This window comes from Nocardiopsis sp. LOL_012 (assembly GCF_048060475.1).
Classification (GTDB): domain Bacteria; phylum Actinomycetota; class Actinomycetes; order Streptosporangiales; family Streptosporangiaceae; genus Nocardiopsis.
The window spans coordinates 1-41,929 of the sequence record NZ_JBHMIV010000043.1; the positions used below are offsets into that span (position 1 = coordinate 1).

35 protein-coding genes, 1 pseudogene and 2 CRISPR repeat arrays are annotated in these 41,929 nt (G+C 68.0%); of the genes and pseudogenes, 11 read left to right on the forward strand and 25 right to left on the reverse strand.

The genetic code is table 11. The features are described 5' to 3' along the window. Nucleotides 1–122 precede the first annotated feature (122 nt). From ACFHWE_RS21225 to ACFHWE_RS21260, 8 genes are all read left to right on the forward strand, one after another. On the forward strand, nt 123–569 hold the full coding sequence (locus ACFHWE_RS21225; protein WP_416603548.1) for a roadblock/LC7 domain-containing protein: 447 nt from the start codon (nt 123–125) through the stop codon (nt 567–569). Continuing rightward, nucleotides 566–1,408, forward strand: coding sequence for a hypothetical protein (locus ACFHWE_RS21230; RefSeq protein ID WP_416603549.1), 843 nt, complete (start codon nt 566–568; stop codon nt 1,406–1,408). Before ACFHWE_RS21225 ends, ACFHWE_RS21230 begins: the two co-directional genes overlap by 4 nt. Then, complete coding sequence (locus tag ACFHWE_RS21235; protein ID WP_416603550.1) at nt 1,405–2,643, forward strand: hypothetical protein; 1,239 nt, start codon at nt 1,405–1,407, stop codon at nt 2,641–2,643. The genes ACFHWE_RS21230 and ACFHWE_RS21235 overlap by 4 nt, the downstream gene beginning before the upstream one ends. A 62-nt stretch (nt 2,644–2,705) precedes the next feature. Continuing rightward, a complete protein-coding gene (locus ACFHWE_RS21240) occupies nt 2,706–3,395 on the forward strand; it encodes a methyltransferase domain-containing protein (RefSeq protein ID WP_416603551.1) in 690 nt (229 codons plus the stop codon). Continuing rightward, a complete protein-coding gene (locus ACFHWE_RS21245; protein WP_416603552.1) occupies nt 3,392–6,301 on the forward strand; it encodes a beta-ketoacyl synthase N-terminal-like domain-containing protein in 2,910 nt (969 codons plus the stop codon). The genes ACFHWE_RS21240 and ACFHWE_RS21245 overlap by 4 nt, the downstream gene beginning before the upstream one ends. Before the next feature lie 103 nt (nt 6,302–6,404). Further along, nucleotides 6,405–6,701, forward strand: coding sequence for a WhiB family transcriptional regulator (locus ACFHWE_RS21250; RefSeq protein WP_416603553.1), 297 nt, complete (start codon nt 6,405–6,407; stop codon nt 6,699–6,701). A 611-nt stretch (nt 6,702–7,312) separates the two neighbouring features. Continuing rightward, a complete protein-coding gene (locus ACFHWE_RS21255) occupies nt 7,313–8,155 on the forward strand; it encodes a hypothetical protein (protein WP_416603554.1) in 843 nt (280 codons plus the stop codon). Beyond that, nucleotides 8,156–8,692 carry an NUDIX domain-containing protein gene (locus tag ACFHWE_RS21260; RefSeq protein ID WP_416603555.1) on the forward strand — a complete coding sequence of 179 codons (537 nt, stop codon included), beginning with the start codon at nt 8,156–8,158 and terminating at the stop codon, nt 8,690–8,692. Here ACFHWE_RS21260 and ACFHWE_RS21265 read toward each other — a convergent pair. The 23 genes and pseudogenes from ACFHWE_RS21265 to ACFHWE_RS21375 form a co-directional block, all read right to left on the reverse strand. Then, nucleotides 8,679–9,284: an exonuclease domain-containing protein gene (locus ACFHWE_RS21265; protein WP_416603557.1), complete on the reverse strand. Its 606-nt coding sequence runs from the start codon at nt 9,282–9,284 to the stop codon at nt 8,679–8,681. The genes ACFHWE_RS21260 and ACFHWE_RS21265 overlap by 14 nt on opposite strands. After that, nucleotides 9,278–10,120 (reverse strand): 5'-3' exonuclease, encoded by an 843-nt coding sequence (locus tag ACFHWE_RS21270; protein ID WP_416603558.1) that lies wholly within the window; start codon nt 10,118–10,120, stop codon nt 9,278–9,280. Before ACFHWE_RS21270 ends, ACFHWE_RS21265 begins: the two co-directional genes overlap by 7 nt. Nucleotides 10,121–10,196: 76 nt before the next feature. Continuing rightward, nucleotides 10,197–11,498, reverse strand: a complete 1,302-nt coding sequence (locus ACFHWE_RS21275) for a glycosyltransferase family 4 protein (protein ID WP_416603559.1) — start codon at nt 11,496–11,498, stop codon at nt 10,197–10,199. Nucleotides 11,499–11,509: 11 nt separating this feature from the next. Next, the gene (locus ACFHWE_RS21280; RefSeq protein ID WP_416603560.1) at nt 11,510–12,313 is read right to left on the reverse strand and encodes a reverse transcriptase domain-containing protein; all 804 of its coding nucleotides are present in this window, start codon (nt 12,311–12,313) and stop codon (nt 11,510–11,512) included. Beyond that, nucleotides 12,289–13,038: a WbqC family protein gene (locus ACFHWE_RS21285; protein ID WP_416603561.1), complete on the reverse strand. Its 750-nt coding sequence runs from the start codon at nt 13,036–13,038 to the stop codon at nt 12,289–12,291. Before ACFHWE_RS21285 ends, ACFHWE_RS21280 begins: the two co-directional genes overlap by 25 nt. 1 nt (nt 13,039) lies before the next feature. Beyond that, nucleotides 13,040–13,690 carry a PIG-L deacetylase family protein gene (locus ACFHWE_RS21290; protein WP_416603562.1) on the reverse strand — a complete coding sequence of 217 codons (651 nt, stop codon included), beginning with the start codon at nt 13,688–13,690 and terminating at the stop codon, nt 13,040–13,042. Nucleotides 13,691–13,719: 29 nt separating this feature from the next. Beyond that, the gene (locus tag ACFHWE_RS21295) at nt 13,720–14,811 is read right to left on the reverse strand and encodes a glycosyltransferase (protein ID WP_416603564.1); all 1,092 of its coding nucleotides are present in this window, start codon (nt 14,809–14,811) and stop codon (nt 13,720–13,722) included. Next, the gene (locus tag ACFHWE_RS21300) at nt 14,808–15,359 is read right to left on the reverse strand and encodes a phosphoribosyltransferase (protein WP_416603566.1); all 552 of its coding nucleotides are present in this window, start codon (nt 15,357–15,359) and stop codon (nt 14,808–14,810) included. The genes ACFHWE_RS21295 and ACFHWE_RS21300 overlap by 4 nt, the downstream gene beginning before the upstream one ends. Then, complete coding sequence (locus tag ACFHWE_RS21305; protein ID WP_416603567.1) at nt 15,356–15,790, reverse strand: DUF6884 domain-containing protein; 435 nt, start codon at nt 15,788–15,790, stop codon at nt 15,356–15,358. Before ACFHWE_RS21305 ends, ACFHWE_RS21300 begins: the two co-directional genes overlap by 4 nt. Next, on the reverse strand, nt 15,781–16,227 hold the full coding sequence (locus ACFHWE_RS21310; protein WP_416603569.1) for a formylglycine-generating enzyme family protein: 447 nt from the start codon (nt 16,225–16,227) through the stop codon (nt 15,781–15,783). The genes ACFHWE_RS21305 and ACFHWE_RS21310 overlap by 10 nt, the downstream gene beginning before the upstream one ends. Nucleotides 16,228–16,429: 202 nt before the next feature. Continuing rightward, the gene (locus ACFHWE_RS21315; protein WP_416603570.1) at nt 16,430–17,143 is read right to left on the reverse strand and encodes a 7-carboxy-7-deazaguanine synthase QueE; all 714 of its coding nucleotides are present in this window, start codon (nt 17,141–17,143) and stop codon (nt 16,430–16,432) included. After that, nucleotides 17,140–17,517 (reverse strand): 6-pyruvoyl trahydropterin synthase family protein, encoded by a 378-nt coding sequence (locus ACFHWE_RS21320; RefSeq protein ID WP_416603571.1) that lies wholly within the window; start codon nt 17,515–17,517, stop codon nt 17,140–17,142. The genes ACFHWE_RS21315 and ACFHWE_RS21320 overlap by 4 nt, the downstream gene beginning before the upstream one ends. Next, complete coding sequence (gene queC, locus ACFHWE_RS21325; protein WP_416603572.1) at nt 17,517–18,200, reverse strand: 7-cyano-7-deazaguanine synthase QueC; 684 nt, start codon at nt 18,198–18,200, stop codon at nt 17,517–17,519. Before queC ends, ACFHWE_RS21320 begins: the two co-directional genes overlap by 1 nt. 343 nt (nt 18,201–18,543) lie before the next feature. Then, a CRISPR array of direct repeats spans nt 18,544–20,537; the repeat unit is 37 nt; unit sequence GTTGCGACCCTCGGTCGCCCCGAAGGGCGACCGCCAC. A 131-nt stretch (nt 20,538–20,668) separates the two neighbouring features. Then, nucleotides 20,669–20,959: a CRISPR-associated endonuclease Cas2 gene (gene cas2 / locus ACFHWE_RS21330; RefSeq protein WP_416603573.1), complete on the reverse strand. Its 291-nt coding sequence runs from the start codon at nt 20,957–20,959 to the stop codon at nt 20,669–20,671. Then, entirely contained in the window at nt 20,959–21,981 is a 1,023-nt protein-coding gene (gene cas1c / locus ACFHWE_RS21335; protein WP_416603574.1) for a type I-C CRISPR-associated endonuclease Cas1c, read from the reverse strand. Before cas1c ends, cas2 begins: the two co-directional genes overlap by 1 nt. Further along, nucleotides 21,974–22,633, reverse strand: coding sequence for a CRISPR-associated protein Cas4 (cas4, locus tag ACFHWE_RS21340; RefSeq protein WP_416603575.1), 660 nt, complete (start codon nt 22,631–22,633; stop codon nt 21,974–21,976). Before cas4 ends, cas1c begins: the two co-directional genes overlap by 8 nt. After that, nucleotides 22,630–23,517, reverse strand: a complete 888-nt coding sequence (gene cas7c / locus ACFHWE_RS21345) for a type I-C CRISPR-associated protein Cas7/Csd2 (RefSeq protein ID WP_416603576.1) — start codon at nt 23,515–23,517, stop codon at nt 22,630–22,632. Before cas7c ends, cas4 begins: the two co-directional genes overlap by 4 nt. A gap of 39 nt (nt 23,518–23,556) precedes the next feature. Beyond that, nucleotides 23,557–25,368, reverse strand: a complete 1,812-nt coding sequence (gene cas8c, locus ACFHWE_RS21350; protein ID WP_416603577.1) for a type I-C CRISPR-associated protein Cas8c/Csd1 — start codon at nt 25,366–25,368, stop codon at nt 23,557–23,559. A 4-nt stretch (nt 25,369–25,372) separates the two neighbouring features. After that, nucleotides 25,373–26,071, reverse strand: coding sequence for a type I-C CRISPR-associated protein Cas5c (cas5c, locus tag ACFHWE_RS21355; protein WP_416603578.1), 699 nt, complete (start codon nt 26,069–26,071; stop codon nt 25,373–25,375). Further along, the gene (gene cas3 / locus ACFHWE_RS21360; RefSeq protein ID WP_416603579.1) at nt 26,068–28,263 is read right to left on the reverse strand and encodes a CRISPR-associated helicase Cas3'; all 2,196 of its coding nucleotides are present in this window, start codon (nt 28,261–28,263) and stop codon (nt 26,068–26,070) included. Before cas3 ends, cas5c begins: the two co-directional genes overlap by 4 nt. A 183-nt stretch (nt 28,264–28,446) precedes the next feature. Next, nucleotides 28,447–29,269 (reverse strand): annotated as a pseudogene (locus tag ACFHWE_RS21365) (transposase family protein). 228 nt (nt 29,270–29,497) lie between these two features. Continuing rightward, a CRISPR array of direct repeats spans nt 29,498–30,621; the repeat unit is 37 nt; unit sequence GTTGCGACCCTCGGTCGCCCCGAAGGGCGACCGCCAC. A gap of 253 nt (nt 30,622–30,874) precedes the next feature. Beyond that, nucleotides 30,875–31,330 carry a hypothetical protein gene (locus tag ACFHWE_RS21370; RefSeq protein WP_416603580.1) on the reverse strand — a complete coding sequence of 152 codons (456 nt, stop codon included), beginning with the start codon at nt 31,328–31,330 and terminating at the stop codon, nt 30,875–30,877. Between the two features lie 126 nt (nt 31,331–31,456). Continuing rightward, nucleotides 31,457–32,581, reverse strand: coding sequence for a tyrosine-type recombinase/integrase (locus ACFHWE_RS21375; protein ID WP_416603581.1), 1,125 nt, complete (start codon nt 32,579–32,581; stop codon nt 31,457–31,459). Between the two features lie 444 nt (nt 32,582–33,025). Between ACFHWE_RS21375 and ACFHWE_RS21380 the strand changes: the two genes are divergently transcribed. From ACFHWE_RS21380 to ACFHWE_RS21390, 3 genes are all read left to right on the forward strand, one after another. Further along, nucleotides 33,026–34,729: a restriction endonuclease gene (locus tag ACFHWE_RS21380; protein ID WP_416603582.1), complete on the forward strand. Its 1,704-nt coding sequence runs from the start codon at nt 33,026–33,028 to the stop codon at nt 34,727–34,729. A 1,057-nt stretch (nt 34,730–35,786) separates the two neighbouring features. After that, nucleotides 35,787–36,017 carry a DUF397 domain-containing protein gene (locus ACFHWE_RS21385; RefSeq protein ID WP_416603583.1) on the forward strand — a complete coding sequence of 77 codons (231 nt, stop codon included), beginning with the start codon at nt 35,787–35,789 and terminating at the stop codon, nt 36,015–36,017. Between the two features lie 785 nt (nt 36,018–36,802). Then, nucleotides 36,803–39,232, forward strand: coding sequence for a tetratricopeptide repeat protein (locus ACFHWE_RS21390; RefSeq protein WP_416603584.1), 2,430 nt, complete (start codon nt 36,803–36,805; stop codon nt 39,230–39,232). A gap of 438 nt (nt 39,233–39,670) precedes the next feature. Here the strand turns inward: ACFHWE_RS21390 and ACFHWE_RS21395 are convergent, their stop codons facing one another. Further along, the gene (locus ACFHWE_RS21395; protein WP_416603585.1) at nt 39,671–41,158 is read right to left on the reverse strand and encodes a tyrosine-type recombinase/integrase; all 1,488 of its coding nucleotides are present in this window, start codon (nt 41,156–41,158) and stop codon (nt 39,671–39,673) included. Then, complete coding sequence (locus ACFHWE_RS21400) at nt 41,159–41,503, reverse strand: helix-turn-helix transcriptional regulator (protein ID WP_416603586.1); 345 nt, start codon at nt 41,501–41,503, stop codon at nt 41,159–41,161. Between the last annotated feature and the right edge of the window lie 426 nt (nt 41,504–41,929).

Sequence of the window (41,929 nt, forward strand, 5' to 3'; positions counted from 1 at the left end):
CGGGGCGAGGGAAGGGATATGCATATCGTATCCGCAGCGCCCTCCGATGAATATGCACGCGCGCATAAAGCATATATGAGCGAACATGGACTTATGCGCACCGGCCCGTGACAGTAAAGGCCATGTCCACTTCAACTGTGGAGGCGCCCACCGCGGACGACGTACCGCGCATCGTGGGCGACCTCTCCCGTACATCCGCTGATGTCCGAGGCGTCGTCGTGTTCGGCCGCGACGGGGTGCTGCGCGTGTTCGCACCGCCACTGTCGTTGCAGGAGGCCGAGCGCTGGTCGGCGCTGCTCAACCAGATCGCGTCCCTGGCGCGCGGCGCGGGCAGGCTGCTGGCGCGCGGCGGTCTCGACAGCACGCTGCTGCGGGTGAGCGCCCGCCAGGCGGCGCTGCTGCAACCGGTCAACGACGCCTTCGACATCGGGGTGGTCGTGGAGGTGGAGGGCGGCGCGCACCTGGCGCAGATCGCCCACTCCACCGCCACCGCGGCGGCCCGGCTGTCGTCCGTGCTGCCCGGCCGGGTGTCGCGGAGCATCGGCGCCCCGGTACAGGCGGCGGCATGAACACCGTTTCTGCTTCCCCAGAGCCGCGGCGGCGCCCGGCCGGGATCGGCCGCTGCCCCGGGGTCGTGGTGATGGACCACTCCCTGGTGCGGCCCGCGCCCCACACCAGCGCCCCCACCGGGTCGGACTACGAGCGGCGCGTGTTCGAGCTGTGCGCGGCTGTGGATCGTCCGGTGCCGGTCATGGAGCTGGCCGAGGCGGCCGGGTGGCCCAGCGCGGTGACCAGTGTGGTGGTCAGCGATTTGATCCACGCCCGCCGTCTGATGCCGTGCGCGCCCGCCGCTCCGGTCGCGGCGTCGCGGGTGCTGGGGCACTTGTTGGAGGGCGAGCGCGCGCAGACGCAGGAGGCGGGAACCGCCAGGCTCCTCGTGGTCGGCGCTGAGGGCGCCGAGGGCGCGTTGGAGGCCTTCCTGCGCCACATCGGCCGCACCTATCCGGTCGGCCCCGGCCCTGAGTGCCGCGACCGGGTCGTGCACGCCCTCAAACGGGTCGGGCCGATGTACCTGGCCGTCACCGGGGTGCGCGGGCCCACCCTCGCCCGGGATCTGTGGCCGGACCTGGCCCGCCACGCCCAGGCGGCGCTGCTGCTGGTCAGCGACCGGCACCTGGGGCGGGGGCGGGCCGCCGCCGAGCTGCTCACCGGACAGGAGGATCTGCCGGTGCTGGTGGTGGTGCACCTGGCCGGGGAGGAGGAGCTGCACGGCTCTCAGGTGCGCGAACGGTTGGGCCTGGGCGAGCGGGTGCCGGTGGTCATGGTCGACGCCCACGCCCCGTCCTGTATCGCCGTGGTGGCCTCGGACGTGTACCACCACCTGATCCGCACGGGGGAGGGCCGATGACGCGCGTCATGATCGCCGGGTCCGGGCACGCCGGGCTGGGGGTGGCCACCGCCCTGCTGGCGGCGGGGGTGGAGGTGGACGTGTTCACCACCCACACCACCGAGGAGCTGCTCGCCGGACAGCCCCGGCTGACGCAGTTGACGTTCCCGACCGTGCACGGCCTGGAGCGCAAGGCCGGGCTGGACTTCTGGGACCAGATCGCGCCGGTGTTCTCCCGGATCGGGTTCACCGTCGCCCCCGGCGGGGCCGAGCGGCAGTCGTTCACCGGCCGCCAGGACGCTCTGGGCACGGCGGTGGACCACCGCGCCAAGACCGCGAACTGGCTGCAGGAGGTGGAGCGGCGCGGCGGTCGCATCCGCGTGCAGACGGTCACCGGCCAGGCGCTGGCCTGGTTCGCCTCCAGCGGCATGTACGACCTGGTCGTGGTGGCGACCGGGGACAGCGATCCGCACCTGGCTCCGCTGTTTCCCGTCCGGGGCGGAGCGCGGGCGGACGCCGTGCGCGCGGTGGTCCAGGCCCACTTCGAGGGCGCCCCGCCCGGGCCGGACGTGCAGGTAGTCACCACCCCCTTCGGGGAAGTGTTCACCTACCCGGTGCTGACCGCCAACGGCGACCCTTCTTTCCCGGAGGTGTATCCGGCCACGTGTGTGCAGATCTACGCCCGCCGAGGCGGGCGGCTGGACCCGGGGAGCGAAGGGATCGGTGCGGGCCGGCGCGCCGAGCACCTGCAGCGGCTGTGGGACTTCGCCGCCCGGGCGCTGGACACCTACACGCCCGATCTGGCCGAGTGGTGTGCCGGGGCCGACATGGTGGCCCGTTCGGCGCTGCTGCGCCATGTGCGGCCGGTGGCGCGCCGTCCGGTCGCCGTGATCGGGGGCACCCCGGTGCTGGGGGTGGGGGATGCGGTGCTGACGGTGGATCCCACCTCCGGGCAGGGCGCCAACGCCTCCACCCTGGCGGCGGCGACCGTGGCCGGGGCGATCACCGAACGGCTGGGGCGGGGCGGGCCGCTGGCCGACGCCGCCTTCCTGGAGGGCGCCTACGCCGCCTATTGGGAGCGGCACGGCCGGTTCACCAGCCTGTTCTCCGAGCTGGTCACCGATTTCTGGTCGGGTGCGCTGCCCGCCCATGTGCCCGAGCGGTTCGGCCGGAACTTCACCGACCAAGCCCAGGCCGACCGGATGGTCGTGGGCTGGGACGACCCCTCCACCCTCGGCTGGCTGCTCGATCCCTGACCCGTGGCCCGACTTCTCGTCCGCTTCTCCGATGGCGCGCTGCGCCGATGCGAGGTCCCCTCATGCCCGAACACCCCTCCCCCACCACTCGCGAACCGGCGGCGCCCGGTATCTACACCCGCCTGGTCATGCGCGCCCTCTACCCCCTGTGGGTGCACGGCCTGTGCCACCGCCTCGCCTGGGGGGTGTCCAACCGCTGGCTGCGGCGCACCTACCGGCTCCGGGCGGGCCACACCCACCTGAGCGTCGGACCGGGCAACGGCGCGTTCCTGCGCCACCTGCCGCAGGGCGTGCGGGAGCTGCACCTGCTGGACTTCTCCCCCCACTGCCTGCACCTGGCCGCCCGGGCGGTGCGCCGCCGCCGCGGTGTGGCGGTGCGCCCCCACCTGCAGGACGTCCTGGAGGCCTGGCAGGGGTTGGGGGAGGGCAGTGTCGATTCGGTGGACTGCGTGATGGTCGCCCACTGCCTGCCCGGCACCTCCCTGACCGACAAGCAGGTGCTGTTCTCCGAGGCCCACCGGGTCCTGCGGCCGGGCGGGCGCTTCTTCGGCGCCACCGTCCTCACCGGCGGCCCCGGGGTAGGGGTCAACACCTTCGCCCGACGGCTCATCGGCGCCTACACCCGCCGGGGCTGGTTCTCCAACCAAGGGGACACCTCCACCGGCCTGGTCGAGGCGGTGCGCGCGTTCTTCCCCGACGCGGACGTGCGGGTGCAGGGCTGCACCGGGGTGTGGGTGGCGGTCAAGCGATGAGCACCGACACGAGTTCGGGTCAGGACGCGGTGGCGGTAGTGGGGATGGCCTGCCGCCTGCCCGGCGCCATCACCACCCCCCAGGGGTTCTGGGACGCGCTCCTTCAGGGCCGGGACCTGGTCACCGACCCAGCCCCCGACCACCCTCGCGCGGACCTGCTGCCCGCCGCCCTGCTCGACGATGCCGAACTCGGGTTCGACGCGGCGCACTTCGGCCTCTCGGCGGCTGAGGTGGCGGCGATGGACCCCCAGCAGATGCTGCTGCTGGAACTGGTCGAGGAGGCCTTCCAGCACGCCGGGACCACCCTGGCCGCCTGGCGGGGCCGCCGGGTGGGCCTGTGGGTGGGTTCCTCCTGCCTGGACCAGGCGCTCCTGCGTCTGGGTCCGGGGCGGGGCGGCACCATGGTCGACACCGCCGGCGCCCTGCCCTCCATGCTCGCGGGCCGGGTCTCGCGCCACCGGCTCACGCACTGGCGCGGCCCCTCAGAGACGATCGACACCGCCTGCTCGGCCTCGCTGGTCGCACTGCACCGGGCGCGCACGGCGCTGGCGTGCGGGGAGGTGGACCTGGCGGTGGTGGGCGGTACCAACCTGCTGCGTCTGGACACCCACACCCGCATGTTCCGCGCCTCCGGCGTCCTCTCCGCCCGGGGTCGGGTGCGGCCGTTCGACACCGGCGCGGACGGGTTCGTGCGCGGTGAGGGTGCCGGAATGGTCGTGTTGCAGCGCGTCGGTGAGGCGCGTGCGGCGGGGGTGGCGGTACGGGCGGTGCTGGTGGGCAGTGAGACCGGTTCGGATGGTTATGGCACCCCGATCGGCGCACCCTCGGTGCAGGGCCAGCGCGAGCTGTTGGAGTGGACCTACGCGCGCACTCCAGTCGAGCCGGGGCGGGTGGACTATGTGCAGTGCCACGGCACCGGGACACGGGCCGGGGACGCCGCCGAGGCGCGGGCGCTGGGGCGTTTCCTGGCCCGCGACCGGGATACCGGAGGGCCGCCGTTGCTGGTGGGGTCGGTCAAGGCCAACCTGGGCCATCTGGAGGGCGCGGCGGGGATCGTGGGGCTGATCGCGGCGGTTCTGGCGCTGGAGCACCGCACGGTGCCGCCGACTATCGGGCACAGCCGCCCGCTGCCGGTGCTGGCCCAGTTGGGGTTGGAGGTGCCCACCACCGCGCGTCCCTGGCCGCGCACCGGACACCTTCCGACGGCGGCGGTGCAGGCGTTCGGGTTCGGCGGCACCAACGTCCACGCCGTCCTGCAGGCCCCATCGCCTGTCGACAGCGCGGTCCCCGGTTGCGGTGGGGAAGAGAGCGGCGACCATCTGGTGCCGGTGTCGGCGTCCAGCCCCGCAGCGCTGGAGAAGACCGCCGCCCGGTGGGCGGACGCCCTCGAAGAGTGCCGCCTGAATCTGGGGGCGGTGGCCTCCACCGCCGGGCACCGGCGCGACCACCACCGCGGCGCCCGCGCCGCCGCCCTCGCCCACACGTCGGCCGAGGCGGTGCGGGCGCTGCGCGCCGCCGCCGGACGCCCCACCGATACGGCGCTGGCCGGGCCCAGGGTGCCGTTCCAGGGTCGGCCGCGGGTGGTGTTCGTCTACCCCGGCCACGGCGCCCACCCTCTCGGGGACGACGGGCTGGCGGCCGGGGAGCCGGTGTTCGCCGCCGCGCTGGAGCGCGCCCGCCACGCCCTCCACCGCCACAGCAACGGCAACCCAGGCAGCGGGTTGGGGCGGGTGCAGCCCGCCCAGTGGGCGTGGCAGGTCGCCGCCACCGCCCTGCTCGCCTCCTGGGACATCACCCCCGACGCGGTGGTGGGCCACTCCCTGGGCGAGGTCGCCGCCGCCACCGCCGCCGGAGCCCTCACCCTCGACGACGGCGCCCGCGTGGTGGCCGAGCGCAGCCGCCTGCTGGAGCAGGCCGCCCCCGCCGGGGGTCTGCTGGCCACCGCTTTGCGCGCCGACCAGGCCCACGCCCTGGCCGCCGACCGTCCCGGGGTGGGGGTGGCCGCCCTCAACGCCGACCGCTCCACCGTCCTGTCCGGGCCCGAGGCGGACCTGGCCCAGATCGCCGCCCGCCTGCACGCCGACCGGGTGTGGCACCGGCCCGTGGCCGGGGCGCCGCCCGCGCACAGCCCCCTCATCGAGGCGTCCGCCGCAGAGCTGGCCGACCGGCTGCACGGCCTGTCCCCCACCCCGGGGCGGGTGGCGATGCACTCCACCGTCACCGCAGCTCCCATCGGCGGGACCGAGCTCGGGGCGCGCTACTGGGGGCGCCAACTGCGCGCCACCGTGCACCTGCACCGGGTGGTGCGCGCGCTCGCGGAGCAGGAGCATCCGCTGGTGGTGGTCGAGATCGGCGCCCGGTCGGTGCTGGGCGCGGCGCTGGCCGACACCCTCACCCGCGCCCGGCCCCGCTATGCCGTGGACCCGCCGCTGGTCGCGGTGGGGGTCAGCGGGGAGCAGGAGCGCACCGACGCCCTGGCCGCGCTGGCGGGGCTGTACACGTTCGGACTCGACCCCGCCTGGCCCGCCGCGTGGACGAGGGCGGTGGAGCTGCCGCCGCGCGCCTGGACCCGCACCACTACTCCCGGCCCCTCCTCCGATGGTGAGGGGGCGGCGGGGGTGCTGGCCGGGTGCACACCCGACCAGGGGCGCACGGTCATCGCCGAACAGGTGCGCGCCCTGCTCGCCCAGATGTCGCCGACCGACGACGTGCACGGGCGGGACCTGGCCGAGCTGGGGCTGGGCTCGCTGGCCCTGACCCACCTGCACCACCAGCTCCTGCGGCGCCTGCCCGACCTGGCGGGGATGCCCGCCCACACCACGCTGTCCTGCCGCACCCCCGACCAGCTCATCGAGGCCGTCACCGCCCACTGGCGGCCCTCACCCGCACCCACCTCGGTGCCCTGACCCCCGCGCCGAGGAGTGAAGACCCCTGCTCCGCCCCGCCCCCTGAATTCCCCTAACCCCGGGGCGGAGCAGGCCCCCCTTTTCATACCGGCCCACCGACCCGATGACGGAAGAGACGATGCGCACCGCCCAGACCGACCCTTCCCGCGCCAACTGCCGCGCCGCCACCGTCGACCCCGACGCCCTGTTCGTCAAAGGCAGGGAGCAGAACCGGGCCCGCCTCATCTGTGAGGGCTGCCCGGTGCGGCTGGACTGCCTGACCGAGGCGCTCAGGGACAGGATCGAGTTCGGGGTGTGGGGCGGTATGACCGAACGCCAGCGCCGGGCGCTGCTGCGCCGCCACCCCCACGACTGGGACCTGCACCTGACCACCCACGTCCCTGTGGGCGGGCAACGGTGAGCACACCGGCCGCAGCGCTATATGCCCCACTGTTCTCAAGGGCAGAGGTTCCCGGCATCGCCCAATCTACGACGCCGCTTTCCTCAGCAAGCCCTTCGTGATCCACTGCTCCATGGAGGTGCTCGGTGGACGTTTTCCCCTCATCCGCTGCTCTACCTGAACACGTCTTGGAACGCGTGGACGTGCAGGACGCTCTGGAACGCCACGATTTCGGCCAGGTGTTCTACCTCGCTCGCAAATGGGGCGGGATCAGCTACAGCAAGATCGCCGAGGCCTGCGACATCAAGCCCGAACGTGTGGGCACACTCGCCCGGGGCGAAGGTGCTGTCACGACCCACGAGAAGATTCTTCAAGTGTGCGATGGCCTACGTATCCCGGGCCACGTGGTCGGGGTACTGCCCCGTCCTTGGGAAATCCACGATGGGAAACCCCAGTCCGGATACACCACGTCTGGTGTTCCCTCTTCGTCCCCGTCGGCACCAGTGCCCCGAGGACCTGCACCCGGCGATCTGTTGTGGACACAGGCAGAGCAAGGAACGGAGGCCGAAGCGGTCCAGGCTTTCCGCCTCGCTGATCGCCAGGTGGGAGGAGGCCACCTGTACGCAGCGGTCATGCAGTACCTCTCCAGCCGGGTCGGACCCCAACTGGTCTCGGAGAGCAGTACCCCGGGCACCTTCGTCGCCGCTGCCGGGCTGACCGAGATGGCCGGGTGGATGGCACACGACGCCGGGCGGGACGAGGTCGCCGCCCGGCACTTCCAACGCGCCCTGAACCTAGCCTACGCCGGAGGGGGCGGTGCGCTCACCGCTCAGGCATGGGCCAGTCGCGCACACCTGTCTCTGCACAGGGGCGAGACCGCTGCCGCGCTCGTGGCCGCCGAGCAAGCATGGCGGCATCTCGACGGCGGCGAGGACGTCGCTTTGCGCGGCAGGATCCTGGCCATGCGGACCCGGGCCCACGCCGCGAACGGCGATGCGGCTCACAGCCGAAGTTCACTCGCCCAAGCCGAACGCCTCCTCACCTCCGCGTCGTCCGCCTCGGCTTCGGACTGGACCAGCCCTTTCGATCTCGGATCGCTGGCCAGTGAGGCGGCCCGGAGTATGTGCGACATCGGCGACTACACGGCCGCAGCCGAACATGCCCGCCACGCCTTGGAGCTGCGCACCCCGGATCGCGTACGCGCCCGCTCCCTGGCCTCGCTGACGCTCGCCCGCGCCTTGGTCGGCCAGAGGAGGATCGACGAGGCCAGCGCCGTGGCCCAACGGGTGGGGCACGCTACAGCCGGGGTGGGGTCGTTGGTGGTCACCGGTCAGCTTCACCATGTTGTTGAGACCCTGGCCCCCTACAGCAGCGTGAACGGTGTGGGTACGGTGCTTGCAGAGCTGCGCGGTGTCCTCACCCGGCACCAGGGGATGTACCACTGGTTGGGCGATGAGGACCGGAAAGGGGCCTGAGTGGGTGACAACGGGGCGCAACCGCTCTATCTGCGTGATCCGGCGGCGTGGCGGGAACAGCTCGCCGAGGGCAACCGAACCCAGCCGCGCAAGCGCGTGGCCGCTGAGGTCCACCTCCACGATGAGTCCGGGCGGCTGCTCCTGGTCGACCCCGTCTACAAGCCGTACTGGGACATCCCCGGAGGGATGGTCGAGGCGAACGAGCCTCCCCACGACGCCGCCGTCCGGGAGCTAGGCGAGGAACTCGGCCTCGAACCCGTGCTCGGTGCTCTGCTGTGCGTGGACTGGGTGGCACCGCACGGCCCGTGGGACGACCTGCTGATGTTCGTCTTCGACGGCGGGACGCTCTCCTCCGAGCGGGCCGCCTCTCTCCGTCCGACCGACGGGGAACTCCAGGAACTGCGCTGGTGCACCCCCGCCCAAGCCGAGGAGTTGCTCCGCGAGGACGTGTGGGCCCGTACCCGGGCCGCCCTCAGTGCCCGGGAGGCACATCAGACGCTCTACCTGCATGGCGGTCGGCCGATCAGCGGGGGTTGACCGATCGGCGCACGGGCCCCGGGCTGTGGTGTGCGTTGAGCGCGGCGAAGAACAGGTCCCTGGCCCACCGGGCGTCCTCCAGCGCATGGTGCAGGTTCCTCCCCTCGGCGGTGATCCCCAGCTTGGTGGAGACCTCCCATGAGCTGGAGGGCGGCACCACGCCCAGTGCACCTGCGGCGTAGACGGCGGCGTCGATGAGCTGGTAGTGCCAGCCGGGTGTGAGTCCGTGTCGGCGGAGCATCGCCGTGATCGTGCCGGCGTCGGCGTCGGGGACCACGCCGACCCACCGCGCATCCTGGGTCAGTTCGGCCACGGCCGCGGCCACTTCCGCCTCTGTGGCCCTCTCGGCCCCGTCCGCTGGTGGGGCCGGGTAGCGGTCGCCGAACCCGCCGACGGCCAGCGCTTCGGGTGCGGCGTTGGTGAGGTCGAGGTCTTCGATGATCCAGACGTGCTCGGTGGTGCGGCGGCCCGTATCGCGGATGACGGCGATCTCCCACGGGCGCCGGTGGCGTTCGTCCAACGTGGTGAACTCGGTATCGACGAACACCACCGGCCCGTCCGGGGCGGCCCATGCCTGCCCGGCGGTCACCACAGCCGCAGTCCGTCCAGGATGCGGGCCGCTGGGAGCAGTTGCGGGGTGGGGCCGGTGTCCGGTGCGGGGGTGAGCGGCACCTTGTGGTCCAGGTGGATGAGTTCGCGCCAGCGGAGCAGGTCTTGGCGGTGGGCGAGGACGCGTCGCCCGACAGTCCCGCTCAGCCGGTCGGAGGCCAGCATCTCGTCCAGGCCGATACCGCCGGAGAGCAGGCGCCGGGCGGTCACCGGGCCGACGCCGCGCACCCCGGGGATGTTGTCGGAGGGGTCGCCGGTCAGGGCCCGGTAGTCGGGCCACTGGCGGGGCAGGACCCCGAACCGGTCGAGGACGTCGGCCGCCGCGGTGATCTGCCGTTCGGCTGTGGCGGCGGTGTTGAGCACGCGGGTGCGGGGCTGGTCCAGGAGTTGGAGGAGGTCCCGGTCGCCCGACATCACCAGCACCGGCCGGTCGGCTTGGACGGCGCCGGTGGTCAGGGTGGCGATGACGTCGTCACCCTCGGCGGTGTCGATCTCGGTCCAGGGCACCCCGGCCAGGTCCAGGCCGCGTTTGGTGTCGGGCAGCGACTGGATGGGGCTGTGGTCGGCGTCGGCGCGGTTGGCCTTGTAGGCGGGGTCGGCCTGGGCGCGGGCGGTGCTGCCGTGTTCTCCGTCGAAGACCACGACGGTCTGGTGGTCGGCGGCGTGGGCGCTGTGGGCTTTGCGCAGCAGGGCGAGGAACCCGAAGACCCCGGTGAGGTCGCGGGTGCCGTCGCGCGAGGTGATGCGTGCGGGGAACCCGAAATGGCACCGGTAGAGCAGGTGGTGGCCGTCGACGAGGAGCAGGGGCGTGGGCGACATGTTCGTTCCCGGAGAGCATGTGGGCAGGACAGGGAGGGCCTGTGACCGGGGCGAACGGGTCCCATCAGCGGGAGTGTCAGAGTAGCGCACCAGTCCTGTGCTTCGCCCAGAAGAAGCGCAGTGTGGCACTGAGGTTGGGGACGATGTCGCGCCTCTCGGCAGCCTCGGCGTACGCGGCCGGTCGCAGGCGGTCCAGGTCGACGTCGGAGAGCCCGAGGGCTGCACCGATCGCCTCGGTCAGTCCGCCAGACCGATCCGGCGGATAGAGGAGGCCGGTGGTGCCGTGGCGGATCTGTTCGACGAACCCGCCGAGCCGGGGTGCGATGACCACCGGCCCTCCCCCACGTGCCCAGCAGGCGACTTCGAAGGGGACGTTGGCGAGTGTCTCCGAGCGGGAGGGGCATACGACGGCCCGGGTGGAGGGCACGCTGCACAGCGCTCGAGGCAGATCGCGGGTGAAGTGCGGCACCAGGGTCGCGCGCAGTCCCCTGCAGCGGATCTGGTCACGGTAGCGCTTCAGCAGGGGGTCGCGGTCGTGGAAGGGGACGACGACGGCCACGAGGTGCACGCGGTGGGCCAGCGGGGCGAGTGCGTCGATGAGCAGGTCCAGCCCTTTAACGGGATCGGTACGGCCGAAGGTCGCGATGATCGGCCGATCCCGGGGAACACGGTAGGAGTCCAGGACGTGGTGCGCGCGGGGAGGGGGCATCGGGTGCAGGTCGGCGGTGGCCAGGTCGAGGCTGGAAGCGTAGGGGGCGAGCCGGTCAGGCGGCAGGCCGTAGTCCTCGGCCAGGTGGCGGGTGAAGAACTCCCCGACAGCGCCCACCCGCACCCTGGGATCCGCAGTGGCGGCAAGGGCCTTCTTCTCCCACTCCACACGCCCTGGTTCGCGGGTCCGGTGCAGCAGCGCGCTGCCGTACAACGCCACTAGCACCTGTACCCGCTCAGCGGCGGAGGCGGCCAAGGAGACCAGGTGGCCTCCCGCGCCCGCGTAGGGGGTGTCCACCGCGACGAGCAGCACCCGGTCGTAGTCCTGGGCCAGCCGTACGGCCAGCTCGGCGGCCTGCTCGGAGAGGCGTTCCCATACCGGCAGTGACCAGAACTCGGCGGCGGGGTCGTGGTCGAGTAAGTGCAGGAGCGCTCCCGAGGAGGCCAGTCGGGCGCGGGAATGTTCGAGGAGGGCCGGGTCGTAGCCCCACAGGTGCGGTCCGGGGGCGGGGATGGCCATGTGCAGGTCGAACCCGCCCACGTTCGCGAAGAGTTCCCGTCGTCGGTGTTCGAAGGCCGACAGCAGGGTCTGGGTCTGGCGGGCGATGCCGTTGGTGCGGTTGGCGATGCCGTTGAAGGTGCAGTAGAGCAGCGCGCGGCGTTCGGTCATGTCGGTGTCCTTCATCCGGCCAGGTACAGGTCCTCGGGGTTGGGGCGCCAGACCTTGGACTTCTCCGGGTGGGGGCGCATCCCCTGCTCGCCGAGCGCCGTCTCCAGTGCGGTCATGGCCTCCGCCGCTTCGGTGGGCGTCGGGGTGAAGGCGGTGTAGTTGTCGGTCAGCCGCACCAGTTCCAGGTGGCGCAGTGCCTCGTGCCGGTCGACGCCGAGCAGGCGCACGTTGGTGAGCATGGGGCTGAGTCCGCTTCCCGGGTAGAGCGGGGAGGGGAGCGCGTTCAGCGCGGTGCGCATGACCGCCAGGAAGGCGCCGTCGTAGATGTGGACGGCCAGGGCGGTGATGATCTCCTCCGTCTGCGCGCCGCTGGTCACCTTGGCCACGTCCAGGTCGGCTACCCAGGGCCGACCGGCAGTGAGGTGCGCGGCTGCGGCAGCGACGGCCTCCACCCGTCCCCGGCGAGGCCGCCATCCGAACAGCCATGGCGGGTAGGCGTCGCGGTCCAGGACCGGTTCGGCCGCCTGGCGCAGGGCCCGGTGCACGATCCGGTCCTCGACGGTGGGGACGCAGACGCGCAGTTCCTTGCCCCAGCCGGGCCAGGAGACCAGCCGGGGCGGCACCGGTGCCCAGGTTCCGTCGGCCAGGCGCTCGGCCAGCCCGTCCAGGCGTGTGTCGAGTTCCTCGCGGTAGTGGGACCAGGTGAGACCGTCCGGTCCGGGTGCGCCGCCTCGGCGCATGCAGGCGCGGGCAGCCCGTTTGAGCCACCGTGTCTGGGTGAGCAGGGGCATCAGGCTGTGCGGGGCGGCCGACACGGAAGCGTCGCCTCCTCCCAGGGATGGATGGCCGCGGCGTTCGCGAACAGGTCCTTGGCTGCGGGGCCGACCCACATGAGTGTGTCCAGCGCGGCCAGAGCCGGAGTGAACTCTCCGCGTCCCTGCCGGTAGACAGGCGGGGTGTAGGAGGCCACCTCCACAGCGATCCCGGCGCGGGCGAGGGCGCGGCGGTCCAGGTAGGTGGGGCCACTCGGCCCCACACGCAGGCGGGTGGCGCCTCTGGACCGGGCGAGGTCGAGCAGCATCTGTGTCCGGGTGCCTTGGGGGCGCAGACGGCTGGAAGGGGTGAGGGTGACGGGCATTCCCAGCGCGTGCAGGACCAGTCGGATCAGCGCCGTGTTCAGGTCGGCGAGATGGGACCAGGGGCGGTGGTAGATCGCGTGCAGCGGTTCGGCGTAGCGATCCCAGTAGGGGGCCCGCCGGTAGCTGTCGGTGATCGACCGCCAGTGGCGTGCGGCCCACGGGCCCTCCGCGATCCGCACCTGGCTGATCGGCTGGCCGAAACCGCGCCGGACCGGAACCGTCAACCGCAGCGTTCCACCGTGTGGTGCGCGGATCACGTTCCGGCACTGGGGTCCCCGCCCGACGAACTGCACGTGGTCCAGCAGCACCAGTTCGTCGACATCCATGAGCCGGGAGAAGTATCCGCCCCAGGGCAGGTAGGCGGGTTGGTGGGCGACCAGTACGGCGGAAGGTCCGGGCATCTCACACCACCATCCGGTAGACGACGAACTGCTCGGCCGCCTCTGTCCCGGCCCTCGCCCCCGCCACGTCCTCCATGGCGTGGATGCGGGGCAGGCTGCGTGGGTGCGGATCCGGCCGCAGTTGGCTGGCGTAGCAGGCCAGGGCCTCGTCTTTGACGGAACGAGCGCGTGTGATGTCCACGCCGAGCCGGGCAGGGATGGCCGGTTCGGGCCAGTGGTCGTCAGGGCCCCGATAGCCGAGCACGATGCGCGGAGCCCTGGTGCGGGGGCGCGCGGCGGCGAGCGCGGCCTCGTGCACTGTGCGGTGGTCGTGGTGGTGGCTGCCTGCCGCGGGCAGCAGCAGAAGGTCGGGGGCCAGTTGCTCCAGCCCCATGCGTGTGCCGGACTCGATGAACCCCACCAGGTCATAGGGGGTGTTCGGCGTATCCGGGGCGATGAGGTGGTCTGTCGCCGCCAGGGTGTGGCAGGCGGCGTCGAACTCCTTGGCGCGCAGGTCGGCGTCGAGTTCGGGAGCTACCAGGACCAGGATGTGCACCTGGACGCCTTCCTGGGCCAGACGGGCGAGGGTGCCTCCCGCGCCGAGGGTCTCGTCATCGGGGTGCGGGGCGATGATCAGTGCGCGGCTGCCGCTGGGCAGGCCGAAAACGGGCATGGTGAACCCCTTCAACAGCGGGAACCGGTTCAGGAGGTGAGGGAGAGGAAGCGGCGTGCGCTTGCCGCGGGGGTGAGGTGGGCGACGCGCTCCACCGCTGCCAGGGATGCCTGGTGGTAGAGGTCGTGGTCGCCGAGAAAGGCCTCGGCCGCCTCCCACAGCCGGGCGGGGCCGCAGGAGAGGGGGACGGAGGGCCCTGCGGGGCCGATGAGTGCGGGCAGGTGCCCCAGGGCGTAGTGGGCCACGGGCGTACCCACGCTGAGCGACTCCGCGGCGGCCAGGCCGAACGTCTCCGGTGAGGTGGAGCAGTTCACGCTGAGGGCCGCGCGGGCGAAGAAGGGCTGGACGTCCTCCCAGGGCAGCGCCGGGACGAGACGTACCTGGTGGGTGCGCGCGGCGCGTTCACGACAGTGCGCGATCACTTGCTCCTGCATGCCGGGCCAGTACTCGAAGGCGGCGGGTGCCAGAGCGATCTCCACCGGCCGATCGAAGGAGTCGGGGACGGCGTCGATGAGTTCGGCGATGCCCTTGTGCGGTTCGGCCCGTGCGGCGATCCGCACCGGCCCCTCCCTGCAGAGGCGCTCCCGCTCGGGGGTAGGAACCGGTGCCGGGGGCGAGGCGAGCGGATCGGGGACGTCGTACCAGCCGGTGGTGTCCAGCCCGGCGTCACGGGCTTGTCCGGTCAGGAACGGTGAACAGGTGAACACCGCGTCAGGGCGGTGGGCCAGCGCACGGTCCATGAACTCGTCCGTGCGCAGCACCCCCACACGCAACACGCTCCGTACACCGGCTGGGGCCGGAGCCAGATATCCCAGCCCCCAGCTCACATCGGCCCAGCAGACCAGATCCACCCGTTCCCGTTCCAGAACCGCACTGACCTCGGCGCGCACCCCGGTGGGGGCGGCCAGTGCGTGGAGGAGATCCTCCTCGGTCGCGGGGCGCGGAAGGCGCACCGACGCCAGCCTGACCAGGTCCTCCTGGTCTCCCCGGGCCGAGGCGGCGGTGAGGATGAGGCAGCGGTGCCCCAGGGCGCGGCAGCCGTGCGCCAGGGCACCGATGCTGCGCTCGATACCCGCCGGTTCGTTCACACCGTAGGTGAGCAGGACGAAAGCGATGTTCACAAAGGCCTCCGGGAGGGGTGGAGGGTGTCGGGGAGGGAGAGCGGTCGGGTTCCGGTGCCGGTCGGGGGCGGCGGCTCCCACGGGAAGCACACCCAGTCCGAGACGTCCCACACCCACGCGTGCGGGGCGCCGTTCGTGCCGGTGTTGCGGCACAGCGTCACCGCTGGGGCAGAGTGCAACTGCGGTAGGGCCTGGCGCAGGGCGCGCAGGGTGGCGCCGGTGCCGTAGATGTCGTCGACGATCAACGCGCGAACACCTTTGAGATGGGAGAGGTCGACCGGGCACGAGACGAGGGCGTCATCGGTGGCGCCCAGCCGCACCCCTTCGCCGGTGTTGTGGGTGGCGGTGACCGAGACCATCGGCAGACGCAGATCGGCCGCGATCGCGGCGGCGGGCCACAGCCCGCCGCGTGCCACCGCGACCACGAGCTGCGCGCCGCCGGTGGCCGCGAAGCGGGCGAGCAGACGCGCGGCGGCCACCGCGGTCGGATAGTCCAGCGTCCACAGGTGCCCGTCGCTGAAACGGCGGGACGGGGCGGTGTCAGTCATGGCCATCCCCAACCGGAGAGGACCGCACTAGCCGATTCCCAGTGGGTCAGGGGGCCGCAGACCAGGTGGGTGAGCGGTGCGAGGTCAGCCACCGGCAAGGCGTCGAGGTAGTCCGGCGCGACCAGCAGCAGTGCTTCCTCGACCACGGTCCGCGAACGGTAGTCGTCGATGAACTCCCGGGTGGCGGGGCGCAGTTGGCGTGCGCGCTCAGGGGTCATCGCCTGGTCGTAGGGGGCCACCGTCTCCTCGGCGTGCAGCAGCCCGTGGCGTGCCGACAGGATGAGCACACGTCGCCGCAGCTCTTGCGAGGAGCCGATGCGGGCGCGCAGGGGCGGCACGCACCACCCTTCGTACAGGTTCAGTGCCGGTGCGGGCAGGGCCTGCTTCTCGCGGGAGCATCCCACGATGACCAGTCCTGGTGTCATCGGCATGGCGGTTCCTCCCGCACCGGGCGCACACCGATACCCGCTGACCGCAGGTGTGTCGGGACTTCGGTCTCGTAGGCGGCCTGGGCGTAGAGGGAGAGCGAGTTGTAGGATCCGCCGCGGATCACCGCCCCGTCGCCGGGGACAGCGGTGCTGGTCCACTCCCACACGTTGCCGGCCACGTCGAGGAGCCCGTCAGGGGTCGCTCCCGCGGTTCGGTGCCATGGAGGGGCGGTCTGCCCCGGCCCGAGTTCGCGCAGGTTGGCGTGTGCGGCGGTCGGCCTCTCCTCGCCCCAGGGGTAGAGGCGCCGTCCCGCACCGGCCATCCGCCCCCACTCGGCGCTCGTCGGGAGGCGTCCCCCGGCTTCGCGGGCCAGACGTGCGGCCTCGCCCTGGTCGATTCCGGTGACCGGAAGCCCGGAACGGAGGAGGAGGGGCGTCATCGCCCACCACAGGTCCGCTCCGGTCTCACCGGCCCCGGCGAGGCCCCCGGGAATCCGAATCCAGCGGACATCCCAGCCCTCTCGCGCTATGCTGGCTCCAACCTGGGCAGCAGGAACGCTTCCTCTCCGTTGAGGGCCACTTCCCAACACGCGTGGCCGCCCGGAGGGGAAAAGACGGCCCTGCCCGGGCCCGGCGGTTCGTTCAACGGCCACGCCGATCACCCCACAGCAGCGTGTGCAACCGCGTGGACAGGTTCCATCCCCGGCCGACCACCTCATCGGCGAGGACCGCCTGGCGGGTGAGGACCTCCTCGGCTGACCGGCCCTGCGGCATGATCCACACCGGGGCCAAGCGGCACCGCTCGACCAGGTCGGCGACCTCGTCCAGTTCCTCAGGGCGCTCGACCACGAACTTGAAGACCGCGTTGCCGCTCCGCGCAAGGGCACGCAGGACGCCGGGGCGGATACGTCGGCGCTCGGGCATCCCTGCGTTGGCGAGCTTGGGCGAGACATTGAACCGCACCCGGGACAACAGGCCGGGGCCGGGCAGCCGCGTACCGTTGGTCTCCACCTCCACGTCCAGGCCCCCGTCGGTCAGCACCCCCACCGACAGCTCCAGGGCCTCCTGCAGGAGGGGCTCACCGCCGGTGACCACCACCAGGTCGACGTCGGAAGAATGGGCCCGGCTCAGGATCTCTCCCGCGTTGCACCGGTAGGTCTCCTGTCGGCGCACGTACTCGTCCCACTTCCAGGAGTAGGGCGTGTCGCACCAGGAGCAGGCGAGGTTGCAGTCGGCCAAGCGCACGAACACCGCCCGCCGACCAGAGCTGGGCCCCTCACCCTGCACGGTGGGTCCAAACACCTCGCTCACCACCAGGTCTGGCCCGTCGTAGGTGGGGCTGAGCAGGAGACTCACCGCTCCACCTCCCAGCGGGCCCAGCTCGTCGGGCTCTCCGCGACCGTCACAGCGCTCAGGCTCGCGCCCAGCCCGGGTTCGACATGGGCGATGAACCATTCGCCCATGTGCCGGGCCAGCAGCTCGCTGGTGGGCTCCGCGTCGAGTGCGTCGTTGAGCAGGCGGTGGTCCATCTGCTCGTCGAGGTAGGCGGCGAACGGCGCCAGGTCACCGAAGTCGGTGACGAACCCGGGAGGAGCCAGCGCGAGCGATACCAGTTCCACCGTCACCGTGTAGGTGTGACCGTGCAGCCTGCTGCACTTGTGTCCGGAGGGCAGCGTGCTCAGGAAGTGTGCGGCGTCGAAGGAGAACGACTTGCCGATCCTGTACCCCATCACGCACCCGCCGTTTCCATGTACTCGGTGGGATCGGGAACCTGGGCGGAGATGAACGCGCCGCGCCGTTCGCGGCAGGTCGAACAGGTCCCGCAGTGCCACTCCAGGCCTTGGTAGCAGGACCATGTGGCCTCGAAGGGGACGCCCAACCGGTGGCCGTGGGAGACGATCTGCGACTTGGACCAGGTCACGTACGGGGCCAGGACCCCCACGTCGCCGAAGCCCTTCGTGGCGGTGCGGGCCAGGTCCTGCACGGCCCGCACGAAGGCGGGGCGGCAGTCCGGGTACACCTCGTGGTCTCCCGAGTGCCCGGCGAACGCGACGGTCTGCGCGTTCCAGGAGACGGCTGCGCCGATGGCCACGCTCAGGAAGATCGCGTTTCGGGCCGGCACGACGGTGGTGCGCAGTGTCTCGGTGGTGTACTCACCGGATGGGACCGCGATGTCGGGGTCGGTGAGTGCCGAGCCGCGGAGAACGGTCTTGAGTGGGTTCAGGTCCACGACGCTGTGGCGGGCTCCCAAACGGTGGGCGAGGCGTCGGGCGGCGTGCAGTTCACGCCGGTGTCGTTGGCCGTAGTCGAAGGACAGCAGTGTGACTTCGTGGCCGTTGCGGGCCAGATCGTAAGCGAGCACGGTGCTGTCCAGGCCGCCGGAGGCGGCCACGACGGTGCGAAGGGTGGTCAACCTGTCCTCCCAGGTCGATGACGAATCCGGGGTCCGCCTTGTGGCCGTTGAACGGCCGCAAGGCGGCACGGCAGGGTCTGCGCGGGGTTCAGGGCGCAGGTTCTGCGAGGGAGGGCACCGACCGTGGTCTGCGGGTCAGGTATCCAGCGGTGTCACGGTCGGCCCCGGACCGGAAGCGGGCGAGAACGCCGTTTCCCGATCACCGTCATCGTCGCGATCGGGCTGGTGCCCCGTCTTGCCCTCAATGGGGGTACCCATCATGGGGGTGGGGATTGGAAAGCTGCTGTCGCCCACAAAGAGCAACCGCGCACCCTCTTACCGAACGTCGCCGGGCCACTATGCGGTTGCGACCCTCGGTCGCCCCGAAGGGCGACCGCCACCGCCCTGCCCTACGGCGGCATGCTCACCGCCAGCGTGTTGCGACCCTCGGTCGCCCCGAAGGGCGACCGCCACCGCCAGGTGCTTTCAGCGTGTCCTGGAGCGGTCAAGGTTGCGACCCTCGGTCGCCCCGAAGGGCGACCGCCACGAGGCCGTCGGTATCGCCGCGCTTGTCGGCCTCGTGGTTGCGACCCTCGGTCGCCCCGAAGGGCGACCGCCACTTGGCCGAAGCGTTCCCACAGGTCGTCTGTGGTTCGGTTGCGACCCTCGGTCGCCCCGAAGGGCGACCGCCACGGGCGCCGATCGCTGAGGACAAGCTGTGGATCGAACCGTTGCGACCCTCGGTCGCCCCGAAGGGCGACCGCCACCCTGCGGACGCGATCGCCCACGCCATCACCACCGCGTTGCGACCCTCGGTCGCCCCGAAGGGCGACCGCCACCATCGACTCGGTGCGCCGCCACTGGTGGTAGCCGCCGTTGCGACCCTCGGTCGCCCCGAAGGGCGACCGCCACACGAGACCTCCCGCGCCTCTGGCCGCGCCGACCGCGTTGCGACCCTCGGTCGCCCCGAAGGGCGACCGCCACTTGGCCGAAGCGTTCCCACAGGTCGTCTGTGGTTCGGTTGCGACCCTCGGTCGCCCCGAAGGGCGACCGCCACGGGCGCCGATCGCTGAGGACAAGCTGTGGATCGAACCGTTGCGACCCTCGGTCGCCCCGAAGGGCGACCGCCACCCTGCGGACGCGATCGCCCACGCCATCACCACCGCGTTGCGACCCTCGGTCGCCCCGAAGGGCGACCGCCACCTATGAGGTCGACGCCGACGCCGTGGCGGCCGCGTGGTTGCGACCCTCGGTCGCCCCGAAGGGCGACCGCCACAACCAGTGGTACCCCAGCCAGCAGCGCCACAAGCCGTTGCGACCCTCGGTCGCCCCGAAGGGCGACCGCCACAAGACGGTCTTCATCGGCGGCGCCACGGTCACGTTGCGACCCTCGGTCGCCCCGAAGGGCGACCGCCACCCCTGGACGGCGATACCGAGCTCAGCCCCTATGAGTCGTTGCGACCCTCGGTCGCCCCGAAGGGCGACCGCCACCGGTGGGCTCGTGTTCCTGAGCCCTGGTGCGTGGGTGTTGCGACCCTCGGTCGCCCCGAAGGGCGACCGCCACTCCTGCATCCACGGCCGCTGCGGGTGGTACAGGTCGTTGCGACCCTCGGTCGCCCCGAAGGGCGACCGCCACGCCGCCGCCGTCGCCCTGGCCGACCGGATCGCGTGGTTGCGACCCTCGGTCGCCCCGAAGGGCGACCGCCACAGGCGGCGGGCACGAGGTCGCCGACCCAGTCGCAGGAGTTGCGACCCTCGGTCGCCCCGAAGGGCGACCGCCACTCGTAGAGCTGCTCTGCGAGCACGCCGCCGCCCTGGTTGCGACCCTCGGTCGCCCCGAAGGGCGACCGCCACGACAAGCTCCACCCCATCGTCGACCACCGGTGGAAGTTGCGACCCTCGGTCGCCCCGAAGGGCGACCGCCACGGCACGACCGACGCGTAGCCGCGCATCCAGGACACGTTGCGACCCTCGGTCGCCCCGAAGGGCGACCGCCACCGCTTCCGCTTCACGAGCCTGATCGACGTGGACGTTTGCGACCCTCGGTCGCCCCGAAGGGCGACCGCCACCGCCCAATACCAGTTCGCGCTGCTGCACAACCACGATTTGCGACCCTCGGTCGCCCCGAAGGGCGACCGCCACCACGTCGGCGATCACCTACGGCAAGGCGTTCTTCGATTTGCGACCCTCGGTCGCCCCGAAGGGCGACCGCCACGATCCGCGGACTCGCGGTGCGCCGCCGACTGATCTTTGCGACCCTCGGTCGCCCCGAAGGGCGACCGCCACTGCTGCTCTCGGTCGGCGTCCGGCAGCAGTGAGGCTTTGCGACCCTCGGTCGCCCCGAAGGGCGACCGCCACAGCGTGTGAACTGGGAAAACCCTTCCAAGAACCACGCTGAACACACTTCCGGAAACGGACATCAAGACCGAAACAAACTCAAAATTGGTTGAGAACCGTCCTGGGATTCCATGATCACTTCTGGTTCCTCACTACAACACCAACGATTCCTCGTGAGGAAGACGCTGTGCGATCCCCAACGTGTTCACGGAACCGAACGTTCCTCGAGGCACCTTGTAGATACGCACACTGTCCTCACTGTCATCGATGATCCGCTCGATCCGATCCGTCAACGTCAACAGCTCAGCCTCAGTGCACACCACTTCGAACACCGATTTCTGTACTCGCAGGCCATAGCCTTCACAGAGCTTGGCGACCTGCCGCAACCGACGTGCCCCTTCAGGCTCTACGGTCGCCACGTCATAAGTGACCAAGAGTTCCATCACAGCGTCCAAGGCAGGTAGTCGGGAAGGTCACCGCGTACGTGGCGGGCTAGGATCCGGGCCTGGGCTGCAGGAAGCAGGGCCATCGGAACTTTCCGGCCCAGGAGCCGGTGAGCAAACTCCTTCTTCCGGTGGGCTTGCCACTGGGTGAGAACCTCTTTCCTCCCTTCTTCGGTCAACTGCACGGCCCCTCCTGGAAGGGTCTCGAAGTGATCCGAGCGCACCTGTTTGCGGTTGACCAGGGTGAGCGCGATCCTGTCGGCGGCTACGGGCCGCAGCTCTTCCATCAGGTCCAATACCAGTGCGGGTTTTCCAGGGCGCAGCCCGTGCAGGAAACCGATATAGGGGTCCAATCCCACCTGCTCGCATGCGCCGTGCACCATCGAACGGGTCAGCCCGTACAGGAAGGACAGTAGGGCGTTGGCCGGGTCGGTGGCGGGTCTCTTCACCCTGCCGGGAAAGTCGATTCCGGTGTCGGTACGCAGCATGAGCGCGAACGCTTCGAAGTAGACGCGGGCCGCGCTGCCCTCCACACCGAACACCGAGTCCACGTGCTCGGTTTCGGACAGACTCTCCACAGCGTCGGCAAGCGTTTCGGCGACCTCTCGCAGGCGTGTCCTGTGTTTGGGGGCGTCCCGTGCTGCGCGCAAGACGACCTGGCGGCAGTTCTGGATCTTGCCCGCGACGCACGCCTGGGCGATTCCCAAACACTGGACGGGGTCGGCGTGGGCCAGGTGTTGGGCGTGGCGGAGCAGGACGTTGCCGCGGGTGGGCCCGTCGGTGCGGTTGAGGAAGCGGCCTCCCCTGCTCATCCACACGATGGGGCGGCCATCCTCGGCACAGCGTGACATCAACTGGGAGCTGATCTGGATGTTGCCCATCACCACGATCGATTCCAACCGGCGCAGCGGTAGCACGTGGCGTTGCGGAACCTCGGGGATGACTACGCGCACCGTGTCGTGCTCCAGGTGCAGGGATGCTCCAGGGGTCTGGATGTAGAGGGTGTTGAGGAGTTCAGTCATCCCAGTCCGTCTCGGGGGCCGGGGAGAACAGCGCCCCCCGGAGCTTGTCGAACTTCTTGTGGTTGGCCAGGACCTTGGGCATGCAGGTGATGTTCATCGAGCAGCGGCGGCACCGCTGGTCCGCTGCCGGGGCGGGAAGTCGGGTTTCGTCCATGACCTCCCGCACACGTTCAGCGGTTCCCACCACGCGGGCGCGTAGGTCGCCGTCCATGCTGATGGTGTGGCGGCGCCGGTCGGCGGAGGAGTACACCGCTGCCGAATCGATCGTGGTGCGCAGCCGTTCCTCCAGGCACATGGCCTGAGCCGCGGCCTGGACGTCGGCGGGGCCGCCCGGGGTGTAGGGGCCGGATTTGTGTTCCACCGGTAGGACCGTGCCGTCGTCATAGATCTCCACCACGTCGCACACCCCGGTCAGGCCGAGCCCGTGATGCCAGACTGGGAGGGCGCGCAGGGTGCGCACCCCTGGCCGGTTGTCTTCGCCGGGCTCGTGGACGCGGTGGTGGAGCAGGGTGCCGCGCACGGTGGAGGCGTCGTCGGCGTAGCCGTCCTCGAGCAGGATCAGCCCAGCCTGGCGGGGGCAGTAGTCGTAGTGCTCCAGGGCTGAGAGCATCACCGGGGTGCGCTCCAAAAAGGGTGCCTCTGGTGCGCTCATCCCACGACCTTGGTGAGGGTGACGCCCTCGGGCAGTCCCTCCTCGGTGACTTGGACCTTGTAGCCGTCGAAGGAACGCACGTTCGTCTGGTCGAGGCTGGAGACCTCCACTCGCTCAAGGAGTTCATGGGCGGGAGCGCGGCCGAACGCGTCGTTGTGGGTGAACACGTACAGGCCCCGCAGCGCCATCTCCCCGCGGGTAGAGGCCCGGTCGTGTTCGAACATCAGCGTCATTGCTCGCCAGAACACCTCCAGGTCCTGCTCAGTGACGCCGGTGCGCTGGGCGAGAGGGGCACTGAAGTGTCCATAGCCTCGGAACAGGCCGTAGGGGAGGGTGTGTTTGGTGCCCATCTCGGTGCTCTCCCCCTTCTCTACGTCCTCTTCACGGGTCTGGGTGACACGGGTGATGCCGTGCTGTTGGGGCAGCACAGCGTCGATGGAGCGGGAGAAGGTGAGCTGGATCGGGCCCTGGACTCGTCCGGCGGGCTTCTTTCCGGTGCTCATGACGGCGCCGAACATGCGCACGTCGAAGAAGTGTCCGCACATCCACTTCTGGGCCTGGGGTTCGGACACGCGGCGGTTCTTCTTGTCGGCGTCCAATTCCAGGGCGTCGTAGGCGCGTTCGTGCTGGGAGTTGAGGGAGGTACCGGTCTCGACGTAGATGTCGTAGCCCTTTTGGCCGTGACAGAGCAGGGCGATGGTGTTGCGGATCTTGCGCTTGATGGCCACGTCGGTGACCAGCCCCTGGCCGGTTTCGGGGTCGGTGCGCGGCATGCCTCCAGCATCGGGGTCGCCGTTGGGGTTGCCGTCGCGGACGTCGAACAGGAACACGAAGTCGTGCTTGCGGGTGGGGTCCAGGTGGGCGCGGGCGGTGGTGGTGCTCATCTTCAAGGGTCCTTTCGTGAGTCTCAGAAGTCGGGCGGACTATTCAGTGCCGTCATCCTGCGTGGGTTCGTCATCAGAGTTGTCTTTGGCCGCTTTAGCTCGGGCCGCGGCTGCGCGGTCATCGGCACGCTGTTGGTAGTAGCCCAGGGTGAACAGGGCGCGGCCTTCCAGGTCCAAGGTGGCCGGCGGTGCCCAGCCCAGACGGGTGTAGAGCTCCTCCAAACGGCGGTTCAGCCCGCTCCACGCGCCCCGGTTGTCGCGCCGGAGTTTCTTGAGGTGGCTCTTTGCGGTGTCGTGGATCATCTCCATCACCGGAAGCGGGCGAGCCTTGGCCGCAGTGAAGTACTTGTCGGCGATGGTGGTGTTGGGACCCTTCTTGGTTTCGGGGTCGCGCAGTGCCTGGTACTGGATCTGCTCGAAGATGGCGAACAGCCGCCCACACAAGATGGCGGGGTGGGTGTCCTCAGGGTTGAGGGTGGGCATCACGGTCTCCCGGAGGTCTGGGTTGAGGCGGATGAGTAGGAGTTTGAGCAGGGCCATGCGGGGCAGATCCAGACGCCCATCTGCGCCGATGCGTTGGTCCAGGTGTTGGAGGAGAGACTCCGGGGGCCGGTGGTTTTCGCCACGTAGGGCCATGGCCAGCAGGGTGCGCTCCGCGTCTTTGGGTTCGCTTCGGTCGACGTACTTCTTGTCTTCGTCCTTCCAGCGGCCCAGACAACGCGCCATCCGCCCCAGACCCACGTACTGGGGCTCGGTCTGCCACAGATCCTGGATTCGGTGGTCGTCGAACCAGGTACGGGCGTGGGTCATCGCCTCGCGCAAGGGAATGTCGAGCCAATCGCGGACCACGACCCGGCTCTGGTTGGCCGACAAGGTCAGGGCGTAGAAGGCGTTGGGGTCGGTGCGGGAGTTGACCAGCCCGGTATGAGGCTGGTCGAGTTCGGTGAAGAGCGCGCGGATGTCCTCAGGGCGAGCTTGCCGGAGCGAACGCAGAAAGCTCATTTTCGTGGGACGTTTGAGCCACCAGACGGTAACGCTGTCGCTGGTGCGGTAGCGGTGCTCGTCTTTGGCCAGTAGGGAGTTGAGCACAGCGGTGGCGGTGCTGCCGCATCCGTCGCAGATGGGGATGTCGGAGAGCTGGGTGCGGCCGCCGCGGCCTTGGGCGGACTTGTTGACCGAGACTAGGACTGTGTCGCGTCCCATTCCGGTGGGCACCGGGATGGATCCGGCCTTGACGGGTTCAGGGATGGTGTCGAGCAGGACACCTTCCCGACCGCAGGCCAGACATACTCCCGGTCCTGCTTTTCCTCCCTTGCGGTCGGAGACAACGGTGCGCCACACGGATACGGCACTGGATACCTCATGGGCCCATCGGCCCTCCACTCTGAGGGCGACGATGTCGCTGGGTTTGGCCTTTTCCGGAATGTGGAGGTGGCGGTGGTCCCGGCGGTGGAAGAACGCTGTCACGGCCTCGGCCACTGTGGTGTCTTCCTGGTTGTGCTCAGCCCACCGCTGCACCAGGTCGATGTAGGTGTCGTTGCGGCGGATCGCTTCAGCCTCGGCCTTAGCTGAGTCGTTAGCGGGCATAGCGAGTACATACTGGAGGGTGTCCACCAGCAGCGTTGGAGGCGGTTTTGATCCCGATCGGTACACATAAGGTGTCGCCAGTTCGGCACCGTTGGGGTTGTCGGTATCGGCGAGGGATCCCAGAGCGGGGGCTCCGGAACTGTCCACCGACTTCACCTGGCCTTGTGCGTCCAGGGAGATGACCCAGCGCACCCGGCGGTGCCTGTAGTAAACCGGCGGCAGGTCCAGGTGTGGGGCGTGTTCGACCAGACGGTTCAACAGCATCGGTTCACCCCTTCCCGCCGGTGCGTTTGCCGGCCCCGGCGGTGGGCAGCTCCGCACCCTGTGCCGGAACCTCGAGAGCACCGTTGTCGAGGTGGGCGTGGAACCACCGGTAGGACTCGCGATCTTCGGTGTAGTCGATGCTGTGCAGCATCACCCCTAGGTCTTCACTGTCCTTGATCGGTTCCGCGGTGGTGGCTCTGCCAAAGGACGCAGAGAACTCCCGGGTGCCCAGGAAGGGTTGGGAGAAGCAGGCTCCGCGTTCGACACGCCGACGGAACTGGTCGCGGTACTTGGCTTCAGGAGCGTCTGCGTGCGGGCGCAGGCGGATACGGGTGTGTATGCGGTAAGCCACATCGCGCAGGCAAACCATGTTGCGCTGGTCCCGATGCTCTTCGGCGTCGAAGCGGTGCCGATGGTCGCTCATCGCTTCGCGTACCCAGTCCAGGCTCAGGGTGGAATCGACTTCGTTGCGGCGAACGGAGAACCACCGAATGGGTTTGAGTACCTCAATACGCACCACCTGGTAGCTGAACTCCGGTTTCCAGAAGATCGCCTCCAGGATCCCCTTTGCAGCCGAAGGAGTCATGACCGAGTAGCTGAACCGTTCGGTTTTGAACTCCGGGCGTGTAAAGCAGGCGTAGGGGCCCTGGACCTCCACCACCAGGGGCGGGTGCGGGCCGGGTCGGTGGCGGGATCTGGTCAAAACACGTACTCCTTCGAATCGGTCAGCTCGATGCCGCGCTGCGCGCGGTGGTAGTCACCCAGCCACTCGACGAGGTCTCCCAGAACAGGGCTGGTCAGGTCAGCGTGCTTGAGGGCCAGTGCCTTGGGCAGGCTCGCGATGTAGGGGCGCAGCCGCCGCAGGAGGTGGCCGCTACCCGCAGCACCGGCCCGCAGGTGCTGGATGAGGCGGAGGCACTCGTCCTGCTCCTCCTGGTCCGGCGTGCTGTGCGGGACCACCACTGGGACGGTGTGCTCGTCGATCATCCGGAACAGCTCAGCGACCTTCGGGAAGTCATAGTTCTCCCGCCGCTCCTGAATCGTGGCGCCCACCGCTTCGACGTTGGCGCGGGCAAAGCGTTCGGTGTAGTAGGCCTCCATCACCGTGACGTCGTCGGGAAAGGCGCGGCCCGGCCCGAAGTACTCCTGGGTCACTCCGAGAGCAGGGCCATAGACACGAGCGGCCGAGGCGTCCCAACCGTCGATGTCGAATACGACCACCTCGCCTTCGGCCAGGTGTCCATTGCGGTTGCACCGACCAGCGGCCTGTTGCATCGCCTCGGCAGTAGCGAACGCGCGGAACACCGTAGGGAAGTCCAGATCCACACCGGCTTCGACGAGCTGGGTAGAGACCACTGCCACCGGTTTGCCCTCTTTCAGGAGTGCGCGGATCTTCTCCAGGTGTCGTTTGCGGTGCGCGGAGGTCATACGGGTGGACAGGTGCCACACCGGGCCGTTGTCTGAAGCTCGCTGCTGTTCCATCAGAGTGTGCAACTGAGCAGCCTGGGCCGTGGTGTTGCAGATGACCAGGCTCTGCCGCTGGGCCGCGGCACGCTCGGCGACCTGGTCGGGGGTGGGTTTGGGGGAGACCCACCACTGGTAGCGGACCCGGTTGAGCGCCTTGTACAACCGCTCCGGTTCAGGGATCAGATCATGCACAGGCAGATCGCGCACCACTTGGAGGTTGCCGTAGGCGGGTTGGGTGGCTGAGGCGAGCAGGACAGTGACGTTGAAGTACTCGGTCAGGGTGCGCAACACCGACAGGATCGGCAGTAGCAGGGAGTCCGGCAGGGACTGGACCTCGTCCAAGATGAGCACGGACCCGGGGATGTTGTGCAGACGGCGCATCGCGGCGGGCCGGTTGCTGAACAGGGACTCGAACAGCCGCACCGTGGTGGTGACCACGAACGGTGCGTCCCAGTTCTCCGCGGCCAGGCGCCGCCACCGCTCCGCCGGGGAGACAACCGCTGTGGGTGTGTCAAGGTCGATACCGCTGTGGTGTTCCAGCACCGTCGGCACATGGCCGGGGTGATCCAGCAGGCCGCGGTAGACCTGGGCGTTCTGTTCGGTGATCGACATGAACGGCACTGCGACGATCACACGCCGCAGATCGTTGTCGGCTGCGTGGTGGAGTGCGAATCCCGCGGCGGAAAGCGTCTTGCCCGATCCGGTGGGCGAAGGCAGACGGTAGAGCCCCACTGGCCCACCCGCACCTGACAAGGCCTGGTCGTAGATCTCGCGGCGCAACGTGTTCACCGGTGAGTCCACTGCGTCGGCCAGCATCTGCTGGCGAGCGATCTCGAAGCGGGCCACCAGATCGGTCGCGTCCAGCGGGTGGGCAAGACGGGGCTGCCCGTCGAAGTGCTCAGCGGTGTCGAGGTAGTCGGCGTCCACCACCGCGCTGAAGACCATGCGTACGAGCACGTCCACGGCCATAGGGTCCTGGGCTTCCTCAATCCAGGAAGGGAAGCCAGGCCCGGTCAGAATCTCGGGCACGATCTGGCTTGCACGATCAATAGCTTCCTCGACCTGCGGCTGGTACTTGCCTTCGGCCGCGCCCAGCTCATCGTTCAGACGGCTGAGAGACACCAATCCGCCATGATGACCGAAGACTACTCCGCAGAACACATCCAGACCCTGATGTTCAGCCAGCCAGGTCCCGGCGTGCTTGTGCGGAATACCGACTCGGCCACCGGTTCGCTCGGCCCTAATCAACCCGTCCTGCCAGTCGCAGGCGCCTTTGCCGACGTCATGCAGGTGGCCCAGATGACGGGCCAAGTCAGCAGCATGAAACGCATGGGCGTTTTGTCCGGCTCGGCGGCCGGTTCCCCTCAGATGCTCCTCCAGAGAATGCCGTTTTCCCAGGTGGTTAGCGCTATGCCCCCATAAGGCCACAGGTGTGCTCCAGGTACAGCTCGTTCACGAATGCCACGAGCCAGGAACCTACTGGACCCCGACGACATTTTTCAGCGCTTCCAGAAAAAAGACAAAAGAGACACCCCAAGCAAGCCCTAAATAGAACATTGAAGGATAAAAACGTCAGACTCCCACACCTGAGTGAGGTTTTCTCAGCGAAGGTCATTTCCACTGCCCGTTGAGGGCGAGCGCGGCCCCTACGGTGTCGCCGATCCGTGAGGGACTCAGCGTGATCCGCTTGAGCGCGCGCCAGCGCTCCTTGAGCTCGGCGGCGGTGCGCTCCCCCAGCGCCCGCGCTCCCCGAAGGAGAGCGTTGTAGGCCCGGGTGTCGGCGTGAAGGCTCAGGTGGGAGCCGCCGTGGGGCTTCTTGTGCGGGTGGTGGACGCCGATCCCCGCCCCCTGGTATCCGGCGTCGGCCAGGGTGGGCAGGCCCTCGGCGGCGGCCTTGTAGAGCGCGGGCAGGCAGTGCTCGCGGGCGGCGGTGATGTCGTTGGTCGAGCCCGGCTCCGCAGGGCCGGTCCACAGCGGGGTGCCGTCCGGCGCGGACAGGAACTGCACGTTGGCTCCGAAGGAGCGGTGTTTGCCGGAATACCATGCGTCCACCTCCTTGCCGTGGCCGTTGAGATGGGTGGCGGTGACGCGGTCGGTCTCCACCAGAGTTCCGTCCAGGACCACGTGGGCCGGGCCCCGGTCCCGGGCCTGCTCCAGGACCCGGTGCAGGTCCGGGCTCTGGTCGGCGAGGACGTCGATGCCCTCGTGGAGGCAGCGGTAGCCGGTGGCCTGGGAGACGCCGGCGTCGCGGGCCAGACAGTGCACGCAGCCGCGCTCGCGGAACCAGCGCAGCACCAGCACCGCCTGGCGGAAGGGGCCCAGCGCACGCGAGCCTTTGGGGGGTGCCGATCGCGCGGCGGTGGGCGGCCAGTCGGCGGGAGAGGTACTCCACCACGTGGCGGGGGACGTCGAGTGTGGCAGCATAGGTGACCAGCGCAAAGCCTCTGGTTCAGCGGACGATCTTGTGGTGAGAACCGTCCTACCAGGGGCTTTGCGTCTGTCTGCGGGCGGGGTACGGCTCGTTCGTCTTGGGGACGCCCTGTTCGGTGCTGTTGCGCACGGCTTCACGAAGACCATTTCGCTGAGAAAACCTCAGTGTTTGAGGTGCCCCGAACGACGACCACCACGCCGCCCACCGCCAGGCGCCCGGCCTGGAGCTGTAGTTGCGACCCTCGGTCGCCCCGAAGGGCGACCGCCACAGCTTGCCGCCGCAGGGATGCCCAGCGCCCCGGAAGTTGCGACCCTCGGTCGCCCCGAAGGGCGACCGCCACAGCCCCGGCCAGGAGACCCCCATGGACGTGTACACCGTTGCGACCCTCGGTCGCCCCGAAGGGCGACCGCCACCGAGCGACCAGGAGCCAGCCCCAGACCCGGGAGGTGTTGCGACCCTCGGTCGCCCCGAAGGGCGACCGCCACACGACCTGGCTGCGGTGCGCGTTCGGGGAACGGCGGGGTGTTGCGACCCTCGGTCGCCCCGAAGGGCGACCGCCACCGGCGGCACCGACAGCCTGCACACCAAGGTCTGGTGGTTGCGACCCTCGGTCGCCCCGAAGGGCGACCGCCACTGGATCTGGCGAGCACCGGCGGCGGCGTACAGCTCGTTGCGACCCTCGGTCGCCCCGAAGGGCGACCGCCACAGCCCCGGCAACGCCGCCTTCCACTGGCGAAACTTGGTTGCGACCCTCGGTCGCCCCGAAGGGCGACCGCCACCTGGCGGCGGGGGCCGACCTGGGCGTGCTGGTGACGTTGCGACCCTCGGTCGCCCCGAAGGGCGACCGCCACGCGCGTCGTTCGCCGCGTAGCTGGTTCTCCCACGTGTTGCGACCCTCGGTCGCCCCGAAGGGCGACCGCCACGCCGGAGTCACTATCCGGTCCCGCGACGGCAAGGTGTTGCGACCCTCGGTCGCCCCGAAGGGCGACCGCCACCCTCTGCCTCGTCATCGGCCGGTACGCGTACTGCGTGTTGCGACCCTCGGTCGCCCCGAAGGGCGACCGCCACTCTGGAGCACGTTGGCCGCGTTCTGTGCCAAGGCGTTGCGACCCTCGGTCGCCCCGAAGGGCGACCGCCACACCTGCTCGGTGCCGGGCTGGTGTGGCTGTGGGAGTTGCGACCCTCGGTCGCCCCGAAGGGCGACCGCCACCGGCGAGTTCGTCCGCCGTGCGCTGGGCGTAGTGCGGTTGCGACCCTCGGTCGCCCCGAAGGGCGACCGCCACCTGGCGCCGCGAACGCCTACCGCGAGGTGTACGACGTTGCGACCCTCGGTCGCCCCGAAGGGCGACCGCCACGGCGCGTGAACTGGGAAAACAGCTCCAAGAACCGCACTAAATACAGAACCAAAATCAGACATTCAACCAAAAAACACACCAAAACCCATTGGGTACCACCCCGGGGTTCTCTGATCACTTCAGGTTCCCAACCAAGCCACCAGTGCCTCACGGCGGATAAGTCAATGCCAGAGTATTCCCAAGCCCTGACACTTTCAGATCGGTACATCCTGTCAAGACCGGAACTTCCTCTCCCCAGGAACACAAACAGGATTCAGACGCGGGTTCTGACTTGGTGCACAGGATGCCCCAGCTCCCGCGTAGGGATGGTGCTCTCCTCCTGGTCGAACCCATCACGCTCGGGGTTGCACAAGATGATCCGGAACCGGGCGAACCCGCACGGCCAGTCGTAGTCCAACGCATCCAGCGACGTCGACGCCCCGCAGCAGGGCACCGTGATGGCGAGCGAGGCGAAGCCGTCCCCACTGTGGGCGCGGTCGAGCCACTCGACCCACAAGCCGATGTCGACCATGGCGCCGCAGTGCGAGCAGCCGATGCTGTCCAGGTCCGGCCCGCAGTCAACCAGGACGGGCCCGTCGTACCAGGCAACGTCGATCCCGGAAGCCGCTGGGGCCAGGGCCGCAGTGTTCTCGGCAACGCAGTCGGCCGCTGCACGACCGGGCTGCCAGTACGGGTCCGTCTGCAGGGCCGACAGGACGTCATCACTCACAGGACCACCCGGTTCCTTGGACGAAGGCTCCCTCCGGCCCTGCACGATGCCTTCTAATCCGATGGCCGCAGGTTCGAATCCTGCCGGGTGCGCCACAAAACCCCAGGTCAGACCGGGTGTGCCGACTCACCTCAAGCACGGCGCCGCACTGATGGGTCCAGGGTGGGCCCGAGCTGGGTCCACACCCCGGCGCCCACGCCTCGCCTGCGCGCACCGGCGGACCCTCCCGGCATCGCGCAGCACCAGCCACGCGGTCCGCTCAGCCGCTTCCCTGGCCACTTCCGGTAGGACGCTGGCGTAGGTGTCCGCGGTCAGCACGATACTCGCATGGCCCAGCATCGCCTGGACCACCTTCAACTCCACCCCCGCGGCCAACGCCAACGTCGCCACCCCGTGGCGCAGATCGTGCAACCGCACCGGCGGCAGGCCGCTCTCCGTGTTCAGCTTCCGGAAGAGGCGCGACAGACGCTCAGGGGCCAACGGCCCGCCCCGCACCCCGGTGAACACAAACCCGCGCGGATTCCACTCCTGCCCTCGCGCCTGTGCCTCCTTCTGCTGGTGCCACTGATGGCGCCGCAACACCCCGGTCGTGGTGTGGTCCAAGGCCACCATCCGGCGGCTCGCCGCGCTCTTGGGCGCCAACTCCACCAACCCGCCCCGGCCCGTCTGGAGCTGACGCGCGATACGCACCGTGCCCTTGACCAGGTCGATGTCCTCCCACCGCACACCCACCGCCTCGCCCCGGCGCAGTCCCGTCATCACCATCAGGTGGAACAGCGCGTACAACCGATGCCCGGAAACGAAGTCCAGGAAAGCGCGGGTCTGTGCCACCGTCCACACCGCCACCGCCGGACGCTCCCCACCATGGGTCCACTCGGCCACGGCCTGGTCGGTCCACACCACCGGCCGTGCACCCACCGCAGGCTCCAGGTGCAGCCCCCGGGCCGGGTTGGAGGGCAGCAGCCGTTCGGACACCGCGGTGTTCAGCGCCGCCCGCAGCGTGGCCCGCACCCGCTGCACCGTCGTCGGGGAGAGCCGTTCCCCGGACGAAGTGGTACACGAAGCGATCTGCTCGAAGGCCTGCCGCACGAGCCCCGGCGTCAGCTCCTCCAACACCACACCGCCCAGGTAGGGGGTCAGGTAGCGGTCGATGTGCTCGGCGTAGCCCACCCGGGTACGCGGCCGCAGCCCGGTACGGGAGTCCAGCCAGAGCCGGAGCCACTCGGCCGCCGTTCGCGCTGCCGGATCCATCTCGGCTCCTTCAATGCTCTGGGCTCTGCGCAAGGCGGCGCGGGCTGCCTCCCGGGAAGCGAACCCGCCACGGCGCATCCGGCACCGCTCCCCCGGCAGATGCCCCAGATCGACCGTGAAGTACCAGCTCCCGTGACCTCGTCCCTTCAGCCGCGGACACGCCCTCTCACTCACACCAGGAGCACGGCACCCGCACCGCTTGAAAACCGAACCAGACCCGAACACGACCACCACCTCCTGGCTACGCCGGTTGCGTTGCTGCCCGCACCGGGTTGGCGAGATCACCCGAGCTGTGCTCGTCCTTCAACTCCGAGAAGCAGGATGAAAAGGTCTCATTCAGGGCCTACCCGCCCCTGCATCACACGCGACACGGAAGACAGCTGCTCTCCCGCCACTTCCTGCCCAAAAAACGAAATCCACCCTGTCCTGAATACCTTATTTGCCATGTGGATCACCATCCTGAACGCACCACTTCCGATTGTCAGCGCAGCGCCTTACCTTCGTAGAGAACCGTTCATCCGAGTTGAGCAGGAGGTCTGCGGCATGGCACAGCGCGGAGGTGGCCGATCCGAATGGGAGCGACAGCAAGCGGCAGCACGGCGCGAGGCCGAACGCGCAGCGAGAGAGGCAGCACGACGCGAGAAGGAAGCGGAGAAGCTTCGCAAGCAGCAACACATCGAGAAACAGCAGAAACTCACCGAGAACCGGACCCGGGAGATCAGTCAGCGCATCGCCCGTCTCGACTCGATCCTCACGGACACTCTCCAACGTGCCCCTCTGGGCTTCGACGATCTCGTTGTGAAGCCGAAGATCCCGCTCTTCGATCCCGGCCCCCTCGGAATCCCCGAGTCAGAACCCACCTGGGCCGAGTATGATCCCGAGCCTCCCGGTCTGGTCGGACTGCTGTTTGGCGGTGCTGGTCGCCATGGTCGCGCTATCGAGCGGGCCGAACAGGAATTTCAGAAAGCTCTCACTGCACATAAGAAGCGAGAATCCCAGCGCAACAGCGCACTGTTGAAAGCACGCAGGGAACATGCCGAGCGCGTCCGAAAAATCGAGGACAAGACACAGGCAGAGAACACGAAACTGAAAACCCGCGCAGTAGAGTTCTCCCAGAGTCGCCCCGAAGCCGTCGAGTGGTTTGTTGAACGCATACTGGACAGGTCGACATACCCTAAGGGTTTCCCCAAGAAGACACAGATTGCCTATCGCCCGCAGAACCGCGACGTAGTGATCGAACTCGAACTTCCACCCACATCCGTAATTCCTGATGTGCGCGGCTACAAGTACGTGAAGACGCGAGATGCGATCGATCCGGTCCCGCGCCCGCCCAGTGAAGTGAAGAAACGGTACGCGCAACTCATCGCGCGTGTGGCCCTGCGCACCCTGCATGAAGTACTCAGCGCGACGCCATCCGACGTCGTGGAGGCTGTCGTCTTCAATGGAAGACTAACCACTACCGACCCGGCCACAGGCCAGACCACGCGCCTCCACCTCCTCAGCGTGGCGAGCGAACGCAGCAATTTCGAGAAGTTGGTGCTTTCCAAGGTCGATGCCGTGGCGTGCCTGAAACGACTCAACGCATTGGTATCACCGAATCCCTACGATCTAGAGGCCATCGAGCCGTTCATAGAATTCGATCTGAAGCGCTTTCGCTTCACCGAAGACTTCGATGTGGTATCGAACCTCGATTCTCGCAAGAATCTGCTCGAGCTGTCCCCTACAGAATTCGAACATCTTATCCGAGATCTGTTCTCATCTATGGGTGCCGAGGCGTGGACCACCATCCCATCCAAGGATGGAGGCGTCGACGCTGTAGCCACAAGCAAGGACATCTTCTTCGGCGGCGTCTGCCTCATCCAGGCCAAACGATGGTCGAAACTGGTCGGGTTGGACGCCGTTCACGCACTTACTGGAGTCATGGCCGACCACAATGCAACGACAGGTGTCCTGGTAACCACGTCGTGGTTTGGTCGAGCAAGCGAACAGTTCGCCCAACGCAACCGCGTCACGCTCATCAATGGTGCCGAACTGAAGCACCTTATCAAGAAACACCTCGATATTGACGTCGTCCCCGGCGTCACCCCGAAGCATAAACCCCGCGCGTCCAACAACAAGCAGAGTGGGCGACCCGGGCCAACACAGTAAGACCAGGTTCTGGCGTTGCAGACGTAACACGGTGATGGGTGTCGCTGGTCTCCCTTGGAGCCGAAGGAAGACCAGCAACCTGTATCGTCGGCAGACGAAGGAGCGATGTGATTCTCGAGGACCTCGCGAGGTGCCATCGGACGCCGGCAACCGGCCGTGTGTGCTCCGTTCATGCTCCGCCGTCCCGTACCGGCACGACACCGGGCGGCACCACACGGCCCCCGGCGGCCCGGCTGATCGGGCGGGGTGACATGAAACGGTACGTATCGACACGTGACGGTGCGTAACCAGCGAACTTCTAATCCGATGGCCGCAGGTTCGAATCCTGCCGGGTGCGCCACAAAACCCCAGGTCAAACGGGGTGTACGAGTCGAACAGGCGAGGCGCGAGGCCCGTCTGGGGCCCTGAAATGCTCCATGTGTGCTCCCCAGTGCAAGGTCCCGTACAGGTGGGCGAGGACCTTGCGGAGCATTTTGCCGTTCCGTGACGCTGCGGGCCTAGCTAGCCCGTGGGGTCACGGGTATCCACCCCGGGCGGCGGAGACCCCCTGTGCCGCCGCGTCCGCCCACCAGCGGCCCACAGCCACCCCGACGGCTTCGCGGTCTGCCCTGGGCAAGCTTCGCTTCGGGGCCGTCCTCCACCTGCATGCCCCTCCAAGGACATGTCAGTCACCTCTGTGTACGGCCGCATCCGGAAGCCCGAATCCCCCGAGCGCGCGCATGAACCCAGCGGAATATGGGAAAATCTTCGTCACTGCCCCTACTACTCAACCTTAGGGAGGCCATGTCCGCTCCTTCCACGGCATTTGCCGCGAGCTTCCAGGTTTCATCTACTTCGGCCACACCCAGCACAGCGACTACGACCGCCCGGCCTGACGACGAGTGCTGGTGCACGTACTACTTTTGCTGTAACGCCCAAGTCGAAAACCCCTACTGCCACACAAGTACCATAGGCTCGCTAACCAGGACGGAACCCTCATCGCCCACATTGATGAGGATCACACAAGCGACCCCATCGATGATGAACTATCTGCGAAATGCGGTTGAGGTTTACTCGCATGGAAGCTGAGAAGTCTGCCTGGCGCAAGTCCAGGTATAGCGATGATACGTCCAATTGCGTACAGGTGCGAAGGCAAGGCCGCAAGGTCGATGTTCGCGATTCTCAAAATATAAACGATGCGCTCCTGACATTCCCATCCACTGAATGGAGAGCTTTTATCGCCGAATTCTGCGATGAGCGCGACTCGAATCCGTTTCTTATGCTCCGTAGCCCCAGACGCTACCATTAAAGTACAACTGGGGCCGCAGGGGTATCACAAGCTTTGGCTTGCATCCGATAATCGTCCAAGTTGTCTAGCGACCAGGCCAATCTCGCCTCTGAGAGGTTTTTGTGTGTGCGCGAGCCCTCATGATCACCGCAAGAAGAGGATCCTAATACGGCCGTATTCCAGAATTGAGCGTCCTTGACGCTAGCCCGTCGTGAAGGTGAGGCTTTGCACACCCGGACACCCCGAGGGAAAAACGTGCCTAGGACCTAAAACTGTATCCCCCACACACGAAGCAAGCCTCCGCGTCGACATCCATCTGGGTTACGCAAACTCGGCAGCATCAAGTCGCGAAGACTGCTCTCGTCGCGCTGACAGCTACTTGATCGTCTTAGACTCCTTCTTGAGCGCGAAGGGCAGCCGCGAGAGACGTGACAGACTTCGCGAGGTGTTGCCGGAGGAGTTCCGTCGGCGACCGACCAATGTAGCGGCCAAACCGACAACCGCGGCGGTGAGATTAAGACAGCCACCAATCACCGGGGCCAGTTCGATTAAAAAGTTCATATTCAGACTCCTGTTGCAAGAGCTGGTAGGGCCGGTCCGCACTCTGAGTGCCACGAACAGAATGCAGGGGACGGTTGCCCTCCGGCCACGGTTCCGGACGGATCCGGACAACCTCGTGAGGCCCCCGTCACATCTACGAGGCTGAACAGTAGATACAGCCAACCCCTACCAGATCAGTCCGCGCCCTCCGGCGGCCTCCGCCAGATTGACCGGACAGCCGAGCACAGGGGCATCAGGAGACAAAGATGAATGAAAGTACAGCGCCTCTCGGGTTGCCCGTCCCGGGCAAGGTACATACTCCCGCTGAGCTAGGCGAGGCCTTGAACATGCTCCGACGTGGACAATCCTACGGCGAGCTGGACAAGGCCGCACGCCGCCTACTACCAGAACAGGGCGGCCCAAGGAGGCTGCCCTCAAGCACCCTGGGTGACCTGCTGAAGGGCCGCACGTCACAGCAGACCCTGGAGACGTTTCTGGCCGCCTGTGGCCTTCCAAAAACTGAGGCATTGACGTGGGTACGGGTGTGGAAACGTATCCGGACCGTGAACTCAGATCGTCCTAACGGGGAGATAGGTGCGATAGAAACCAACCCGGAGCACCTGAGCCTGCGCATGAGCATTCTCAAGCCACCGCTGGGGCGGCTGCCTTCCCAAGTGCGTGGGCGCGACCAGATCGTCTCTGAACTAACCGCTCTTGCCGCCAGCGCAGACGGAAAGTTTCAGGTGATCGCCGGTATGGGGGGCGTGGGGAAGTCCACCGTGGCACTGTTGGTCGCCGAACAGGCCATTGTGTCCGGGCACCCTTTGTGGTGGATCTCTGCAGCAAGCGGTTCGGTTAGCCCAGATCTATTGAGTTTGGCGAAAGAACTCGGTGCTCCGGTCACAGACATCCAGAACGCGCTCAACGGACAGACTGACCCTTCGGATGTCCTTTGGTCGCGTCTGGAGCGCGCGCGGGGATGGACCATCGTCATCGACAACGCAGATGACGTCACCAGCCTCGCAGTGTCGGGGCGTTCGGCGCGAGACGGCAACGGATGGCTGCGCGGATCCTTAAAAGGCACGATCCTGGTCACGAGCCGCGACTCTGACCCAGCTAGTTGGGGCGCCCACGCCCACGTCCACACCCTGGAGCCACTCAGCGACGACGACGGTGCCGAAATGCTCATGGACCTGGCCCCTGGTGCGGGAGAAGCCAATGCGGCCCGCCGGGTCTCATCACAATTAGGAGGTCTACCTCTAGCTTTGCAGCAAGCCGGCCATCACCTGTCAGTCCCATTCGTAGAAGAACGCACCTTCGATCAGTATCTGGCAAGCCTACCCTCTTCCTTCGCCGGGCTGACGCGAGGTCCCGTGGGAAGGACTGCCGACGCACGTGAGACTGTGATGGCCACTTGGGATATCTCACTGCGCACCCTCGAAGATCGAGGAGTTGAGCATGTTCGTGACCTGATGACTACCCTCGCTTTTTTCGCCGCACCCTCCCCGATCCCTATGTCTGTCCTGCAGATCGGAACACGCGAAGGAGTGCTGCCTGACACTACCCTGTCAGCCGAGCTACCCGCGCTGCGCTCCACCGGATTAATCGTCACGGCTGAGCTCATTCGTGCTACAACGGTGGCCCCAGCCCTAGTCGCCGTCCATCCAGTGGTCGCTAAGGCGTTCCGCCACAGTGCCTCTGATGAGGCCGAGACACGAGCAGTCCAAACCCTGATCGACTGCCTGGAATCGACCGTTGGTGCTCTTGATCGGCATAATCCGGACACATGGCCCGCCTGGCGGATGCTCGTTCCCCACCTAGCCGAACTACTGGACCACCCCAATCCTGAGCAGTTCGGAATGCAGACACTCAACGAGTTAACGCATGTCTGCGCACGCGTGGTTTCGACCCTGGCCATTTCTTCCGATCATCCATACGCGCGAGAAATAACTCAGCGACTCGAACGGTATACACAGCTATTTTCTGAGCAACACATTGTGAACATCACGGCTCGTTATACCATCGCCCATCTTCGCCGAACCAACAGCCAATCAACTGAGGGGGAACAGGACTTCAGGCAAATACTGGAACTTCAGAGAAGGCTGCTGGGCGACGAGCACTTTGATACTCTGCATACCCGCCATAACCTTGCGCACACACTAGCCGGGACTGGCCGCTTGAACGAAGCAGTCAGAGAATTCAGGGAAACAATCCGCCTCCGCGAGCAGACTCTAGGCAGAACACATGACAACACGATCAGCAGCAGACAGGCGCTCACCTTCCACCTTATTAAAAATAGACGGACAGATGAGGCCCGCAGGGAACTAGCGGCCATCCAGCAGCATACAGATGCCTCACACCTTAGTGACCATCCCCTTTCTCTCTTTGTAAGGCACTCCCTGGCGAGAATCGGACTCATTGAGCGGGACACTGTAGGGCTAATGGCGACGCTGCACGAGATCTTGGCCGACCGAGCAGAAATGTACGGCGACAGCCACCTTTCAACAGAAGAAACTCGAGCATCGATCGCAGAACTCCATGAAATTGAAGGAAACCCGCAACAAGCCCTAAAAATACTGAAAGCCATCCTAGAACGGCAAAGCAATCGCCTTGGCGCGAAACACGCATTCAATAAAAGAATTGCAGAACGGGTTGCAACACTCGTCGATCAGGTGAAGCCGGAAAATGAGAATTAAACAGGAGTCAAGAGTGAAAGTCCTGTCGCATGAATCGACACGATCAACCCAGATCCCCCATTCGCCACTGGATCGAAGAAAGGACCCATTATGGTGCCATCATATAAACACAAGAGAAGCAAGAAGGAGACCTGCAAGTGACTCATTATGAGGAAGTACGCAGCTGCAGTCCTCAGGCAGGAAGCGGCACATGTCGCTGTGCCATCTGGCGCAGCCAGCATAATCTTCGCACATAAGCCTTGGCGCTCGGCCGCATGCCTTAGCCGAGGGCCCCACCTATTGACGAGTGCAACATGTAAGGTGCTCATCCCAGGAGACCTTTGATCCGATGGGGAACACGCACCGGGCACGAGGAAACCCCAGGCCAGGACGGGTGAACCTGTTACCTGGCCTGGGGCTGGTGGGCCCGTACGGCTCCTGGTGTGCTCGCCGGTCCGGCTACGGCACCGGGGCCTTCACCGGAACCGGCCCACCGCGCAGCAGTGACGCCGTGGCCTCGGCCGCCGCCTTCGCGACGTCCGGGAACACCGACTGGTACGTGTCCTGTGTGAAGTGGGTGGTCGCGTGCCCGAGCTCGTTGGAGACCACCTTCACATTTGTTCCCGCAGCCAGCGCGAGCGAGGCGGCCCCGTGGCGCAGCCCGTGCAGCGTAATCGGCGGCAACCCCGCCGCCCGCGAGATACGCAGGAACCAATCACTGACCTGCGCCAGATGCCACCCCGACCCGTCCCGACGGGTGAACGCCAACCCCGAATCCACCCAGTTCTTCCCCGCCGTGAGGCGTTCCTCGTTCTGGAACCGCTTCCAGGACCTGAGCACCTTGACCGTGTCGGTGTCCAAGGTGATGGTGCGCTGGCCCGCCGCGCTCTTCGGCGTCGTGGTCACCGTCTCCCACGCCAACTGGACCACCTGGATCCGAATATCGATCTGCCCGTCCGTGAGCCGGGTGTTGGACCACGGCAACCCCACCGCCTCACCCCGACGCAGACCCTTGGCGGCGATCAGGTGGAACATCGCATACAACCACCGGTACTTGCGGGCGTGGGTCAGGAAGGCGCGGGTCTGCTCCGGGGTCCAGACCATCACCTCCCCCGGCACCGTGCCGTCCGCCTTCCACTGCCGCACCCGGTCGGGAGTCCACACCATCGGCTTCACCCGAGGACAGGACGGGAGCCGCACGTGCGAGGCGATGTTCACGCTCACGGGCAGGTCCGGGCGGCGCACCGCATCGGACAGGGCGCTGCGCAACGTGGCGCGGATGCGGTGCTTGGTGGACAGCGAGATCACCCGCTGCCCGAGCACCGACGCCTTCACCTTCTCATCATCCGATTCGCGGCACTCTAGGATGCGGGTGTTGGCCTCCTCAATCTTGGCGAACATCGCCTCCACGTGGCGAGCCTGGAGCTTGTCCACCCGCAGCCGGCCCAGGTGCGGCACGAGGTGCTTGCGGTTGTGGCCGGCGTAAGAGGCCCGGGTGCCCGGGGCGAGGTCGGGTTTACCGTCCAACCACTCTGTGAGCCAGGCCTCGACCGTGGGCGCTTGGGCCCGCACGTCCACCCCCGTGCCGATGCGTTTACGGACCTCCTCCACATCGGGGAGCGGTCGGCGCTGGGCGAGCGCGATCTGGATCAGGTCCGCGATCTGCACCTCGACGTCCTCATCCCCTTGCGCGATGCCCATGAGCGCTTTGACCTGCTCCAGCCCTTCCACTGCCTCCGTGTGGGTGGACAGTCCGACCCTGCGGGCCTGACGCCGTTTCCCATCCGAGGTACGTGGGAGTTCGTACTGAAACGCCCATGCCCCATGGGCCGGATTCCAGCCCCCGCCCTTGCGCTTGAGCTGGGGGCACTTCACCCCGAGGGCCTTCCCGGTCTCCTCGTCTCGGCATCCGCAGCGTTTGAACGTGGACCCTTCACGTGATGCCATCTACGACTTCACCTCCGTGTTGTTGCCGCGCGCCCCGCACCCGCACCCGCACCCGCCGCCCACCGGCAATCCGAGGTAGGCAAGCACCCCGGCGGCGGGAATCACCCACGTCCTCCCGGCCCGATGGACGGGAACGGGGAAGGCCCCTTGGCGAAGGAGGCGGTAGGTGGTGGTCCGCCCGATTCCGAGCAGCCGCCCGGCCCTCACCGGGTCCAGCACCACCGGCAAAGACCCGGCCTCGTCCAGCGTGACCGGAGTATCTACTGCCACCTCGCTCACCTCCCCGCCACCTCTGACCTGTGCGGATGCGTTGCGCGGCCCCGCGTGTGGCGGGGCACCACGCATCCACGCTCGACCTCGCCGAGGTGGTCAAGCGGATTTGACGCAGAGCCCACCGGATTCACCAAGAACCTCGACCCCGCGCCCGCTCGATGGGGATTCGCCCCAGGCCCACCACACGTCCGCCCGGCGTTGGCACCAGGGTTTGACGGTGTGGGCCCGCCGTACGGCCCCACCGCCCCGGGCAGCGCGTCCTGGGGTGATGGGCCGGTCACGGCCCGTGGGGCCGACGTCGGGGTGCTGGTGGCCCCACACGCCCCCGGCCAGCGCCCCGGGCACGGCACCAGGAGCGACCCTGCGCGGGGCTCCGGACGGCCCTGGCCAGTGGGACTGCTCCCTGGCCCAGGTTGTGGGACCGGGTGGAGGTGGATTGGCTATGTCGGTGTCTGACGAGAGCACCTATCGATGAGTTCCAACAGCGGTGGCGCCTTC

Bases quoted from the DNA above. Each gene is read 5' to 3' on its own strand.
- ACFHWE_RS21290 (WP_416603562.1), bottom strand. From the start codon at position 13,690: ATGCCCGTTTTCGGCCTGCCCAGCGGCAGCCGCGCACTGATCATCGCC.
- ACFHWE_RS21310 (WP_416603569.1), bottom strand. From the start codon at position 16,227: ATGACGCCCCTCCTCCTCCGTTCCGGGCTTCCGGTCACCGGAATCGAC.
- cas8c (WP_416603577.1), bottom strand. From the start codon at position 25,368: ATGCTGTTGAACCGTCTGGTCGAACACGCCCCACACCTGGACCTGCCG.
- ACFHWE_RS21390 (WP_416603584.1), top strand. From the start codon at position 36,803: ATGAATGAAAGTACAGCGCCTCTCGGGTTGCCCGTCCCGGGCAAGGTA.
- ACFHWE_RS21305 (WP_416603567.1), bottom strand. From the start codon at position 15,790: ATGCCGATGACACCAGGACTGGTCATCGTGGGATGCTCCCGCGAGAAG.
- ACFHWE_RS21270 (WP_416603558.1), bottom strand. From the start codon at position 10,120: ATGTCGCCCACGCCCCTGCTCCTCGTCGACGGCCACCACCTGCTCTAC.
- ACFHWE_RS21400 (WP_416603586.1), bottom strand. From the start codon at position 41,503: ATGCGTGGTGCCCCGCCACACGCGGGGCCGCGCAACGCATCCGCACAG.
- ACFHWE_RS21320 (WP_416603571.1), bottom strand. From the start codon at position 17,517: ATGGGGTACAGGATCGGCAAGTCGTTCTCCTTCGACGCCGCACACTTC.
- ACFHWE_RS21245 (WP_416603552.1), top strand. From the start codon at position 3,392: ATGAGCACCGACACGAGTTCGGGTCAGGACGCGGTGGCGGTAGTGGGG.
- ACFHWE_RS21395 (WP_416603585.1), bottom strand. From the start codon at position 41,158: ATGGCATCACGTGAAGGGTCCACGTTCAAACGCTGCGGATGCCGAGAC.
- ACFHWE_RS21235 (WP_416603550.1), top strand. From the start codon at position 1,405: ATGACGCGCGTCATGATCGCCGGGTCCGGGCACGCCGGGCTGGGGGTG.
- ACFHWE_RS21385 (WP_416603583.1), top strand. From the start codon at position 35,787: ATGGAAGCTGAGAAGTCTGCCTGGCGCAAGTCCAGGTATAGCGATGAT.
- ACFHWE_RS21380 (WP_416603582.1), top strand. From the start codon at position 33,026: ATGTGGATCACCATCCTGAACGCACCACTTCCGATTGTCAGCGCAGCG.
- ACFHWE_RS21285 (WP_416603561.1), bottom strand. From the start codon at position 13,038: ATGCCCGGACCTTCCGCCGTACTGGTCGCCCACCAACCCGCCTACCTG.
- ACFHWE_RS21225 (WP_416603548.1), top strand. From the start codon at position 123: ATGTCCACTTCAACTGTGGAGGCGCCCACCGCGGACGACGTACCGCGC.
- cas4 (WP_416603575.1), bottom strand. From the start codon at position 22,633: ATGAGCGCACCAGAGGCACCCTTTTTGGAGCGCACCCCGGTGATGCTC.
- ACFHWE_RS21240 (WP_416603551.1), top strand. From the start codon at position 2,706: ATGCCCGAACACCCCTCCCCCACCACTCGCGAACCGGCGGCGCCCGGT.
- ACFHWE_RS21230 (WP_416603549.1), top strand. From the start codon at position 566: ATGAACACCGTTTCTGCTTCCCCAGAGCCGCGGCGGCGCCCGGCCGGG.
- ACFHWE_RS21255 (WP_416603554.1), top strand. From the start codon at position 7,313: ATGCAGTACCTCTCCAGCCGGGTCGGACCCCAACTGGTCTCGGAGAGC.
- cas1c (WP_416603574.1), bottom strand. From the start codon at position 21,981: ATGACTGAACTCCTCAACACCCTCTACATCCAGACCCCTGGAGCATCC.
- ACFHWE_RS21275 (WP_416603559.1), bottom strand. From the start codon at position 11,498: ATGACCGAACGCCGCGCGCTGCTCTACTGCACCTTCAACGGCATCGCC.
- cas2 (WP_416603573.1), bottom strand. From the start codon at position 20,959: ATGGAACTCTTGGTCACTTATGACGTGGCGACCGTAGAGCCTGAAGGG.
- ACFHWE_RS21375 (WP_416603581.1), bottom strand. From the start codon at position 32,581: ATGGATCCGGCAGCGCGAACGGCGGCCGAGTGGCTCCGGCTCTGGCTG.
- ACFHWE_RS21300 (WP_416603566.1), bottom strand. From the start codon at position 15,359: ATGACTGACACCGCCCCGTCCCGCCGTTTCAGCGACGGGCACCTGTGG.
- ACFHWE_RS21250 (WP_416603553.1), top strand. From the start codon at position 6,405: ATGACGGAAGAGACGATGCGCACCGCCCAGACCGACCCTTCCCGCGCC.
- cas7c (WP_416603576.1), bottom strand. From the start codon at position 23,517: ATGAGCACCACCACCGCCCGCGCCCACCTGGACCCCACCCGCAAGCAC.